The organism is Klebsiella sp. JN_Kp122, assembly GCF_040062085.1.
Classification (GTDB): domain Bacteria; phylum Pseudomonadota; class Gammaproteobacteria; order Enterobacterales; family Enterobacteriaceae; genus Klebsiella; species Klebsiella aerogenes.
Genome location: NZ_JBEAHW010000020.1, coordinates 56,855 through 114,525, shown reverse-complemented (window position 1 = coordinate 114,525; position 57,671 = coordinate 56,855). Strand labels below are relative to the sequence as shown.

The 57,671-nt window shown below is 49.6% G+C and carries 53 protein-coding genes (2 of these 53 running past the window's edge); 18 read left to right on the top strand and 35 right to left on the bottom strand.

From position 1 onward, the window contains the following. Positions 1-242: the 3' portion of a hypothetical protein gene (locus ABLU78_RS09190; protein WP_032707556.1), read on the top strand. Its footprint begins 157 nt before the window's first position; 242 of the gene's 399 nt are visible here — the last part of the coding sequence; the start codon falls outside the window, past its left edge; its stop codon occupies positions 240-242. Positions 243-299: 57 nt separating this feature from the next. Beyond that, the gene (locus ABLU78_RS09185; protein WP_285812764.1) at positions 300-617 is read left to right on the top strand and encodes an MGMT family protein; all 318 of its coding nucleotides are present in this window, start codon (positions 300-302) and stop codon (positions 615-617) included. A 38-nt stretch (positions 618-655) separates the two neighbouring features. On the opposite strand, the gene ABLU78_RS09180 is transcribed toward ABLU78_RS09185, so the two are convergent. After that, positions 656-1,168, bottom strand: coding sequence for a YbaY family lipoprotein (locus ABLU78_RS09180; RefSeq protein WP_015367932.1), 513 nt, complete (start codon positions 1,166-1,168; stop codon positions 656-658). Positions 1,169-1,388: 220 nt separating this feature from the next. On the opposite strand from ABLU78_RS09180, the gene tesB reads away from it, so the two are divergent. Beyond that, entirely contained in the window at positions 1,389-2,252 is an 864-nt protein-coding gene (gene tesB / locus ABLU78_RS09175) for an acyl-CoA thioesterase II (protein ID WP_015367933.1), read from the top strand. Positions 2,253-2,284: 32 nt separating this feature from the next. Here tesB and ABLU78_RS09170 read toward each other — a convergent pair whose 3' ends face one another. Beyond that, the gene (locus tag ABLU78_RS09170; RefSeq protein WP_015704602.1) at positions 2,285-3,175 is read right to left on the bottom strand and encodes a LysR substrate-binding domain-containing protein; all 891 of its coding nucleotides are present in this window, start codon (positions 3,173-3,175) and stop codon (positions 2,285-2,287) included. A gap of 119 nt (positions 3,176-3,294) precedes the next feature. Here ABLU78_RS09170 and ABLU78_RS09165 point away from each other — a divergent pair, with 119 nt between their 5' ends. Then, positions 3,295-4,782 (top strand): UbiD family decarboxylase, encoded by a 1,488-nt coding sequence (locus ABLU78_RS09165; RefSeq protein WP_015367935.1) that lies wholly within the window; start codon positions 3,295-3,297, stop codon positions 4,780-4,782. Positions 4,783-4,847: 65 nt separating this feature from the next. On the opposite strand, the gene amtB is transcribed toward ABLU78_RS09165, so the two are convergent. The 5 genes from amtB to ABLU78_RS09140 form a co-directional block, all read right to left on the bottom strand. Then, positions 4,848-6,137: an ammonium transporter AmtB gene (gene amtB / locus ABLU78_RS09160; protein ID WP_020079462.1), complete on the bottom strand. Its 1,290-nt coding sequence runs from the start codon at positions 6,135-6,137 to the stop codon at positions 4,848-4,850. Between the two features lie 32 nt (positions 6,138-6,169). After that, the gene (glnK, locus tag ABLU78_RS09155) at positions 6,170-6,508 is read right to left on the bottom strand and encodes a P-II family nitrogen regulator (protein ID WP_015367937.1); all 339 of its coding nucleotides are present in this window, start codon (positions 6,506-6,508) and stop codon (positions 6,170-6,172) included. Between the two features lie 241 nt (positions 6,509-6,749). Then, positions 6,750-8,528, bottom strand: coding sequence for a SmdB family multidrug efflux ABC transporter permease/ATP-binding protein (locus ABLU78_RS09150; protein WP_048228445.1), 1,779 nt, complete (start codon positions 8,526-8,528; stop codon positions 6,750-6,752). Continuing rightward, positions 8,521-10,290 (bottom strand): SmdA family multidrug ABC transporter permease/ATP-binding protein, encoded by a 1,770-nt coding sequence (locus ABLU78_RS09145; protein ID WP_048228442.1) that lies wholly within the window; start codon positions 10,288-10,290, stop codon positions 8,521-8,523. The genes ABLU78_RS09150 and ABLU78_RS09145 overlap by 8 nt, the downstream gene beginning before the upstream one ends. Before the next feature lie 43 nt (positions 10,291-10,333). Beyond that, the gene (locus ABLU78_RS09140; RefSeq protein ID WP_015367940.1) at positions 10,334-10,792 is read right to left on the bottom strand and encodes an Lrp/AsnC family transcriptional regulator; all 459 of its coding nucleotides are present in this window, start codon (positions 10,790-10,792) and stop codon (positions 10,334-10,336) included. Between the two features lie 115 nt (positions 10,793-10,907). Between ABLU78_RS09140 and ABLU78_RS09135 the strand changes: the two genes are divergently transcribed. Next, complete coding sequence (locus ABLU78_RS09135) at positions 10,908-11,960, top strand: PLP-dependent cysteine synthase family protein (RefSeq protein WP_048228440.1); 1,053 nt, start codon at positions 10,908-10,910, stop codon at positions 11,958-11,960. A gap of 44 nt (positions 11,961-12,004) precedes the next feature. On the opposite strand, the gene cof is transcribed toward ABLU78_RS09135, so the two are convergent. After that, positions 12,005-12,823: an HMP-PP phosphatase gene (cof, locus tag ABLU78_RS09130; RefSeq protein ID WP_015367942.1), complete on the bottom strand. Its 819-nt coding sequence runs from the start codon at positions 12,821-12,823 to the stop codon at positions 12,005-12,007. A 107-nt stretch (positions 12,824-12,930) separates the two neighbouring features. Between cof and ABLU78_RS09125 the strand changes: the two genes are divergently transcribed. Both ABLU78_RS09125 and queC read left to right on the top strand, forming a co-directional pair. After that, positions 12,931-14,631: an SgrR family transcriptional regulator gene (locus ABLU78_RS09125; RefSeq protein ID WP_048228438.1), complete on the top strand. Its 1,701-nt coding sequence runs from the start codon at positions 12,931-12,933 to the stop codon at positions 14,629-14,631. Between the two features lie 66 nt (positions 14,632-14,697). Then, positions 14,698-15,408, top strand: a complete 711-nt coding sequence (gene queC / locus ABLU78_RS09120; RefSeq protein ID WP_048228437.1) for a 7-cyano-7-deazaguanine synthase QueC — start codon at positions 14,698-14,700, stop codon at positions 15,406-15,408. A 70-nt stretch (positions 15,409-15,478) separates the two neighbouring features. Here the strand turns inward: queC and ABLU78_RS09115 are convergent, their stop codons facing one another. From ABLU78_RS09115 to bolA, 9 genes are all read right to left on the bottom strand, one after another. Continuing rightward, a complete protein-coding gene (locus tag ABLU78_RS09115) occupies positions 15,479-15,880 on the bottom strand; it encodes a YbgC/FadM family acyl-CoA thioesterase (protein WP_020079469.1) in 402 nt (133 codons plus the stop codon). A gap of 111 nt (positions 15,881-15,991) precedes the next feature. Beyond that, positions 15,992-16,357 carry a helix-hairpin-helix domain-containing protein gene (locus tag ABLU78_RS09110; protein WP_032712744.1) on the bottom strand — a complete coding sequence of 122 codons (366 nt, stop codon included), beginning with the start codon at positions 16,355-16,357 and terminating at the stop codon, positions 15,992-15,994. A 148-nt stretch (positions 16,358-16,505) separates the two neighbouring features. Then, positions 16,506-18,380, bottom strand: coding sequence for a peptidylprolyl isomerase (gene ppiD, locus ABLU78_RS09105; protein WP_015704592.1), 1,875 nt, complete (start codon positions 18,378-18,380; stop codon positions 16,506-16,508). 214 nt (positions 18,381-18,594) lie between these two features. Beyond that, complete coding sequence (hupB, locus tag ABLU78_RS09100; RefSeq protein ID WP_002444653.1) at positions 18,595-18,867, bottom strand: nucleoid-associated protein HU-beta; 273 nt, start codon at positions 18,865-18,867, stop codon at positions 18,595-18,597. Positions 18,868-19,073: 206 nt separating this feature from the next. Further along, positions 19,074-21,428: an endopeptidase La gene (gene lon / locus ABLU78_RS09095; RefSeq protein WP_047076194.1), complete on the bottom strand. Its 2,355-nt coding sequence runs from the start codon at positions 21,426-21,428 to the stop codon at positions 19,074-19,076. 183 nt (positions 21,429-21,611) lie between these two features. Next, complete coding sequence (gene clpX, locus ABLU78_RS09090; RefSeq protein ID WP_015704591.1) at positions 21,612-22,886, bottom strand: ATP-dependent protease ATP-binding subunit ClpX; 1,275 nt, start codon at positions 22,884-22,886, stop codon at positions 21,612-21,614. A gap of 134 nt (positions 22,887-23,020) precedes the next feature. After that, complete coding sequence (gene clpP / locus ABLU78_RS09085) at positions 23,021-23,644, bottom strand: ATP-dependent Clp endopeptidase proteolytic subunit ClpP (protein WP_003021624.1); 624 nt, start codon at positions 23,642-23,644, stop codon at positions 23,021-23,023. A 312-nt stretch (positions 23,645-23,956) separates the two neighbouring features. Further along, positions 23,957-25,255, bottom strand: coding sequence for a trigger factor (gene tig, locus ABLU78_RS09080; RefSeq protein ID WP_015367952.1), 1,299 nt, complete (start codon positions 25,253-25,255; stop codon positions 23,957-23,959). Between the two features lie 345 nt (positions 25,256-25,600). Beyond that, positions 25,601-25,918, bottom strand: a complete 318-nt coding sequence (gene bolA, locus ABLU78_RS09075; RefSeq protein WP_015367954.1) for a transcriptional regulator BolA — start codon at positions 25,916-25,918, stop codon at positions 25,601-25,603. Positions 25,919-26,299: 381 nt separating this feature from the next. Here bolA and ABLU78_RS09070 point away from each other — a divergent pair, with 381 nt between their 5' ends. The 10 genes from ABLU78_RS09070 to ABLU78_RS09025 all read left to right on the top strand — a co-directional run bounded on the left by ABLU78_RS09070 (position 26,300) and on the right by ABLU78_RS09025 (position 36,415). Continuing rightward, the gene (locus ABLU78_RS09070; protein ID WP_032705501.1) at positions 26,300-26,878 is read left to right on the top strand and encodes a lipoprotein; all 579 of its coding nucleotides are present in this window, start codon (positions 26,300-26,302) and stop codon (positions 26,876-26,878) included. A 43-nt stretch (positions 26,879-26,921) separates the two neighbouring features. After that, complete coding sequence (gene ampG, locus ABLU78_RS09065; protein WP_047040711.1) at positions 26,922-28,397, top strand: muropeptide MFS transporter AmpG; 1,476 nt, start codon at positions 26,922-26,924, stop codon at positions 28,395-28,397. A gap of 480 nt (positions 28,398-28,877) precedes the next feature. Next, the gene (gene cyoA, locus ABLU78_RS09060) at positions 28,878-29,822 is read left to right on the top strand and encodes a cytochrome o ubiquinol oxidase subunit II (RefSeq protein ID WP_015704588.1); all 945 of its coding nucleotides are present in this window, start codon (positions 28,878-28,880) and stop codon (positions 29,820-29,822) included. 19 nt (positions 29,823-29,841) lie between these two features. Then, positions 29,842-31,833 (top strand): cytochrome o ubiquinol oxidase subunit I, encoded by a 1,992-nt coding sequence (gene cyoB, locus ABLU78_RS09055; protein ID WP_032712741.1) that lies wholly within the window; start codon positions 29,842-29,844, stop codon positions 31,831-31,833. Beyond that, a complete protein-coding gene (locus ABLU78_RS09050; RefSeq protein WP_015704586.1) occupies positions 31,823-32,434 on the top strand; it encodes a cytochrome o ubiquinol oxidase subunit III in 612 nt (203 codons plus the stop codon). The genes cyoB and ABLU78_RS09050 overlap by 11 nt, the downstream gene beginning before the upstream one ends. Then, positions 32,434-32,763: a cytochrome o ubiquinol oxidase subunit IV gene (locus ABLU78_RS09045; protein ID WP_015704585.1), complete on the top strand. Its 330-nt coding sequence runs from the start codon at positions 32,434-32,436 to the stop codon at positions 32,761-32,763. Before ABLU78_RS09050 ends, ABLU78_RS09045 begins: the two co-directional genes overlap by 1 nt. 11 nt (positions 32,764-32,774) lie before the next feature. Next, positions 32,775-33,662, top strand: coding sequence for a heme o synthase (gene cyoE, locus ABLU78_RS09040; RefSeq protein WP_015367961.1), 888 nt, complete (start codon positions 32,775-32,777; stop codon positions 33,660-33,662). A 260-nt stretch (positions 33,663-33,922) separates the two neighbouring features. Then, entirely contained in the window at positions 33,923-34,255 is a 333-nt protein-coding gene (locus ABLU78_RS09035; RefSeq protein WP_015367962.1) for a hypothetical protein, read from the top strand. Between the two features lie 43 nt (positions 34,256-34,298). Beyond that, the gene (locus tag ABLU78_RS09030) at positions 34,299-35,825 is read left to right on the top strand and encodes an MFS transporter (RefSeq protein ID WP_207117313.1); all 1,527 of its coding nucleotides are present in this window, start codon (positions 34,299-34,301) and stop codon (positions 35,823-35,825) included. A 263-nt stretch (positions 35,826-36,088) separates the two neighbouring features. Further along, entirely contained in the window at positions 36,089-36,415 is a 327-nt protein-coding gene (locus tag ABLU78_RS09025) for a hypothetical protein (protein ID WP_032712738.1), read from the top strand. A 51-nt stretch (positions 36,416-36,466) separates the two neighbouring features. Here the strand turns inward: ABLU78_RS09025 and ABLU78_RS09020 are convergent, their stop codons facing one another. From ABLU78_RS09020 to ABLU78_RS08935, 18 genes are all read right to left on the bottom strand, one after another. Next, positions 36,467-37,456 (bottom strand): hypothetical protein, encoded by a 990-nt coding sequence (locus ABLU78_RS09020; protein WP_015704583.1) that lies wholly within the window; start codon positions 37,454-37,456, stop codon positions 36,467-36,469. A gap of 10 nt (positions 37,457-37,466) precedes the next feature. Further along, a complete protein-coding gene (locus ABLU78_RS09015) occupies positions 37,467-38,396 on the bottom strand; it encodes an ACP S-malonyltransferase (RefSeq protein WP_015704582.1) in 930 nt (309 codons plus the stop codon). A gap of 13 nt (positions 38,397-38,409) precedes the next feature. After that, positions 38,410-39,741 carry a hypothetical protein gene (locus ABLU78_RS09010; protein ID WP_045388525.1) on the bottom strand — a complete coding sequence of 444 codons (1,332 nt, stop codon included), beginning with the start codon at positions 39,739-39,741 and terminating at the stop codon, positions 38,410-38,412. A gap of 53 nt (positions 39,742-39,794) precedes the next feature. Then, positions 39,795-40,583: an outer membrane lipoprotein-sorting protein gene (locus ABLU78_RS09005; protein WP_032712735.1), complete on the bottom strand. Its 789-nt coding sequence runs from the start codon at positions 40,581-40,583 to the stop codon at positions 39,795-39,797. A gap of 8 nt (positions 40,584-40,591) precedes the next feature. After that, positions 40,592-41,902 carry an ABC transporter permease gene (locus ABLU78_RS09000; RefSeq protein ID WP_348820438.1) on the bottom strand — a complete coding sequence of 437 codons (1,311 nt, stop codon included), beginning with the start codon at positions 41,900-41,902 and terminating at the stop codon, positions 40,592-40,594. After that, positions 41,903-42,553, bottom strand: a complete 651-nt coding sequence (locus tag ABLU78_RS08995) for a hypothetical protein (RefSeq protein WP_048228430.1) — start codon at positions 42,551-42,553, stop codon at positions 41,903-41,905. It abuts the gene before it with no gap. Then, positions 42,537-43,244, bottom strand: coding sequence for an ABC transporter ATP-binding protein (locus ABLU78_RS08990; protein WP_047056083.1), 708 nt, complete (start codon positions 43,242-43,244; stop codon positions 42,537-42,539). Before ABLU78_RS08990 ends, ABLU78_RS08995 begins: the two co-directional genes overlap by 17 nt. A gap of 8 nt (positions 43,245-43,252) precedes the next feature. Then, a complete protein-coding gene (locus ABLU78_RS08985) occupies positions 43,253-44,206 on the bottom strand; it encodes a hypothetical protein (RefSeq protein WP_047056084.1) in 954 nt (317 codons plus the stop codon). A 1-nt stretch (position 44,207) separates the two neighbouring features. Beyond that, positions 44,208-45,440: a beta-ketoacyl synthase gene (locus tag ABLU78_RS08980; protein ID WP_047056086.1), complete on the bottom strand. Its 1,233-nt coding sequence runs from the start codon at positions 45,438-45,440 to the stop codon at positions 44,208-44,210. 4 nt (positions 45,441-45,444) lie between these two features. Then, positions 45,445-48,003 carry a beta-ketoacyl-[acyl-carrier-protein] synthase family protein gene (locus tag ABLU78_RS08975; protein ID WP_071609836.1) on the bottom strand — a complete coding sequence of 853 codons (2,559 nt, stop codon included), beginning with the start codon at positions 48,001-48,003 and terminating at the stop codon, positions 45,445-45,447. Between the two features lie 74 nt (positions 48,004-48,077). Then, positions 48,078-49,247 (bottom strand): aminomethyltransferase family protein, encoded by a 1,170-nt coding sequence (locus ABLU78_RS08970; protein WP_015704573.1) that lies wholly within the window; start codon positions 49,245-49,247, stop codon positions 48,078-48,080. Positions 49,248-49,276: 29 nt separating this feature from the next. Next, positions 49,277-49,558, bottom strand: a complete 282-nt coding sequence (locus ABLU78_RS08965; protein WP_015704572.1) for a phosphopantetheine-binding protein — start codon at positions 49,556-49,558, stop codon at positions 49,277-49,279. Then, positions 49,555-50,124 (bottom strand): 3-hydroxyacyl-ACP dehydratase FabZ family protein, encoded by a 570-nt coding sequence (locus ABLU78_RS08960; protein ID WP_348820433.1) that lies wholly within the window; start codon positions 50,122-50,124, stop codon positions 49,555-49,557. Before ABLU78_RS08960 ends, ABLU78_RS08965 begins: the two co-directional genes overlap by 4 nt. Before the next feature lie 3 nt (positions 50,125-50,127). After that, on the bottom strand, positions 50,128-50,883 hold the full coding sequence (locus tag ABLU78_RS08955) for an SDR family NAD(P)-dependent oxidoreductase (RefSeq protein ID WP_048228428.1): 756 nt from the start codon (positions 50,881-50,883) through the stop codon (positions 50,128-50,130). Positions 50,884-50,902: 19 nt separating this feature from the next. Continuing rightward, positions 50,903-51,271, bottom strand: coding sequence for a holo-ACP synthase (gene acpS / locus ABLU78_RS08950; RefSeq protein WP_045381043.1), 369 nt, complete (start codon positions 51,269-51,271; stop codon positions 50,903-50,905). Between the two features lie 18 nt (positions 51,272-51,289). Then, positions 51,290-52,936, bottom strand: a complete 1,647-nt coding sequence (locus tag ABLU78_RS08945) for a ShlB/FhaC/HecB family hemolysin secretion/activation protein (RefSeq protein WP_048228426.1) — start codon at positions 52,934-52,936, stop codon at positions 51,290-51,292. A 58-nt stretch (positions 52,937-52,994) separates the two neighbouring features. Further along, entirely contained in the window at positions 52,995-55,655 is a 2,661-nt protein-coding gene (locus tag ABLU78_RS08940) for a filamentous hemagglutinin N-terminal domain-containing protein (RefSeq protein WP_032707540.1), read from the bottom strand. 725 nt (positions 55,656-56,380) lie between these two features. Beyond that, the gene (locus tag ABLU78_RS08935; protein WP_015367982.1) at positions 56,381-56,872 is read right to left on the bottom strand and encodes a YajQ family cyclic di-GMP-binding protein; all 492 of its coding nucleotides are present in this window, start codon (positions 56,870-56,872) and stop codon (positions 56,381-56,383) included. A gap of 138 nt (positions 56,873-57,010) precedes the next feature. Between ABLU78_RS08935 and panE the strand changes: the two genes are divergently transcribed. Beyond that, positions 57,011-57,671, top strand: the 5' portion of a protein-coding gene (panE, locus tag ABLU78_RS08930; protein WP_015704565.1) for a 2-dehydropantoate 2-reductase. 251 nt of this gene lie beyond the right edge of the window; 661 of the gene's 912 nt are visible here — the first part of the coding sequence; the start codon lies at positions 57,011-57,013; the stop codon falls past the right edge of the window.

Below are 57,671 nucleotides of genomic sequence, written 5' to 3'. Positions count from 1 at the left end.
TGCTCTTTTCCACGGTGGGCGTATTGCAACACGTCGAGCTGCGTAAGCTGCCCGTTGAGGTTAAAGGCCGGGTGGTTTATCCCATTTCATCGCTCAAATACCCGACGCTGCGCGGCAAACTGATTATCAATGCGCAATCGCAGCGGCTGAAGTTTCTTGAAAGCCTGATTGCCAACAGCCCGCATGACAATATTCATGGTATGCAGATCCTCGGGCTGGCGCTGGAATTCACCGTCCTTTGACGGCTGTACAGTATGGGGGCAAGCGCTTATTCTGAGCTTTTCTCGCGTGAAGGAGTGATGATGGAGGACGCCCACGACAGCTTTCCCCAGCGGGTCTGGCAGATAGTCGCCTCAATTCCGGAAGGGTATGTCACCACCTACGGCGATGTCGCTCTGCTGGCGGGGTCGCCGCGCGCGGCGCGTCAGGTGGGCGGCGTGTTAAAGCGCCTACCGGAAGGCTCAACGCTGCCATGGCACCGGGTGGTGAATCGCCACGGCGATATTTCGCTGACCGGCCCTGACCTACAGCGCCAGCGTCAGGCGCTGCTGGCGGAAGGCGTCCAGGTATCCGGCAGCGGTCATATCGACCTGCAACACTATCGCTGGGTTTATTAAGGGCAAAAAAATGCCCCTGAACAGGGGCATGGAGACGTTTATTGCGCCATCGGCGCCATATCATTAGCCACCGGCACTGGCGCATGCTGCACCGGCACCAGCACCAGATCGGCGCGATTACCGCCCTGGGTTACCACGGTCTGCACGGTATCGGTGATAAACATCAGCTGGCCATTTACGGTAATCGCCGAACTCAGCAGGATCCGCGCGTTCGGTTTGATATCCGCCTGGTTGTAAGGCAGCACAAAGTTGAACGGCGCCTGCTTACCTTCAGTACGGACCGCTTTTTGCGACAATACACGCGCTGGCGCATCGGCAAGCGACGCATCGGACAACGTCACGGTCAGTACCGCATCCGGCGGTAACGCTACGCGTTGGCGAATATTGATAGTCCCGGAAACATTAGGCTGTTGCTGCGAGGAGCTCAGTGAGGCAATGCCGTAAGGATCGGGTGCCGTCGTCTGATGAGCGGCGTTGCTGTTCGGGTTATTCGCACAGGCGGATAAGGCCGCAGCAACGGCGATAGCACTTAACATATAGGCAAATTTCATTATGTTCTCCTTTTCATCCCTTTAGTCACAGGAGTACGTCCTGCCATCACGATGGCTAAGACATTAGTATCGTGAATAAGTGTGGCACAGATCTCAGAATAATTCCCGGAAAGGGGCATTTATTCAGATTATTACACCCATCGGACCACTTGAGATTCCAGGTTATACTTGCCCACAATACGCGCTGCGTCAGCGCCGCTATCATTAATTGAGGGTAACTATGAGTCAGGCTCTAACCAATCTGCTGGCATTATTAAATCTGGAAAAAATTGAAGAAGGGCTGTTTCGCGGGCAGAGCGAAGACCTCGGCTTACGTCAGGTCTTCGGCGGCCAGGTGGTCGGTCAGGCGCTGTATGCCGCCAAAGAAACCGTGCCTGAGGAACGCCTGATTCACTCCTTTCATAGTTACTTCCTGCGTCCCGGCGATAGCCAAAAACCCATCGTTTACGATGTTGAAGTGCTGCGCGACGGCAATAGCTTCAGCGCTCGCCGGGTGGCGGCCATCCAGCACGGTAAACCCATCTTTTACATGACCGCCTCATTCCAGGCCCCGGAACCGGGCTACGAACATCAAAAAGCAATGCCGGCAGCCCCGTCACCGGAAGGCCTGCCCTCTGAAACCGATATCGCCCGTAAACTGGCGCATCTGCTGCCGCCGCAGGCGAAAGAGAAGTTCCTCAGCGATAAACCGCTGGAAATTCGCCCGGTGGAGTTCCATAACCCGCTGAAAGGCCACGTTGCCGAACCCACCCGCCAGGTGTGGATCCGCGCCAACGGCGTAGTGCCGGATGATATTCGCGTCCACCAGTCGCTGCTGGGCTACGCATCTGATTTTAATTTCCTGCCGGTAGCGCTACAGCCGCACGGCGTCGGCTTCCTTGAGCCGGGTATGCAGGTTGCCACCATCGACCACTCAATGTGGTTCCACCGCCCGTTTAACATCAACGAATGGCTGCTATACAGCGTCGAAAGCACTTCCGCCTCCAGCGCCCGTGGTTTTGTTCGCGGCGAATTCTATACCCAGGACGGTATTCTGGTCGCCTCGACGGTGCAGGAAGGCGTCATGCGTAACCGCAATAACTAATTCGCGACGGGCCCGCATGGGCCCGCTTGCCTTTAACGGCCAAGCAGTTCGCGCGCACCGGCAATAAAATCACCCAATAGCCCGTTGCGACTCTCCCGCCGCCAGCACAGCGTAAGCGTCGTCACGGCAAAGGTCTCTTCCAGCAGGCAATAGCTGACCTCCGACACCAGCATGGCGCTTTGCGTCTCGGGCACCAACGTCACGCCCATTCCCATCGATACCTGGCCTATCGCCGTGGAGACATCACGCGAGTACTGAATCTTACGGGGCGTAAAACCCGCCTGCCGACAGGCGCTGATGGCTGACCAACCCAGTCCGACGCCGCACGGATCTTGCTGAATAAAAAACGTCTCTTCCGCCAGCGCCGCGAGTGGAATAGCGCGCCGGCTGGCGAGCGGATGATGGCGAGGTACCACCGCCACCAGCGGCCGGGTCGCAATATCCAGCGACTCCAGTTCATCATATTGCGCCCCTGGCGAGCGAATAAACGCCAGGTCGACCGTTTCGCTTAATAGCCCGGTTATCAGGTCGTTAACGTTATGCTCTTCAATCAGCAGATCGGCTTCGGGTTTACGTTGACGATAATTTCCTATTAACACGCTCAACGCCGGGTCGAAAATAGCCGAGCCAACGTAGCCAATTTTCAACTGCCCTTTGCGCCCCTGCCGCAAACTGCGCGCATTCTCGCGAAATTTATCGCAGTGGCCGAGGATCATCCGCGCCTCGGCCAGCAAAAATTGCCCTTCGGCGGTCAGCGCGACGTTGCGTCGATCGCGGGTAAATAGCCGCAATTCCAGCGCGTTCTCAAAACTTTTAATCTGCTGCGTCAGCGCCGGTTGCGTGATATGCAGACGCTGCGCCGCCCGACCAAAGTGCAACTCTTCCGCCAGAACCGTAAATGCCTGTAGCTGTCGATAATCCATCACGCCCTCCCGAAAACACTGATAATAATCTCTTATTAAAATAAGGGGAAATGTGATTGGACTCTTATCGGTATCTGGTGAGAATGAATAGCCATTGCCAGAAACCTGAAGGAAGTACGATGTCTGAACCACAAATGAAAGTAACCGATCTGCGTTCTGCTTTGGCGGTATTAAGCCAGTACGATGATGAACTGATCTACACCGACGAACCCGTTGACCCCATCGCCGAGCTCTCCGGTGTGTACCGCTATGTCGGCGCCCACGGCACCGTTCAGCGCCCGACCCGCGTTGGCCCGGCGATGATCTTTAATAAGGTCAAAGGCTACGATGATGTCAGAGTGCTTATTGGCCTGCTGTGTTCACGCCAGCGCGTCGCCCGCCTGTTTGGCACCACGCCGGAAAACCTGGCGTTTATGCTCAAAGACTCCGTGGCGAATCCTATCGCGCCAATCACCATCCCGCGCGACCAGGCGGCCTGCCAGGAGGTGGTACATCTGGCAAGCGATCCTGATTTCGATATTCTCAAAATTTTGCCTGCGCCGACTAACACCCCGGAAGACGCGGGTCCCTACTTTACCCTCGGCATGTGCTATGCCGCGGATCCGGAAACCGGCGATCATGATGTCACCATCCACCGCCTGTGCGTACAGAGCAAAGACGAAATCTCGATGTATTTCGTACCGGGACGTCATCTCGATACTTTCCGGCAAAAAGCCGAGGCGGCCGGGAAAGCGTTGCCTATCTCGATTAGCATCGGCGTGGATCCGGCGATTGAAATTGGCGCCTGCTTTGAGCCGCCGACCACCCCTCTCGGGTTTGATGAACTCTCCATCGCCGGCGCTCTACGTAATCAGGCCGTCGAGCTCAGCGAATGCGTGAGCGTCAACGCCCGCGCCATCGCCAACGCCGAAATCGTTATTGAAGGTGAACTGCTGCCGGGCGTGCGGGTACGCGAAGATCAGAATACCAACAGCGGGAAAGCCATGCCGGAGTTCCCCGGCTACACCGGTAGCGCTCAGGCGGAAGTGCCGGTGATCAAAGTCAAAGCAATTACCCACCGCCGTCACCCGATTCTGCAAACCTGTATCGGGCCGAGCGATGAACATACCAATCTTGCCGGGATCCCGACCGAAGCCAGCATTCTGCAAATGGTAGAGCGCGCGCTTCCAGGCTTTGTGCAAAACGTCCACTGTCCTTCGCCAGGCACCGGTAAATATCTCGCCGTGCTGCAGGTGAAGAAACGCACCCCCAGCGATGAGGGCCGTCAGCGTCAGGCCGCGCTACTGGCGTTTTCCGCCTTCTCGGAGCTAAAGCACGTAATGCTGGTCGATGAAGACGTCGACGTTTTCGACATCAACGACGTCATGTGGGCGATGACCACCCGCTATCAGGGCGATGTCAGCACCGTGTTTATTCCCGGCGTACGTTGCCATCCGCTGGATCCATCATCCGACCCGGCCTTCAGCCCATCGATTCGCGATAGCGGTATTGCCTGCAAAACCATTTTCGACTGCACCGTCCCGTGGAATATGAAAGCCCACTTCCAGCGCAGCCAGTTTATGGAAGTGGATGTTGACCGCTTTATTCCTGGCTTCAGTAAGAAATAAATTCCACGCAAAGAAAAAGCCTCCCATGCGGGAGGCTTTGACGCTTATGGAGATTGCACAATATATCAGGCGTTGTAGGCGTTTTCGCCGTGGCTGTTGACGTCCAGCCCTTCGCGCTCCTGCTCTTCCGGAACCCGCAGGCCGACGGTCATCGCCGCCACTTTGAAGCCGATCCAGGCGACGACGGCGGACCAGACCACGGTAATGCCGATACTTTCCAGCTGTACCAGCAACTGATGCCCCATCGTGACGCCTTCCGCATAGCCGACGCCGCCAAGGGTAGTGGAAGCGAAGATGCCAGTCAGGATACAACCGATGATGCCGCACACGCCGTGAACGCCAAACACATCGCATGGGTCATCGACGCGCAGCCAGCGCTTCAGCACCGTGACGCCCCACAGCCCGGCTAATCCGGCGATGATGCCGATAATCAGCGAACCGCCAACGCCAACATAACCGCACGCCGGAGTAATGCCGACCAGACCGGCAATCGCGCCGGAGCAGGCGCCCAGCAGCGAGGGTTTGCCGCGGGTGGCCCATTCGCCGAAGGTCCAGGCCAGAATCGCGCCAGCGGTCGCCACGACGGTATTTACGAAGGCCAGGGCGGCAATTTCGTTGGCCGCGCTTGCGGAACCAGCGTTAAAGCCGAACCAGCCGACATACAGAATCGCCGTACCGGTGAAGACCATCGGCAGGTTATGCGGTTTAAACGCTTCTTTACCAAAGCCCACACGTTTGCCCATCATATACGCGCCCACCAGCCCCGCTACCGCAGCGTTGATGTGTACGACGGTACCGCCGGCGAAGTCCAGCGCACCATGGGTCGCCAGCAGGCCGCCGCCCCACACCATATGCGCAATCGGCACGTAGGAGAGCGTGAGCCAAACCACCACAAAAATCAGTACCGCGGAGAAACGAATACGTTCCGCCAGCGCACCGACGATCAGGCCCACGGTGATACAGGCGAAAGAGCCCTGGAAAGCGACGTGGATATATTGATAGAACGAGCCCATCAACGCTTTCAGTTCAATATTCTTCAGCATCACCCAGTCGAAGCTGCCGAAGAAGCTACCGCCGCTACCGAAGGCAAGCGTATAGCCATAGATAACCCACAGCACGCAAACCAGGCCAAAAGTCACAATGACCTGAGTCAGCATTGAGAGCACGTTTTTACCGCGAATCAGGCCGCCGTAGAACAACGCAATGCCGGGGATTGTCATAAACAGCACCAGCGCGGTGCAAATCATCATAAAGGCGTTGTCGGCTTTATCCGCCACCGCCGGTTCGGCCGCCAGCGCCAGTCCCGGAAGCAGCGCCAGCGCTCCCAGAGCCGTTTTCATCGTCGTTCTCATCATCTCTTCATCCCCATCGCTGTGTGGTCAGGCAATTACAGTGCCGCTTCGTCGGATTCGCCGGTACGAATACGAATCACGCGCTGCAGTTCGGCGACAAAAATTTTGCCGTCGCCAATTTTTCCGGTCCAGGCGGCCTTGCCTATCACCTCGACAACCTCATCCAGCTGATCGTCGGCAATCGCAATATCAATTTTTACTTTTGGCAGGAAATTGACGCTGTATTCGGCGCCGCGATAGAGCTCGGCATGGCCTTTCTGGCGGCCGAAGCCTTTCACTTCCGTGACCGTCAGGCCCTGAATGCCGATGGAGGACAACGCTTCGCGAACGTCTTCCAGTTTGAATGGTTTGATTACCACGGTAACCAGCTTCATAAATCCCCTCCAGTCAGTATTTGATAGTGGCCGCAGCTAACACAGGAGATAAAGCAAGGGATATGCCAAAAATGAAAACGGGCCGTGAATCGGCCCGTTTATGGAGAAAAAAACGCGAGGATGTTACTGGCGAGACGGCAAATGACCGCTAATGCGCAAAAATGCACCAATACGGTGCGCCCTTAGTGAGCAAGTTGCACCACTTCACGTCACCCCTGCACCAATGCCTGCTGATGGTGCATCAGGCGCTCAGCGACTCCTCCTCAACGCTGGCGGCTAGCTCTTCGCCAGCCAGCTGTAGCTGGTACATCTGCCAGTAGCGGCCCTTCGCCGCCAGCAATTGCTGATGGTTCCCACGCTCGACGGCCTGGCCACGATGCAGCACCAGGATCGTATCCGCTTCGACGATGGTTGACAGACGGTGGGCGATGACTACCAGCGTGGTGTGCTCGCGCACTTTCGCCAGCGCCTGCTGGATAGCCTGCTCGGTACCGGAGTCGATATTCGCTGTCGCTTCATCGAGGATCAGCACCTGTGGCGTTTCCACCAGCACGCGAGCCAGCGCCAGCAGCTGTTTCTGGCCCACCGACAGGTTGTTGCCCTGCTCACCCAGTTGGGTATAAATCCCGTCGCTCATTTCACGGGCAAGGTCAGCGAGTTGCACCGCCTCCAGCGCTTCCCAGACCTGCTGCTCGCTGATATCGCGGCCCAGCGTCACGTTGGCATAGAAGGTATCGGCTAATACCACCGGATCCTGTTGCACCATCGCGACGCCCCGACGTAAAGCGCTGTGGCTTAACGACGACAGCGGGCGGCCATCAAGACGAATTTCGCCTTTAGTCAACGGATAGTAGCCCATCATCAGGCTGGCCAGCGTGCTCTTGCCGCTACCGGTATGGCCAACCAGCGCCACAAAACCGCGCGAAGGAATATCCAGATTGATATCCTGCAGCACCAGCCGATCGTCGCGATAGGCAAAAGAGACGTTATCAATCGCCACCGCGCCGCTGCGTAACGGCGCGTTATCGTTACCCCAGCTCTGGCGTGGGCGATCCATTAGCTCAAACACGCGCTCGCCCGCCACCACCGCTTGCTGCAGCATCGACTGCTGGGTGGTAAGTTCGATCAGCGGTTCATTAAGCCGCCCGAGGTAGCTAATAAAGGCATATAACACGCCGACTTCGATACTTCCGGAAGCGCTAAAGCCAAACAGCATCAGCAGGCCGCAAAGGATCAGCGATGAAAACAGGCTTAACAGCGGGCGCAGCAGGAAACCATCCAGACGCAGCGTCTGCATACGCGCCAGATAGTGGCCATAGCTGGCTTCACGCATTCGCTCGCCGAATCGCACCTGCTGGCGGAATTGCTGAATAACACCCATGCCGTTGATGACTTCGTTGAAGCCATCATTGATATCGGCAAGCCAGGCGCGCATGCGACGCACGATCGGCGTGCTGTAACGCTGATAGATAGCCATCACGATCAGCACCGCCGGGAAGATAGCCACCGCCACCAGCGCCATTCGCCAGTCGAGACTAAACATCGCCACCAGCATCGCGCCAATCAGCGCCGCGCTACGCAGCACCGTCGCCACGACTGTCACGTACAGGTCACGAATCACTTCGGTATCGTTGGTAACGCGTGATATCAACTGGCCGACAGGTTGCGTATCAAACTCGCTTAACGGCTGACGCAGCGCGGCGTCCATCACATCGCTGCGCAACTGCTGCACCACGCCGACCGCCGCCCGGTTAAACAGCAGCGCCTGGTTATAGTGCAGCGTAGCGGCAAGGATCTGCAGGAAGATATAGGCCGCCGCCAGGCCGCTGACCAGCTTCACCGGTAGCGACTGTTTCGCCACCATGTTATCAATGAAATAGCTTATCAGCAGCGGGCCGCTGACTTCCGCCGCCGCCGCTATCCACATCATGATAACCGCAATGATAAGCGGCTTACGCCACGGCGAACCGTAGGCCAGCAGACGTTTAAGGGTCGGCCAGAGATGAGCGAAATTACGCATCAACCGCCTCCTCATCCTGCGGCGCATCGTCAAGCGCCGCTTCCAGTTGCTGATAGCGATACATATCGCGATACCATCCCGCCTGGACGACAAGCTGCTCGTGGCGGCCGCGCTGCGCGATATGGCCGTGTTGCAAAACCAAAATTTCACTGGCTTCGGTTAATGCTGAGAGGCGATGGGCGCTGATGATCACCGTCCGCCCCTCCCCCCACTGGCGCAGGTTATGCAAAATATCATGCTCCGTTCGTCCATCAACCGCCGACAGCGCGTCATCGAGGATCAGGATTTCCGCCTCCAGCAGCAGAGCGCGGGCAATGGAAATTCGTTGTTTCTGACCGCCGGAGAGCATCACCCCGCGCTCGCCGACTTCCGTTTCATAGCCCTGCGGCAGGCGCAGAATATCATCATGCACGCTGGCCAGCCGCGCGACGCGCTCGATTTGCTCCCGGCTCGCGTCCGGTTTACCCAACGCAATGTTATTCGCTACGGTATCGGAAAACAGGAATGGGGTTTGATTGACCACCGCCAGTCGCCCTCGCCAGCTATCAAGCTGCAGGCGAGACAGCGGAATATCATGGAAACGGATCTCACCCTCGGTAACATCAAAATGGCGCTGAATAAGGGAAAGAATGGTACTTTTCCCGGCTCCCGTCGGGCCGCAGATACCGAGCATTTGCCCCGGCTGCAGGGTGAAGTTAACCTTCTCCAGCGACGGTTTCGTCGCCTGCGGATAGATAAATTCGCGCACCGCCACGTTAAGTGCCCCGCGCCCCTCCGGCACCGTTTCGCTACCATCGTTGACCACCGGCGCTTCTTCCAGCATCGAACGAATACGTCCATAGGCGGCGCTACCGCGCTCAACGATGTTAAACATCCACGCCAGCGCCAGCATTGGCCAAATCATCAGGCCGAGATACATGACAAAACTGGTTAACTGACCAAGGGTCAGCTCGCCCTGCAACACCAGCCAGCTGCCGCCGCCGATTGCCAGCAGGTTAGCGGCGCCAATGGCAATATAAATTGTCGGGTCGAAGCGGGCATCGATACGCGCAACCCGCATGTTCTTCGCCCCGGTATCCGCCGCATCGGCGGCAAACTGCGCCGACTGGCGATCCTCAAGGCCGAACGCTTTAATCATCCGTATGCTGGTCAGGCTTTCCTGTGTGCGATCGTTGAGGCTGGAAAAAGCCGCCTGCGCCACGCGGAAACGCTCATGCAGGGCATCGCCATTACGCTTGATCGCCAGCGCCATAAACGGCATCGGCACCAGCGCCAGCAGCGTTAACTGCCAGCTGATTTGCGTCGACATCACAATCAGTACCGCACAGCCCATCACCAATGAATCCACCAGCGTCAGGACGCCCTCGCCGGCGGCGAAGACAACCCGGTCAACATCGTTGGTCGCGCGGGCAATAAGATCGCCGGTACGGTGACGTAGATAGAAGGCCGGATGCTGGCGGCTGAGCTGACGGTAGAAGTCTTCACGCAGTTCAACGGCCAGTTGATAAGAGGCGCCGAAGAGCAGCACGCGCCAGACATAGCGCAGCAGATAAATCATCACTGCGATAACCACCAGCGCGCCGATCCACATCCACACCTGCTCTGCGGTGTAATGTTCTTTAGTCACGCCATCGACCACAATCCCCACTACTTTCGGCGGGATTAGCTGGAGTACGGCAATAACGGCAAGCAGAGCGACGGCGCCGAGATAGCGGCGCCACTCCCGGCGAAAGTACCAGCTAAGTTGAGCAAATAATCGCAAACGGTAAAATCCTGAATGTATAATTCGTGGCGGCAAAAAGCCGTTAATCAATAGGCAAGGCCGTGGTGTATTTTATCTGTTCCATGGCAAAACTCGAAGTGACATCCGACAGCCCCGGCACGCTGTTCACCAGACGTTTATAAAAGTCGTCATAGCGCTTCATATCCGCGACCTGCACCCGTAGCAGGTAATCGTACTCGCCAGCCATACGCCAGAAACCCAGCACTTCCGCCATTTGCGACACTTCGCTAACAAAGCGGCAGTACCAGTCGCTGCTGTGATGCTGGGTTTTTATCAAAACGAAGGCGGTTAGACCGAGCCCCAGCTTTTCCGCATCCAGAATGGCCACGCGCTCGCGCAGGATACCTTCGTCCTCAAGGCGCTTGAGCCGTTTCCAGCAGGGCGTGGTGGTCAGATTAACGGCATCCGCCAGCGCCTGCAAAGAGAGGGTGCAGTCAGTTTGCAGCAATGAGAGCAGCTTACGGTCAATTTTATCTAGCATAAGGCCACCAGAGAGAATAATTTACTCCCGTAATTGTAATTGAAAGGCCAAATAGCAACAATTTTTCCCGCACAATCCGCTAAGCTGGGCACAAAATGACAAACAGGAATCCGAGATGAACAGCGCCTGGGTAAAACATGCCATTAGTGAAATTAACGCCGACTATCAGCGTTCCGCCGATACGCACCTGATCCGCCTGGCGTTGCCTGGTTTTCCGGGTATCCCTATTTATCTGAAAGATGAGAGTACGCATCCAACCGGTAGCCTTAAGCACCGACTGGCGCGCTCGCTGTTTCTCTATGGCCTGTGCAACGGATGGATCAAAGAAGGCACCACGATTATCGAATCGTCTTCGGGTTCGACGGCGGTCTCAGAAGCCTATTTTGCTCGCCTGCTGGGCCTGCCGTTTATTGCCGTGATGCCCTCCTGCACGGCGAAGCGTAAAATCGAACAGATTGAATTTTATGGCGGACGCTGTCATTTCGTCGACAACGCCTGCGAAATCTACGCTGCTTCCGAAATGCTGGCGCGCGAGTTGAATGGCCACTATATGGATCAGTTCACCTTCGCCGAGCGCGCCACCGACTGGCGCGGCAATAACAATATCGCCGACAGCATTTTCCGCCAGATGACCCATGAGCCGTATCCGCAGCCGTCGTGGATCGTCATGAGCGCCGGTACCGGCGGTACTTCTGCAACCATCGGCCGCTATATTCGCTGCCAGGGTTACGAGACGCAACTGATGGTCGTCGACCCGCAGAATTCGGTGTTCCTCGATTACTGGCAAAGCCGCGACGCCAGCCTGCGCAGCCCGGTCGGCAGCAAGATCGAAGGGATTGGCCGTCCGCGCGTCGAGCCATCGTTTATTCCTGACGTCGTCGATGAGATGCTGCGCGTTCCGGATGCCGCCAGCGTCGCTACCGCCCTGTGGCTGGAAAAGCAGCTTGGAAGAAAAGTCGGCGCCTCCACCGGTACCAATATGTGGGGCGTGCTGCAACTGGCCACGCGCATGCGCGATGAAGGACGCCAGGGTTCCATCGTCACCCTGTTGTGCGACAGTGGCGAACGTTATCTCGAAAGCTATTACAACCCGCAGTGGGTCGCGGCAAATATCGGCGATATTAGCCCGTGGCAGGCGCAGATTATGCAACTGAGCGGCGCACAATAAAAAAAGCCGGATAGAACGCTATCCGGCTTGCTGGTAGGGTCTCTCTATTCGGGGGAATAAGGAAGATCAGGATTATCCAGCCAATGTGTTAAAAAATGGGAAACAGCCTGATGACGGCAGTCTCCGATGATCGGTAGATGCGGCAGTTCAGCTTTGAGCTGCGGCATCGCGTTGCCCATAATGAACCCTCGCCCTACGCTACCAAGCATCTCGCGATCGTTCATTGCATCGCCGAAGGCCATACAGTCCTGCAAAGTGAAACCTAAGTGCTGGCTCAGCACCGCCAGCGCAGCCCCTTTATTACAGCCGACCGGCAGCACCTCCAGGCAATCCATCGCCGAGAAACAAAGAAACGCGCGATCGCCTAGCACGTCATTTAGCTGGATCCGCAGACGGCGCAGATCGTCATGATCGCCGCAGAAACAGATCTTGGTGACGTGATGCGCCGGCATCCGTTTCGGATCGCGCAGTTGATAATGAAAGCCGCTGAAGGCGTGAGCCCGGAGCAGTTCCGGCCTTGCCTGGCCGGTAAACCAGCCGCCATCATTGAAAACGTGCATACTCGCCTGAGTATCCCACACGCTGTGCAGCACCTCTTCCGCCACTTCCGGATTCAGATCCTGGCGATACAACTCTTCACCTTCCAGTGAATGGATGCGCGTGCCGTTACCGGTAATCAGAAAAGCATCAAGGGAAAACTCGCCGATCACATGGTGCATTTCCAGAGCATGGCGACCAGTGGCAAAGGTCAGGGCGATATCGCGTTCACGCAGCCGTCTCAGCGCCGTCAGAGTCTGTTCTCCGAGACGATGGTCCGGCATCAACAGGGTGCCGTCCATATCAAATGCCGCCAGTTTTGCCATGGTATTTTCCCCGATGTGTGATGGGTTTCGCTTGTGTTGCAGTATCGCCTGAGATATACGGAAGTAATAGTGAATAGATATTTTTTATTGTTCCGGGTTTTCGGCAAATGAGATTATTAAATCGTTTAAATCAGTACCAGCGCCTTTGGCAGCCGTCGTCCGGCGCTCCGCAGCAGGTGACCGTTGGCGAGCTGGCTGAACGCTGCTTTTGTAGCGAGCGTCATATCCGTACGCTGTTGCGCCAGGCTCAGGAGGCCGGCTGGTTAAGCTGGCAGGCCAGCTCCGGGCGCGGCAAGCGCGGAATGCTCTGTTTTTACAAAACCCCGGAAAGTTTGCGTAACGAGATGATGGAACAGGCGCTGAATAAGGGTCAGCAACAAAACGCGCTGGAGCTGGCGCAGCTGGCGCCGGTTGAGCTGAAAGCGTTGTTGCACCCCTTCCTCGGCGGCCAGTGGCAAAACAATACCCCGACGCTGCGTATACCTTACTACCGTCCACTGGAACCGCTGCGCCCCGGCTTTCTGCCCGGTCGTGCGGAACAACATTTGGCCGGGCAGATCTATTCCGGCCTAACGCGTTTCGACGATAGCGCCAATACGCCGGTGGGCGATCTGGCACACCACTGGCAGGTATCATCCGATGGGCTTCGCTGGCACTTTTATATCCGCTCTACCCTGTGTTGGCATAACGGCGATACCGTGAAAACCTCACAGCTGCAGCAAAGACTACTGTTGCTCCTGGAACTCCCGGCACTACGCACCCTCTTTGCCAGCATCAGCCGTATCGATGTCACCCACGCCCAATGTTTGACGATTACGCTGCATCGCCCGGACTACTGGCTACCGTTCCGTTTAGCCAGCTATTGCAGCGTGCTGGCGCATCCTGACGATCCGGCGCTCGGTAGCGGTCCGTTCCGAATAAAGCTTTTTGGCCCGGATCTGGTTCGGCTGGAGAACCATCCCCGCTACCATTTACAGCATCCGCTGATCCAGGCGGTAGAATATTGGATCACGCCGCAGCTATTCGAAAGCGATCTCGGCACCAGCTGTCGCCATCCGGTACAGATCACCATCGGCGATCCCGAAGAGCTCAATAATTTACGCCAGGTGAGCAACAGCATCAGCCTCGGCTTCTGCTATTTGACCCTGCGTCATAGCCCACGTCTCAGTAAAGCGCAGGCCCAGCGGATAATTTCGATTATCCACCGCTCGTCGTTGCTGGAAACGCTACCGCTGGATGAAGATCTGATTACGCCGAGCCATGAAGTGCTACCGGGCTGGTCCATTCCCCAGGGCCCGGAAAACCATGAGGTGCCGTTGCCGCCCCAACTCACCCTGCTCTATCATTTGCCGGTCGAATTACACACAATGGCTGAGCAACTGAAACTGCGCCTCGCCACTCTCGGCTGCGAACTGACGCTCATTTTTCACGACGCCAAAAATTGGGACGGCTGCCGGTATCTGGCGCAGGCCGATATGATGATGGGCGACCGACTGATTGGCGAAGCGCCGGAATATACCCTTGAGCAGTGGCTGCGCTGCGATACGCTATGGCCCCATTTGCTGACCGGGGCGCAATATGCGCACCTGCAGGCAACGTTAGATGCCGTGCAGGCACAGCCCGAAGCGCGTAGCCGCAACGATGCCCTGCGCAACGTCTTCAATACGCTGATGGATGACGCCATCATGACGCCGTTATTCAAATACAATTACCGCATCAGCGCGCCGCCGGGGGTTAATGGCCTGCGCCTTAATGCCAGAGGGTGGTTCGACTTTGCCAGCGCCTGGCTACCGGCATCATCGGCGTGAGAGAGCTGGTCGCCGCGAGCGTCTGACGGTACCATAACGCTTTCACTTATTTAGTCAGGAATTGCTATGAAACGCGCCGTAGTTGTCTTCAGCGGAGGACAAGACTCAACAACCTGCCTGGTGCAGGCACTGGAACAGTATGATGAAGTGCATTGCGTCACTTTTGATTATGGCCAACGCCACCGCGCCGAGATTGACGTGGCTCGCGAGCTGACGCTAAAACTGGGCGCGGTGGCGCACAAAGTGCTGGACGTTACGCTGCTTAACGAACTGGCGGTGAGCAGCCTGACCCGCGATAGCATTCCGGTACCGGATTACGAGCCGGATGCCGATGGTATTCCGAATACCTTCGTTCCAGGTCGCAATATTCTGTTTTTAACCCTGACGGCGATCTACGCCTATCAGGTTAAGGCCGAAGCGATTATTACCGGCGTTTGCGAGACCGACTTCTCCGGTTACCCGGACTGCCGCGACGAATTTGTTAAAGCGCTGCACCACGCGGTTAGCCTTGGTATGGCGAAAGACATTCGCTTTGAAACGCCGCTGATGTGGCTCAACAAAGCCGAGACCTGGGCGCTGGCCGATTATTGGGGCCAGTTGGATCTGGTTCGCCGCGAAACGCTCACCTGCTATAACGGCATCAAGGGCGACGGCTGCGGCCAGTGTGCGGCCTGCAACCTGCGCGCCAACGGCCTGAATCAGTATCTGGGCGATCAGGCCGGCGTGATGGCGCAAATGAAGCAAAAAACCGGTCTGGGCCAGGGGCACGAAGCTTAAGTTCAACGTCCCCGGTGGCGCTTCGCTTACCGGGGCTACGGGTTCGCAACTCTCCGCGGTCCGACTGTTATTAGCGCAAATTCATCTGGTCGAGCTTTTCGCGCAACTCCCCTTCCAGCGGCTGCGCCTTCTGCGTTTTCAAATCAATGCAGACAAAGGTAATCAGCGCATCGGCCACCACTTCACCGTTAGGGTTAAGGGTCACAACCTGACTAAGGGTGCCGCTTTTGCCGTTCAACTGCTCAAGCTTACTGGTCACGGTGAGCACGTCGCCAAGTACCGCCGGGCGACGATAATTGATATTGATATTGACCACCACAAAAGCGATGTTATGGCTGGTCATCCAGTGAAACGCCGGGCTGCTCTCCAGCCCATCCCAGCGCGCCTCTTCGAGAAACTCCAGATAACGAGCATTGTTAACGTGCTGATAAACATCCAGGTGATAACCGCGAACTTTAATTTGAGTCTGCATAGCGCACATGCCTTACTATTATTGTTGTTAATCAGGTAAGAGGTCACACCAGATGATGTAACCTCTTTAGCATGGCAAAGATTTGCCACTGTGCAAACCAACAGGCGAAAATTACAGCGTCAGATGTGACAGATTTCTCTCTACCAGTGAACTGCCCATCCCAGGGACCTGTTTAAGATCGTCGAGAGTCTTAAACGGCCCATATTCTTCGCGGTAGCTGACGATTGCCTGCGCTTTCTTGAGCCCAACGCCGTTCATAGCCTGTGCTAATTCCTCCGCGCTGGCATTATTGATGCTAACCTGCGCGCCGTGGGTATCCGCCGTTTTGGCCTCCTCCGGCATTTTCGTCTGCGGCGCCTGAATAGTTTCTTTTGCCGATGCCGCCTTGCCGCTCGCCGATGCCGCCAGCGCCCCCTGAGAACCCGCCGCACAAGCCAGCAACACGGCGACAATAACCATTTTCATTCCTCTGTTCATGCTGTTATCTCCTTGTTTGTAGACAGCAAGGTCACGATAGCGGCTACAAAAAAGGAGTACAAAAGGCAGATTGCGGAAATGGAAAAGGCCGCGAAAGCGGCCTTTAAGTATTGCATCGCGTTACCTCGTTTTGCGAGGCGGCGCGAAATTATTGCTGCTGGTCGATGATGTCGCCGAGCTTGATTTTGGCTTCTTTACGCAGATTGCTCATCAACGCTTCGAATGCGATTTGCGCATTATTCTGGGTAATACCCTGCACCATCGCTTTCTTCTGCTCTTCTGGCATAGCGCCCGCTTTTACTTCATCCAGCGCCAGCAATACTACGTTGCCTTTAGCATCGCTGCCTACGCCGTAGCTGGCTTTATCTTTCTGCGGCAGCGGCAAAGAGAATGCAGCCTGACTCAGTGGATCCTGGCCGGTACGGGACAGCGTCTGCGCTGCGCCGAAGCTCAGCCCTGCGGCTTTCATCGCTTCATCACCTTTGCCCGCTTTCAGGGCGGCTAACAGTTTGTCAGCATCCAGTTTCGCCTGCTGTTCCGCTTTATTGCGCTTCACGATATCAGTCACCTGCGCTTTCACTTCCGCCAGTGGCTTAACGCTTTCCGCTTTGTGCTCGCTAATGCGTAGAACAAAGGCGCGATCGCCGTCAACGGTAATGATATCGGAGTTACTACCCGGCGCGCCGTTTTCACCCACCAGACCGCCATTAAAGATAGCATCGGCAACCGGCTTGAAGTTCAGCTCCTCCGGCAGGTTGTCACGGCCGAACCAGCCGGTCTCAACCACTTTCAGGCCGGCAACCTGCGCCGCGCCCGCCAGGGATTCGTTATCATTGCTGGCTGCATCGCTAACCTTCTGCTGTAGCGCGTAGTACGCGTCCAGCGCTTTTTCCTGTTTCACTTTAGCCGCGATGTCGTTACGCACATCGGCCAGCGGTTTTACCTGTGCCGGCTGAACATCATCAAGGCGCGCCACCAGGAAGCCTACGGAAGATTTGATCACTCCGGAAAGCTGACCTTTGTCTTTCAGGCCGGCATCTTTGAGCTCAGGCACGGTAGAGGCCTCTTCCATCCAGCCCATATCGCCGCCGTTACGCGCAGAGATGATGTCGGTAGATTTCTCTTTTGCCAGCGTGGCGAAATCGGCGCCTTTTTGCAGTTCGGCGAGCACCGCTTTCGCATCAGCTTCAGTTTTAGTCTGAATCACGCTGTAGCGATTACGCTGCGGCTGAGTGAACTGATCTTTATGCTGGTCATACCATGACTGGATTTCTTCGTCAGAGGCGTTTTCCTGCATGCTGGCGGCATCCATCTTGATGTAGCTCACGCGGAACTGCTCTGGCGCCATAAAACGGGCCTGGTTCTGCTGCCAGAAGGCGTTAATCTCTTCATCACTAACGGTCTGTTTCGCCGCCAGCGCGTTAACGTCGATAGTCGCTTCACGAACCACGCGCTGTTGGGATACCAGCGCCGCCAGTTGGTCGGACTCGCCCGGCAGCATGAAATCGGTACCGGCTACCGCATTGATCAGCTGTTGCGTCGTCAGTTGGTTACGCAGCGCTTGCGCGTATTGATCGGTGGTCATGCCCATTTGATTCACGATGCCGCTGAAGCGCTCGTTATCAAACTTGCCGTTCGACTGGAAGGCCTGGGTCTGGAAGATGGCCTGTTTCACCTGGTCGTCGCTGATGCTCAGGCCCAGTTCACGGGCATACTGATCCAGCAGCGATTCATCGATCAGACGGTTCAGCACCTGCTGACGCATGGTCTTCATGTAGTTTTCGTTGGCCGCCAGCTCGGAGAACTGATCGCCTAGCTGCTGCTGCATGCGGTTACGCTCGCTGGCAACGGCATTTTCAAACTGCGCGCGGCCAATCTCCTGACCATTCACTTTTGCGGCATAGTTGTTGCCGCCGCCAATCAGGTAACCACTCACCCCGGTCAAAATGAACGAGACGATAATGATACCGAAAATAATCTTGAGCACGACGCTGTTGGCGGCCGTGCGTAGGTTGTCCATCATGGTGTAACAACGCTCCGCTGTAGATGACTTTAGCTCGCGCAGCATAGCACGTGATGGCTGCCGCGCGTGAGGACGTATTTTGACAAGAAAACGGGGCAATTGTCAGCCCACAAGTGCGCATAAACACACATAAAGTCGCGTTCTGGACAAATAAAAAAGGCACATCTCGCGATGCGCCCTTGTACTTCGTCACATTCCCTGACGGGAGTGCCGATTAGTTTACCGCGTCTTTCAGCGCTTTACCTGCACGGAAGCCCGGTACTTTAGCGGCAGCAATGGTAATTTCTTTACCTGTTTGTGGGTTGCGACCAGTACGGGCAGCACGCTCTTTAACAGCAAAAGTACCGAACCCTACCAGCGCAACATCATCCCCAGCTTGCAGAGATTCAGTAACAGAAGCGATCAAAGCATCTAACGCACGTCCAGCTGCAGCTTTAGAAATGTCCGCACCCGCAGCAATTTTGTCAATCAGTTGAGATTTATTCACTGTTCTCTTCCTCTCTTTATAATTTATATCGCACCAGAATCCTTCATGGCGCGACCGCGCAGCAGTTATATCAGGACTGTCATGCCCTTACAACAGAGTTGTCGATGACCCCTGCCAGCGATCTAAGTTAGCTACACAAAAAAAGGCTGGCAAGTACGAATTTACTTACCAGCCCCACTTTTCTTAACGCTATTTGCGCGATATCACTATTTTGCGCTTACAACCTGCATGCCAAACGGTTCATTTTGCAGGGCAAGTGTCAGAACTTCCTCGATTCGCTGTACCGGATGAATATCCAAATCGGCGATAACGTTTTCCGGAATTTCTTCAAGGTCACGCTTGTTTTCGTAAGGAATCAGAACAGTCTTAATCCCCCCACGATGCGCCGCCAGCAGTTTTTCCTTCAGACCGCCGATTGGCAGCACTTGGCCGCGCAGGGTGATTTCCCCTGTCATCGCCACATCGGCGCGTACCGGGTTACCGGTCAGGCAGGAAACCAACGCGGTGCACATCGCCGTACCGGCGCTCGGGCCATCTTTTGGCGTTGCCCCTTCCGGTACGTGCACGTGAATATCGCGTTTTTCGTAGAAGTCCGGATTGATACCGAGCTTCTCAGCACGCGCGCGTACCACGGTCAGCGCTGCCTGAATTGACTCCTGCATGACTTCGCCAAGTGAACCGGTATAGGTTAACTTGCCTTTGCCCGGAACGCAGGCGGTTTCGATGGTCAGCAGATCGCCGCCCACTTCCGTCCACGCCAGACCCGTCACCTGACCTACGCGGTTTTCGCTATCCGCGCGGCCATAGTCAAAGCGCTGCACACCAAGATAATCGTGCAGGTTTTCACCGTTAATCTCGATGTGTTTTAGTGACTTATCCAGAAGCAGCTGTTTAACGGCTTTACGGCACAGTTTGGAGATTTCACGCTCCAGGCTACGTACGCCCGCTTCACGGGTGTAGTAACGAATAATGCCGATAATGGCGCTATCGTCGACCGTCAGCTCGCCCTTTTTCAGCGCGTTGCGTTCGATCTGCTTCGGCAGCAGGTGGCGCTTAGCAATGTTCAGTTTTTCATCTTCGGTATAACCGGAGAGACGAATCACTTCCATACGGTCCAGCAGCGGAGCCGGGATATTCATGGAGTTGGAGGTCGCCACGAACATCACGTCGCTGAGATCGTAGTCCACTTCCAGATAGTGGTCGTTAAAGGCCACGTTCTGTTCCGGATCCAGTACCTCCAGCAATGCTGAAGCCGGGTCGCCGCGCATGTCGGAGGACATTTTGTCGATCTCATCCAGCAGGAACAGCGGGTTTTTCACCCCCACTTTCGCCATTTTCTGGATCAGTTTCCCCGGCATCGAGCCAATATAGGTACGGCGGTGACCACGGATTTCCGCTTCATCACGCACGCCGCCCAATGCCATGCGCACGTACTTACGCCCGGTAGCTTTGGCAATAGACTGACCAAGCGAGGTTTTACCCACCCCCGGCGGCCCAACCAGGCACAGGATCGGCCCTTTCAGCTTGTTAACGCGACTCTGTACCGCAAGATACTCAAGGATGCGGTCCTTGACTCGCTCCAGACCATAGTGATCGGTATCGAGGATCTCTTGCGCCTGACGCAGATCTTTTTTGACCTTGCTGCGGGCATTCCACGGCACCTGCACCATCCAGTCGATGTAGCCGCGCACGACGGTGGCTTCCGCCGACATCGGGGACATCATCTTCAGCTTTTGCAGTTCCGCTTCGGTTTTTTCTTTCGCCTCTTTCGGCATCTTCGCCGCGTCGATCTTACGCTTCAGCGCTTCGTTTTCGTCCGGGGCGTCATCCATCTCGCCGAGCTCTTTCTGGATGGCTTTCATTTGCTCATTCAGATAGTACTCACGCTGAGATTTTTCCATCTGCTTTTTCACGCGGTTGCGAATGCGTTTCTCAACCTGCAGCAGATCGATTTCAGATTCCATCATCGCCATCAGATATTCCAGACGTTCGTTCACGTCGGACATCTCCAGCACGGACTGTTTGTCCGCCAGCTTAAGCGGCATATGCGCAGCGATGGTATCCGCCAGACGCGCGGGATCGTCGATGCTATTCAGCGACGTCAGCACTTCCGGTGGGATTTTTTTGTTCAGCTTGATGTAGCCTTCAAACTGGCTGATAGCCGTACGCACCAGCACTTCCTGCTCCCGCTCTTCAATGACCGGAGAAGCAAGGTACTCTGCTTTGGCGGAGAAGTGCTCGCCGTTATCAGACAGCGCAGAAATACGCGCACGCTGCAAGCCTTCCACCAGCACTTTCACAGTGCCGTCCGGCAGCTTCAGCATTTGCAAAATTGACGCCACGGTCCCGACGGTGAAAAGATCGTTTACACCCGGCTCATCCGTCGACGCTTCTTTCTGCGCGACCAGCATGATTTTTTTATCATGGTCCATGGCCGCTTCCAGACAACGGATAGATTTTTCCCGCCCTACAAACAGGGGTATGACCATGTGCGGATAAACCACCACATCGCGCAACGGCAATACGGGGATTTCAATGCGTTCAGAACGCTCAGGATTCATAGAGCTCTCTCTTAGTTTAAAGTCCGCCAGGTAGCCGACGACACCTTCATTAACGCGTCGCCGTTAATATGTAATCCAGTATATGGGGATGTATTCCATACATTCAACGGCGGGAACACAGGAAAAATAAAAGGGGGGATAAAATCCCCCCTTTTTGCTTAACTGTTTGTGTCGATTGGCGAATTATTCGCCAGATGCCTGCTGCGCTTCCGGCTTGCCGTAGATCAGCAGCGGCTTGCTCTGACCTTCGATCACCGACTCGTCAATCACCACTTTTTCGACATCTTCCATGGACGGCAGATCGTACATGGTGTCGAGTAGAGCGGCTTCAACGATCGAACGCAGACCACGGGCGCCGGTTTTACGCGCCATCGCTTTCTTGGCGATCGCATCCAGCGCTTCATCACGGAATTCCAGCTCAGCGCCTTCGAGGCCAAACAGCGCCTGATACTGCTTAGTCAGGGCGTTTTTCGGCTCTTTCAGGATCTGAATCAGCGCTTCTTCACTCAGTTCATTCAGCGTCGCGACAACCGGCAGACGGCCGATAAACTCCGGGATCAGACCAAACTTGATCAGATCTTCCGGCTCGACCTGCGCCAGCAGTTCGCCTTCGCTGGCTTTATCGGATTTCGCTTTTACCGTCGCGCCAAAACCAATGCCGGAGCCGGTTTCAACACGGTGGGAAATCACTTTATCCAGACCAGCGAAAGCGCCGCCGCAGATAAACAGAATCTTGGAGGTATCAACCTGCAAGAACTCCTGTTGCGGATGTTTGCGCCCGCCCTGTGGCGGAACAGCGGCTACAGTACCTTCGATAAGCTTCAACAGCGCCTGCTGAACGCCTTCGCCGGACACGTCGCGGGTAATCGACGGATTATCCGATTTACGGGAAATTTTGTCGATCTCATCGATGTACACGATGCCGCGCTGCGCTTTCTGCACATCGTAATCGCATTTCTGCAGCAGCTTCTGGATGATGTTTTCCACGTCTTCGCCCACGTAACCCGCTTCGGTCAGGGTGGTGGCATCGGCCATGGTAAACGGAACATCCAACAGACGCGCCAGCGTTTCCGCCAACAGCGTTTTACCGGAACCGGTCGGCCCGATCAGCAGAATGTTGCTTTTACCCAGTTCTACGCCATTGCTGGTGTCGCCGTTGCGCAGACGTTTGTAGTGATTGTATACCGCCACTGCCAGCACTTTTTTCGCCTGTTCCTGGCCGATAACATAATCGTCCAGATGGTGGCGAATTTCGTGCGGCGTCGGCAGCGCGCTGCGCTCGCGGTGCGGAGCGACTTCTTTAATCTCTTCGCGAATGATGTCGTTACATAAATCAACGCATTCGTCGCAGATATACACGGATGGCCCGGCGATCAGCTTACGCACTTCATGCTGGCTTTTGCCGCAAAAAGAGCAGTACAACAGTTTGCCCGAACCATCTTTGCGTTTATCTGTCATGAGTCCAAACCTCTTCTTAAGTTCTTTGTGCCGCAGATGACGACGCAAATGCCATTCTCAGGCGCAAGTCGCGATCACGCGTTGTGCCGCCCAGTTGTTAAAACAAGTATAGCGGCACCCTTACGCCACGGGCATCAATTACGATGGGTCAAGATGGAATCGACCAGGCCGTATTCCACCGCTTCCGACGCCGACAGGAAGCGGTCACGCTCGGTATCGCGCTCGATCTGCTCAAGGGATTGACCCGTATGATGCGCCATCAGTTCATTCATACGCCCTTTCACTTTCAGAATTTCACGGGCGTGGATTTCGATATCCGTCGCCTGACCCTGATAGCCGCCCAGCGGCTGGTGAATCATCACGCGGGAGTTCGGCAGACAGAAACGCTTGCCTTTCGCCCCGGCGGTCAGCAGGAAGGCGCCCATTGAAGCCGCCTGCCCCATACAGATAGTGCTGACATCCGGCTTGATGAACTGCATGGTGTCGTAAATTGACATCCCGGCGGTGATCACGCCGCCCGGAGAGTTAATGTACAGGTAAATATCTTTTTCTGGATTTTCCGCTTCCAGAAACAGCATCTGCGCCACGATCAGATTAGCCATGTGGTCTTCCACCTGGCCGGTCAGGAAAATAACGCGTTCCTTGAGCAGACGGGAATAGATATCAAAAGAACGTTCACCGCGTGAGGTCTGTTCAATGACCATCGGCACCAGGGCCATATGGGGTGCAAAGTTATCTCGTTCGCCACTGTATGACATTTCCGTCTCCTGGATTAATTTTGAAAAAACCTGCTGCACTGATTGTAACCTTATGGACGGATTATCAGCCAGAGTTTCTATCCGCAGGGCACTGATACGTTGACCTGGTCATTATTCCTGACGCTGCGGATGCAGATACGTCACCCGGTTATGGGGATGGCGCAGCCATAATTCAAGCATAACAACCTTTTGGAGTAACGCTATCACTGAAAATGTGTTTTAGCACTCATCCTAAGCCTATCATTGCAATAAAAAAAACCCGCCGCCTTTCGGCAACGGGCTTTTGCGCGAACTTTAAACAGCCGGGCTAAATTACGCCTGCTGGTTCATCAGTTCGTTGAAGGAAGTGGCTTTTTCAGACACTTTAGCTTTCGCCAGCACGGCTTCAACAGCCTGCTCTTCCAGCGCCACGTTGCGCATGTTGTCCATCAGCTCTTTGTTCTTGCTGTAGAACTCAACCACTTCTGACGGATCTTCGTACGCGGAAGCCATCTCTTCGATCAGGCCTTTCACGCGCTCTTCGTCAGCTTTCAGCTCGTTGGTGCGAATCACTTCGCCCAGCAGCAGGCCAACAACTACGCGACGTTTAGCCTGCTCTTCGAACAGTTCGCGAGGCAGTTCCAGAGCCTGTTTCTCGTTACCGCCGAAACGCTGAGCAGCCTGACGACGCAGTACGTCGATTTCACTGTCGATCAGAGCAGCCGGAACGTCGATGTCGTTCGCTTTCACCAGGCCTTCGATAGCCTGAGATTTAACGCGGTTACGCACGGCGCCTTTCAGCTCGCGTTCCATGTTTTTACGCACTTCCGCACGCAGACCTTCAACGGAACCATCTTCAACGCCGAAACGCTTGATGAATTCAGCAGTCAGTTCCGGCAGCTCGCGTTCTTCAACTTTCTTCAGGTTGATAACGAACTTAGCGGCTTTACCTTTCAGGTTTTCAGCGTGGTACTCTTCCGGGAAGGTCACGTCGATGGTGAACTCTTCGCCAGCTTTGTGGCCTTTGATACCGTCTTCGAAGCCCGGGATCATACGACCCTGACCCATCGCCAGTACGAAGTCAGACGCTTTACCGCCTTCGAACTCTTCGCCATCTACGGAACCAGTGAAGTCGATGGTAACGCGATCTTCAGCGTCAACGGCGCCTTCTTTCTCTTTCCAGTTCGCCTGCTGTTTGCGCAGGGTGTCCAGCATGCCGTCAACGTCAGCATCGGTGACTTCAACAACCGGTTTTTCAACTTCGATTGCGTCCAGACCTTTCAGTTCAACTTCCGGATACACTTCGAACTCTACCGCGTAGGTGAAGTCTTCGCCCAGCTTGTATTCGCCCGGAACGTAGTTCGGCGCGCCGGCCGGATTAATTTTCTCTTTGATGATTGCGTCAACGAAATGACGGCTCATCAGGTCGCCCAGCACGTCCTGGCGAACGGAAGCGCCATAACGCTGAGCAACAACATTCATCGGCACTTTGCCTTTACGGAAGCCGTCAATGCGAACTTTTTTCGCTACGTTGACCAGCTCGCTTTTGACAGCATTCTCGATGCTGTCAGCGGCGATAGTAATCGTTACACGGCGCCCAAGGCCCTGAGTGGTTTCAACTGAAACTTGCATCTTGTTACCTCAAAAAAATCACAGTGCTCGGTCAACTCTGGAAGCGCGTGTAGGTGGCTTCGCAGAACCGGGATGCCCTCTTCAAATCAGAAACACATTCCCTGTCGTCAGAATCATCCCGAAGACATTCATATATAAGACGCGGCATTATAGCGGCATCACTTTTGTGAGTCGAGAACGGTTGTCACCCACTGCTGCGGCGTTTTTCACATTTCCCGCTCAAATTTGTCTGCAAAAGCGCGAACTTTGCGCATTTTCCAGGCAAAAGAAAACGGCCCGCAGGCCGTTTTTGCTAAATCTTCACGCAACATACTGGAAAAGCGCCAGCGGTTGCAAATGTGATTTTTACGCGATGCTTCCTGCTCCGCGGCATGGCGGAGAGGCAAAGACGGTATCCTGTAGACCTTCCCACTCTTTAATCGTGTAAGTATGCAGCGCCAGGGCGTGCACGGTGCTTGACAGCTCCTCGGTCAACGTACCGTAAATCATACGATGACGATTAAGGAAACGTTCGCCGGTGAAGCGGTCGCTCACCAACACCACTTTAAAATGACTTTCAGAGCCCGCAGGGACGTTGTGCCGATAGCTTTCATCCACGACTTCCAGATACATCGGGTCGAACGCTGCTCTAAGTTTTGCTTCGATCTGCTCACGTATCATCATGAATTTTCTCCTCCGACAACGCTGAGATGCCGCCTTTCCCTTTAAATGTTAGCCGCTTTTACCGCTTCCATTGGCAGAAAACAACAAAAAATTAGCATTCCTCTGATATTTTCACGCAAAAGTATCAGGTTTACTGATGATGAATGCTAAATCTCCCGGCCAAATCGCCACCGGAAATGGGACGAGGTCATAAAACGCACAACACGATGATTTTCCACTCGTAGCCACTTCCCCTCACCGTTGGCGATGTTATGATGGCGGGAATTTTCCTTAAACACCCTAACTACTTCGAGTTGCAGAAAAAAGCGCCCGCGATTCCCCGTAGCGCCTGAAACCTGAATTATGACGGGTATAACAACACCGTGCGTTGAGACCCTGAACATGCTGAAGAAAATTCTATTCCCGCTGGTCGCGATGTTTGTACTCGCTGGATGCGCCACTCCGCCGACGACCATTGAAGTATCGCCGAAAATCACCCTGCCGCAGCAGGATCCGAGCCTGATGGGCGTTACCGTCAGCATCAATGGCGCAGACCAGCGTACCGATCAGGCGCTGGCGAAAGTCACCCGTAACAACCAGTTGGTTACGCTGACCGCCTCTCGCGATCTGCGCTTCCTGCTGCAGGAAGTGCTTGAGAAGCAAATGACGTCGCGCGGCTACATGATTGGCCCGAACGGCGCCGTCGACCTGCAGATCATTGTTAACAAACTGTATGCTGACGTCTCGCAGGGCAACGTGCGTTACAACATCGCCACTAAAGCGGATATCGCCATCGTCGCCACCGCCGCTAACGGCAACAAGATGACTAAGAACTATCGCGCCAGCTATTCCGTTGAGGGCGCTTTCCAGGCTTCCAACGAGAACATTGCTAACGCGGTTAATAGCGTGCTGACCGATACCATCGCCGACATGGCGCAGGACACCAGCATTCACGACTTCATCAAACAAAACGCTCGTTAATAAAATAGCAGGCCCGGTTCACTCCGGGCCTGCTCTATATGCCATGTCCAATCACTACTTGCGTATTTTTCAGCAACCCAAATCAGCTATTTTGCTGATTCTCGGCTTTGCTTCTGGTTTACCTCTCGCACTGACTTCCGGCACGCTGCAAGCGTGGATGACCGTTGAAAATATCGATTTAAAAACTATCGGCTTCTTTTCTCTCGTCGGTCAGGCCTACGTATTTAAATTTTTGTGGTCGCCATTAATGGACCGCTACACGCCGCCGTTTTTAGGCCGCCGCCGCGGCTGGCTGCTGACGACTCAGCTTGCGCTGCTTATCGCCATCGCCGCGATGGGCTTTCTTGAACCCGCAACGCAGTTGCGCTGGATGGCGGCGTTGGCTGTAGTTATCGCTTTTTGCTCCGCGTCGCAGGATATCGTCTTTGATGCCTGGAAAACCGATGTCCTCCCGGCGGAAGAACGCGGCGCCGGTGCGGCCATAAGCGTACTCGGCTATCGTCTGGGAATGCTGGTGTCCGGAGGGTTAGCGCTCTGGTTGGCCGACCGTTGGCTGGGCTGGCAAGGAATGTACTGGCTGATGGCCGCGCTGCTTATTCCGTGTATTATCGCCACGCTGCTAGCGCCGGAGCCCAGCGACGTCATTCCGGTACCTAAATCTCTTGAGCAGGCCGTCGCCGCGCCGCTGCGCGACTTCTTCGGCCGCAACAACGCCTGGCTTATCCTGCTGTTAATTGTCCTTTATAAGCTCGGCGATGCCTTCGCCATGAGCCTGACCACCACTTTCCTTATCCGCGGCGTCGGTTTTGATGCCGGTGAAGTCGGAATGGTGAATAAAACGTTGGGCCTGTTCGCCACCATTGTCGGCGCACTCTACGGCGGCGTACTGATGCAGCGCCTGACGCTATTCCGCGCCCTGCTGATCTTTGGCTTGCTGCAAGGGGCCTCCAACGCCGGATACTGGATCCTCTCAGTCACCGATAAACACCTTTATTCGATGGCGGCGGCGGTATTTTTTGAAAACCTGTGCGGCGGGATGGGTACCGCGGCGTTTGTCGCCCTGTTAATGACGCTGTGTAACAAGTCGTTTTCCGCCACTCAGTTCGCGCTGTTGTCGGCGTTGTCGGCGGTTGGTCGCGTTTATGTTGGGCCGATTGCCGGCTGGTTTGTCGAAGCGAACGGCTGGCCGACGTTTTATCTTTTCTCCGTCGTTGCCGCCGTGCCGGGGATTTTGCTCCTGCTTCTGTGTCGGCGTACGCTGGAATATACCCAACGAACGGAAAGCTTCTTGCCGCGTACGCAATACCCGCAGATTTACGCCCTGGCGCTGGTTATCCTGGCGGTAGGTTGTTTGATGCTGGCGATATGGCTGCTGCTGCTGGCGATGAACGCGCTGGATTACACTTCTTTCTCCTTCCTGCCTGCCCTGCTGGAAGTCGCCGCGCTGACCGCTATCGGTGGTATTTTGCTCGGCGCGGTTCTGGACTATATGGCGCTACGCAAAACGCAGCTGATTTAATTTTCGCCAAACCGTTAATAGCCGTTTTAATTACCCGAGGTAATTATAACGGCTTATTAGCGATTTTATTTTCCTTGGGAGCTGATTTGTTGTTTTGTGCGTTTTAGATTTCTGGAAATTATTGACAATTTTTACGCGATTCTTTAATTAATTTAACCGATTCAGCAGCGTTACTTTATTTTAACGTTTTCTTTATGTCTTTTATTTGATAATTAATTGTTAATTATTTGTGTTATTTTAACCATGTTTATACCCGTACACCCATAAGCATTCCCTTTCTTATCCCTTTCGTTATAGATCCAGCGTAAATCAGGCTTTGCAAGCAATTACGTCACATTCCGTAACATATGTGACAATCCAAGCAGAACCCGCTAACACAGAACTGACACAGATCCAATCGTGTTTACAGTAATGCAACCTTACCGTAAAATGCCCGTACACTTTAAACGCCACCAGATCCCGTGGAATTGAGGTCGTTCAATGAGACTCAGGAAATACAATAAAAGTTTGGGATGGATGTCATTAATCGCAGGTACTGTATTACTCAGTGGTTGTGATTCTGCGCTCCTTGACCCAAAAGGACAGATTGGACTGGAGCAACGCTCTTTGATTCTGACGGCATTCGGCCTGATGATGATTGTCGTTATTCCCGCCGTCTTAATGGCAGTAGGATTTGCCTGGAAGTATCGCGCGAGCAATAAAGATGCGAAGTATAGCCCGAACTGGTCACACTCCAACAAAGTTGAAGCTGTGGTCTGGACGGTTCCTATTCTGATCATCTTGTTCCTGGCCGTTCTGACCTGGAAAACCACTCACGCTCTGGAGCCAAGCAAACCGCTTGTCCACGACGAGAAAGCAATCACCATCGAAGTTGTATCGATGGACTGGAAATGGTTCTTTATTTACCCGGAACAGGGTATCGCTACCGTCAACGAAATCGCCTTCCCGGCGAACGTACCGGTACACTTTAAAGTCACTTCCAACTCCGTGATGAACTCGTTCTTTATTCCGCGCTTAGGTAGCCAGATTTATGCGATGGCCGGGATGCAGACTCAGCTGCACCTCATCGCTGATGAAGCAGGCACTTATGACGGTATCTCCGCAAGCTATAGTGGCCCGGGCTTCTCTGGTATGAAGTTCAAGGCTATCGCCACCCCGGATCGTGCAACCTTCGATCAGTGGGTAGCAAAAGCGAAACAGTCCCCGAACTCCATGGACTCCATGGCTGCATTCGACAAAGTGGCTGTGCCTAGCGAAAACAACAAAGTGGAATACTTCTCTAACGTGAAACCGGATTTGTTCAAAGATGTTGTTAACAAATTCATGTCTCACGAGAGCATGAACATGTCTAAACCTGAAGGCGAGCACGCTGCGCACGAAGGGATGGAAGGCATGGACATGAGCCACGCGGAAACCGCTCACTAAGGGGCCGAGGAAGAAAACGATGTTCGGAAAACTTACACTGGATGCAGTGCCCTACCACGAACCTATTATCGTGGTAACGGTTGCTGCAATCATCGTCGGGGGACTGGCGATACTGGCAGCGATCACTTACTTCGGTAAGTGGTCCTACCTATGGAACGAGTGGCTGACGTCCGTCGACCACAAACGTCTCGGTATCATGTACGTTATCGTGGCAATCGTCATGCTGCTGCGTGGCTTTGCTGACGCCGTTATGATGCGTAGCCAGCAGGTGCTGGCCTCAGCCGGGGAAGCAGGATTCCTGCCACCTCATCACTACGATCAGATCTTTACCGCCCACGGCGTTATCATGATCTTCTTCGTGGCAATGCCATTCGTTATCGGCCTGATGAACCTGGTGGTTCCGCTTCAGCTCGGCGCGCGTGACGTTGCGTTCCCGTTCCTCAACAACCTGAGCTTCTGGTTCACGGTTGTGGGCGTGATTCTGGTTAACCTGTCTCTGGGCGTCGGTGAGTTCGCACAGACCGGTTGGCTGGCGTATCCGCCGCTTTCGGGAATTGAGTACAGTCCTGGCGTAGGGGTCGATTACTGGATTTGGGCGCTGCAGCTCTCCGGTATCGGTACTACCCTGACCGGTATCAACTTCTTTGTGACCATTATCAAGATGCGTGCCCCTGGCATGACCATGTTCAAGATGCCGGTATTCTCATGGGCATCTTTGTGCGCCAACATCCTGATTATCGCCTCCTTCCCAATTCTGACCGTCACCGTCGCGCTGCTGACCCTGGACCGCTACCTGGGCACCCATTTCTTTACCAACGATATGGGTGGCAACATGATGATGTACATCAACCTGATTTGGGCCTGGGGTCACCCGGAAGTGTACATTCTGGTTCTGCCGGTATTCGGGGTCTTCTCCGAAGTCGCAGCGACCTTCTCGCGTAAACGTCTGTTTGGTTACACCTCGCTGGTGTGGGCAACCGTCTGTATTACCGTTCTGTCGTTCATCGTTTGGCTGCACCACTTCTTCACCATGGGTGCCGGCGCGAACGTAAACGCCTTCTTCGGTATTACCACTATGATTATCGCAATCCCGACCGGGGTTAAGATCTTCAACTGGCTGTTCACCATGTACCAGGGCCGCATCGTCTTCAACTCGGCGATGATGTGGACTATCGGCTTCATCGTTACCTTCTCCGTTGGTGGGATGACCGGTGTTCTGCTGGCGGTACCGGGTGCGGACTTCGTACTGCACAACAGTCTGTTCCTGATTGCGCACTTCCATAACGTCATCATCGGCGGCGTGGTATTCGGTTGCTTCGCAGGCCTGACCTACTGGTGGCCGAAAGCCTTTGGTTTCACCCTGAACGAAACCTGGGGTAAACGCGCATTCTGGTTCTGGATCATCGGCTTCTTCGTCGCATTTATGCCGCTGTACGTGCTGGGCTTCATGGGCATGACCCGTCGTCTGAGCCAGGACATCGATCCGCAGTTCCACTCCATGCTGGTGGTTGCAGCATGCGGCGCGGCGCTGATTGCTTGCGGTATCCTGTGCCAGCTGATCCAGTTCTACGTTTCTATCCGCGATCGCGATCAGAACCGTGACCTGACTGGTGACCCATGGGGCGGTCGTACTCTGGAGTGGGCAACCTCTTCTCCACCGCCGTTCTATAACTTCGCTGTCGTTCCTAACGTTCACGAACGTGACGCATTCTGGGAAATGAAAGAAAAAGGCGAAGCGTACAAGCAACCTACGCATTATGAAGAAATTCATATGCCGAAAAACAGCGGCGCGGGCATCATCATTGCTGCATTCGCAACGGTGTTTGGCTTCGCGATGATCTGGCATATCTGGTGGATGGCGATTGTTGGTTTCGCCGGCATCGTAGTGACCTGGATTATCAAGAGCTTTGACGAGGACGTGGATTACTACGTACCGGTTGCAGAAGTCGAAAAACTGGAAAATCAGCATTTCGATGAGATTAACAAAGCAGGGCTGAAAAATGGCAACTGATACTCTTGCGCACAATGCCCACGCGCATGAACACGGGCACCATGATACAGGACCGATGAAAGTCTTCGGTTTCTGGATCTACCTGATGAGCGACTGCATTATCTTCGCTACGCTGTTCGCAACCTATGCCGTTCTGGTGAACGGCACGGCTGGCGGCCCGGCGGGTAAAGATATCTTTGAACTGCCGTTCGTTCTGGTTGAAACCGCACTGCTGTTATTCAGCTCCATCACCTATGGCATGGCGGCTATCGCCATGTACAAGAACAACAAGAGCCAGGTCGTTTCCTGGCTCGCCCTGACCTTCCTCTTCGGTGCAGGGTTCGTTGGGATGGAAATCTATGAATTCCATCACCTGATTGTTGAAGGTATGGGTCCGGACCGTAGCGGCTTCCTGTCAGCGTTCTTCGCGCTGGTTGGTACCCACGGTCTGCACGTCACCTCTGGTCTGCTGTGGATGGCGGTATTGATGGTTCAGGTATCCCGTCGCGGCCTGACCAGCACTAACCGTACCCGTATTATGTGCCTGAGCCTGTTCTGGCACTTCCTGGACGTGGTGTGGATCTGCGTGTTCTCTGTTGTTTATCTGATGGGGGCGATGTAATGAGTCATTCTACCGATCATAGCGGCGCTTCTCACGGCAGCGTGAAGAGCTACATGACAGGGTTCATCCTGTCGATCATTCTGACGGCAATCCCGTTTGCAATGGTTATGAGTGGCTCTGCCTCGCATGCAGCGATTCTGGGAACCATCCTGGTCACGGCTGTAGTGCAGATTCTGGTGCACCTGGTGTACTTCCTGCACATGAACAGTAAATCTGACGAAGGTTGGAACCTGACCGCGTTTATCTTCACCGTAATCATCATTGCTATCGTTGTTGTCGGCTCCATCTGGATTATGTGGAACCTCAACTACAACATGATGATGCACTAAGAGCGGCGAGTATGTTTAAGCAATACCTGCAAGTAACGAAACCAGGCATCATTTTTGGCAACCTGATCTCCGTGATCGGCGGTTTCCTGCTGGCCTCCAAAGGCCACATCGACTATCCGCTGTTCGTCTGGACGCTCCTCGGAGTATCCCTGGTGGTCGCCTCGGGTTGTGTTTTCAACAACTACATCGACCGTGATATCGATCGTAAGATGGAACGGACGAAAAACCGGGTGCTGGTCAAAGGGCTGATCTCGCCAGAATCATCGCTGGTATACGCCACCTTGCTGGGTATTGCTGGCTTCATGCTGCTGTGGTTCGGCGCTAACCCGCTGGCCTGCTGGCTTGGCGTGATGGGGTTTGTGGTTTATGTCGGCATCTATAGCCTGTATATGAAACGCCACTCTGTCTACGGCACGCTGATTGGCTCACTCTCCGGCGCTGCGCCGCCGGTGATTGGCTACTGCGCAGTTACCGGTGATTTTGACAGCGGCGCGGCGATTCTGCTGGCGATCTTTAGCCTGTGGCAGATGCCTCACTCTTACGCCATCGCGATCTTCCGTTTCAAGGATTATCAGGCGGCGAATATTCCGGTTCTGCCGGTAGTGAAAGGCATCTCAGTCGCGAAAAACCATATCACGCTGTACATCGTGGCCTTTGCCGTGGCAACGCTGATGCTTTCTCTGGGGGGGTACGCCGGATATAAATATCTGGTCGTAGCGGCCGCGGTAAGCGTCTGGTGGCTTGGTATGGCGCTGCGCGGATACAAAGTGGCGGATGATAAAGTCTGGGCACGTAAGCTGTTCGTCTTTTCCATCGTCGCTATCACCGCGCTGTCAGTCATGATGTCTGTCGACTTCATGGTGCCGGATTCACATAATCTGCTGGCTTACGTCAGATAAGATTACGCTAAATGTGAAATGAAAAGAGCCTCCGCTAGCCGGGGGCTTTTTTTTATACGCCAACATAGGATTACTTCATTCATACCGCCCTCCCCTCACTCTTGCACTTCATTTTCTTCATTCATTAAATAGTTAAAAATTGAGAAAAAATTGAGCATCGCTAACAGTCAGCCATCTCGCGCCATTAGCGGAGATAGTGCTAGCCTTGTGCAGTAGGCAAACGCCTACGGAAAACATGGATTTAACAGCAAGGAATAACAATGAAAGAACTAACATTCAACGAAATGGAATCTGTCTCAGGTGGTTTTAACCTGGTGAGCGCTGCAACTGGCTTCGCTAGCTTTGTCGCTAATTCTGCGGCTGGGTTTACCTCATTTGCGCTGACTTCCGGTCTGGCTTTTGCCTCTTTCGTTGGCGATAGCGCGATTGAGTTTGGCAAGTTCCTCCTTGGTCAGGCAAACTGGGAAAGCGTCGTTAGCACAGGTCAAGAGAACTGGGCAAACTTCGTTTCTACCGCTGGTAACAGCTGGAACACATTCGTGAACAACGCCGCTACCGACTGGAATAGCTTCCTGGAGCAGGCCGCTTCCTAATCGGAGCTATATTAAGGGCAGATTTTTCACGCTGCCCTTTCTGTTGTTTTACATTATTTATTCAGCTCTTCACCATTTTATCGTCTGGTTCTCATCCCTTCTTCTATTACGCAACACAGTCGTAATATCTGCTAAACAAACATTTATTTACGCGTCCTTATCCCCCCACTACACTAGTCACAGTTTTTATATTGAGGTGGTAATGAACGATAACAAAATGACGCCAGGAGAACTGCGCGCAACCTGGGGTTTAGGGACCGTGTTTTCACTGCGCATGCTCGGCATGTTTATGGTCCTGCCCGTTTTGACCACATATGGCATGGCGCTGCAGGGGGCTAGCGAAGCGCTGATTGGTTTGGCTATAGGCATTTACGGGCTCGCCCAGGCCGTCTTCCAGATCCCGTTTGGCCTCCTGTCTGACCGCATCGGCCGTAAACCGTTAATTATTGGTGGTTTGCTGATATTTGTTATCGGCAGCATCATCGCCGCGCTGACCGATTCCATCTGGGGCATTATTCTTGGCCGCGCCCTACAGGGTTCAGGCGCTATCGCCGCCGCCGTCATGGCACTGCTTTCCGATTTAACCCGCGAACAGAACCGTACCAAAGCGATGGCCTTCATTGGCGTCAGCTTTGGCGTGACCTTTGCCATCGCTATGGTGCTCGGCCCTATTGTCACTCACCAGTTGGGGCTGCACGCCCTCTTCTGGATGATCGCTATTCTGGCCAGCCTCGGTATTTTGCTGACTCTGTGGGTAGTACCAAATAGCCACAATCATGTACTGAACCGTGAATCTGGCATGGTAAAGGGCTGTTTCAGCAAAGTGCTTGCTGAGCCTAAACTCCTCAAGCTGAACTTCGGCATTATGTGTCTGCACATCATGCTAATGTCGACTTTTGTTGCGCTGCCAGGACAACTGGAGGCCGCAGGTTTCCCGGCCGCCGAGCACTGGAAAATTTATCTGGTAACCATGGTCATTTCCTTTGTCGCCGTGGTGCCATTCATCATCTATGCGGAAGTGAAGCGCAAGATGAAACGGGTGTTCCTGCTTTGCGTCGCTCTGCTTCTGATAGCGGAAATCGTGCTCTGGGGAGCTGGTGGCTATTTCTGGGAGTTAGTTGCAGGGGTGCAACTGTTCTTTCTCGCCTTCAATCTACTGGAAGCGTTATTGCCTTCGTTAATCAGCAAGGAATCACCGGCAGGCTACAAAGGCACAGCAATGGGGATTTATTCTACCAGTCAGTTTATCGGCGTGGCCATCGGTGGCGCCTTGGGCGGCTGGGTAGACGGATTCTTTGACTCGCAGACCGTGTTTTTACTCGGTGCGCTACTGGCGATGTTGTGGCTACTGGTGGCCAGCACCATGAGTGAACCGCCTTATGTCAGCAGTTTACGTGTTGAGATCCCGGACGATGTAGTCATTGATGATGAGCTACAGCGCCGTCTGTTGTCGAAACCTGGCGTTGAACAGGTCATGATTGTCGCTGAAGAACGTTCAGCCTATATAAAGATCGATAGCAAAGTGACCAACCGCTTCGAGGTTGAACAGACCATCATCGCAACTTCATAATAGACCTGAATTGCTGAGCTCTAAACAATAAGTTGCACGCTCGCACACACAGAAGATACTCTCGGGTATCTTCTGTTATCAAATATGAAGTAGCTAAATAATACCCATCACTTATCTAAGTGTCGTTTGTGAATTTTAATTCACATTAAAACTAATAGATCATTTAAATATTCACTATTATATAAAAAAACCTCTGATTAGTATATTGCCCGGTGTGTATAAGCACATCACTAACTATTCATTAATCTAGGATGGAATTAAAAATGAAAGAATTAACAGCAAACGAAATGGAATATATCTCAGGTGCTGGTATTATCGACCTGCCTTGTGCTTTGGTTGATTTCACGATTCAATCAGCACTGGGCCTGGTAGCAGCAGGTATTAATGCTGGTATGGTTCTGACCTCCTCCGCTCTGGAAACCACTATTGATCTAATTTCCAATATTCTTGGCGGTTCGCCATCTAGCCTGGGAAGCATTCTAACCGATCATATCAACTCCCTGCTGTATGCAGAATCTGGGGTTTGGTCAAATTTCGTTTATAATGCTGCGACTGATTGGGGCGGCGTTGTTGATGCCCTGCAAAGCTAAATAGAATAAGGCCAGTCAGCATTCTGACTGGCCTTATTTTCCTTTCAATTTCTAATTTTTATTATTTTCACCACATCTGAGATACATATCACAGGCAGTCATGTAATCTTCATGCCACTTCCAATAGACATGCAAGTAAAAGTATCCTATCGCAGGTATCATACATAAAATAAAATATGCATAAAAATATATTTCCCACCCTAAAAGTTTCAACAACAGACTAACAGTCACAATCCAGAAAACCTGAAGGGTGAAGAAAATAACCAATCTAAGCCACAAAGGTTTGCTATTTATCCCAGGAAGTATCATCGTATTGACAAGGTTTACATCAAACTCTTTTTGCAAAAGTCTACCTAAAAAGGTATAACGCCTGGAAGGGTGAGCGAAAGACAGATTAACCAGCAGGATTAATGAACATAGGATCAGCATAGCCACCATCAAGCGAGGTGAAAAAAAACCATCGGCTAAGGAAAAATCATCATCTGCAATCAGCGGACTGATAACCGCAAAACTGGTCAAGACAGTCACGGTAACGTTCAAGCAGGTATAGTGATGGAGATTACGATATTTAAGCGTATAGATAGTTGCCTGCTGCAACTGCTTGACGTAACAATTTCTCGCCATCCAACACATTATATATATTATCATTGGCACAAAAATAGCAATACAGAACATGGCTACAATGGTTGAAAAAAAGAGTAGAAATCCTGTAACAACCAGATAGCAACTCAGTAAACAGCACGTTGTAGCGACAAGCGGCTGCCACAGTATTATCTCAAATCGCGAATAGCTTTTCCCCTGCAACCAAGAAAAATTGATATTCCTTATCGCATATTTATATGCCCAATATCCCTTTAACTCATAAACAAAGCTGAACATAGTTAATGAAAAGATGGCACTTACTGGAAAGGCATCCTCTACGGTTAACAGATACCCTCTGTTTTTGACGTAAAATGCAATTAGTAATGTAGTAAGAAAGTACAAATACGGTAAAAGCGACCGATCCTGACGACGAATAAACGTTAAATAATCCGGAATCATGATACCCTCGTTACGCCGCCAACATTTTTCGACAATGTGTAAAATATTCTACAGAGAAACCGTCGAAATCATTTAGCAGATGCCCAAGATACACCTTGTTACTGATTTCAACAAACCTGACGGAGGGGATATGTTGTAAAAAGGCGGCTATCGATGCGCTCCACCGTACTCTATGGGTCAAATGCAAAGATAAGTTCTCTTTAATTTTCTCCGGATTATATTCTTCCCGTCCAGTGACATTCATCAGTACAGGATAATTTGGCCGTACAATCTCCACCGTCTTGAGCACATCCCGCATGGGCTGAATCCCCTCAGACATAAGAGGCGTATGCCAGGCTCCGCTAACACCTAGCTTGACAGCATCCAGACCAGCCCCCATCAGAACCCCAGAGAATTCACTTAAATCTGGTAGCGTACCGCCAATCACCTGCTGAGAGGGACTATTATCACAACTCACCACGACCGGGCTTCCGGAGTCGATAATCAACTGACTTACCGTTTGAAAATCGGCACCTCTCACGGCTAGCATCGCGCCTTTATGAATATTGCTTAAATCGCCCATGATAGTAGAGCGCGCCAATATTAGCTTGAACACATTTTCCAGCGTTAAGGCGCCGGCCGCATAAAGTGCGCTATATTCACCAACGCTATGGCCGCACGAACCAACAACGTTAGCGTCAGCGAATCGCTCGGCATACAAACTATAGAGAGTGATATTGATAGCTGTCACCGCCGACTGCTGCGTCGTCGTTTTCACCAGACGATTCATCGGTCCTTTCTGACACAACCGACGAAGATCTAACCCTGTCACATCGCTGGCGCAGTCCCAGATTTGTCTCGTCGTTGTATTCAAATCCCATAAATCAGCTCCCATTCCGACGGCAGGATTTCCCTGACCGGCAAAAATAAGCACCGTTGGCTGGTCTGATAGCTTTATCATAGAAAAAATATCCTTATAAATAATATTTAAATCCAACGTAAACTCCGAGAGTCTCGCCAAAAAGTGCGAACTCAGAATCACGACTACCTAATGCGCTATACAACCCCGTATAAGTCTCAGCCTGTTCGCTCACCCCTTTTAATGGCTGGACAAAATGGGCCCCGATTAAGGAGCTACCATCGACTAAGTTCACCACTAAATAAGGCTGAAAAGTTGAATGATCTATACTCTGTAAACTTAACCATGAAGTAATGTAATGCCGCCCCTGCAGCATACCTTTATTTCCTGTATTACTTATTTCTGAACCCATCAGATACTTATAATCATCTAATACTTGGTCTAAGCTGGAATAACCGGTTTTTTTACTTAATAGCCTAATAAAATCAGCCTGCTCTCGCCATGCCGATTTTGAGTAGCCTTCGCTTTGATAGTAGTACTCAATGCCAAACACACTAAAAAAGTCAGTGGTGTATTGCCCACCAACGGCTAATTCATAACCTTTTTTGTCATTCTGCGCATATAGCGATGAAGGATATAGCCCAGAAAGCACCTCGTTCCGTTTTTCAACAGAAAAGTGACGCCACTGTTGCGTTTTGTGCAAAGCCGCTTCTACGTTGACAACAAACTGAGGAGTTAAATTATAGCCATCAGATAGTGCCAATGAAGGAGAGTCGCCAAGCATTATATTCGCTGCTAGCCGATGGTTAACAAGCCGATAATCGGTATAACTTAATGAATAGTATTCACTGCTGTTAGCCCTTTGATTGGCTGTCCAGTTACTGGATGATTCATAATATTTATCGATACTTGCTAATTTGGGTATAACAGTAAGCGAGAATGCATAATCACGAAATTCTTTGGCTAACCGCCCCCCCCAATACGACTCGCTATAGGCGGACTCCAGCTTCGGATCGTATATTCGTGTCGGTTTAAATCCGGCATAATAGGAAGTCAACAGTGAGGCTGGTGATTTTAAATGAAAGGCACCTGGAAATGAATTTATTTTTCCACCTTCAAAACTTATGCTATCAGACAACGACCAGTTAATCTTGAGCCTATCAATTAATATTTTTGCGCGATGATCATCCTGTTCGAATAATCCTACTTCTTTTATCGCATAATATCCTAAACTATATAATGAAAAATCTAATCCCAGCACATCCTCAATGAAGGAACAAGCGCTTGAAAGATTAATAGAAATATCATTATACGCGTTATCGGCCGTGTATGGATTAGCGCCATTGATGCGCCAAATGGAGTCACTTTTGTGCGCAAAAGATGCCTGCGCGTTCAAAATAATCTGGCCATTCGAGCGTATTTGGTCACCTGACAGACAATTAGCCATTCCCCATAATGGTGTTAGTGACAAAGCAAATAGCAATGTACCCAGATGGCCCTTCACTTCGCGCCTCGCTGAATAAACTCTTTAGTGAAGTGGAATTCAGGCAACGATTCAAGGCGAACATCACTATACTTCATGACAGAATAACCTTTTTCATAGCGAGCATTCTGCACAATAATCTCTGTTGGACGATTCTTCCCTAATACTATCTGATAGTTTTTATACAAGACACTTTTGAGAAGTTGATTATCAAGAGAATAATATGATGCTTTAAATGGCCGATATTCCGCACTTTTTTCCACCAGGTAAATCACTTTAGGATAAGTAACGGCCTCAGATTTCCGAGTGAGAGACAGTCGATAGCAAATTTTATCTCCACAAGGCTCTTCCCCTTCCAGGGTCGAATCATAAGCATACTCGAAGTTCGTCACTATAACATCGCCATTAGAGATCTGACCGATTAATCGTTGTGAGCGCGAAATAGGAATAGGCCTGCGTAATTCTGGCGTATAAAACCATAAGTCATACCAATCAGATAACATGATCTTGCCTTTATCTCGCGGAGGATAGGTAAAACGGATAAGTGAACGAGCATCAGCTTTCAAACCGTTTTCTGGTTTAATAAAGCGCATCGATATATCCAGCGACTGCATGTTTTCAGGCACTTTGCCACCCTCTTTATACTCAAGTACAGTCACGTTATAGCGAAAAGGCTCATTTGGTGAGCGAACATCATCAGCTCTCCGAATTATATTCAGAGCTTGCAGGCTATTACTCGTAGCCTGCACCGGGACAGAATGCAAATATATAGCTATGATAAATAAATACAATACACTGGTTTTCATACTTTCCTCTATGAAAATTTGAATGCATCAGTGATGTTAAGGCGCGATGCACGGTATGCGGGAATAATGGAAGCCACGACTGATGTTAAAATTGGTAATATCATGGTTACCCAGATCAATTCAACATCATTTGTTTTAATAAATGCGGTGTAGCCTACTGATTGGCCCGGCGAAGGTGGCATCGCAATACCAGAAATATTAATTATGGCAGCAATAGTGAAACCAAAGAAAAAACTCCCCAATGCGCCAAAGATACCGATATATATGCCTTCCATCCAGAATAAACGCGTAACACGACTTGATTGTAAACCAATTGCGCGAAGTGTAGTAATTTCCCGGGTTCGTTCAACAATATTCATCGTCATTGAATTACCGATCATGAAAACCACGATTAGCGCCACAATAAGTTTAATAAAAAAATAGATCCCCGACAGCATGCCCTCCACCTGCTGGTAAAAAATAGAGTTCTCTTTCCAGTCCTTAACGATCAGAGGCAAATGCTGGTCTGCTATATACTCTCTCATTTTCTTAACAAAAGATGTTACATCATCGTTGTTTAGCAAGATGACTATCTTACTAACACCATCAGTCCCCATAATTCGCTGCGCAGTCTCAAGAGGCATTTTTATAACAACATCGTCATAATCCTTTATTCCTGATTCAAAGACGCCGCGTAGTTTGACAGAGATAGCCCCCTGCCCTCCGGCTATATTAACCGCCATGACATCAAGCCAGTCACCATAGTGGCTATCTAGTGTTTTTGCCAGGCCACTGCCAATAGTAACTTCATTGTGTTTTACGCGAGATAAATCGCTACCAAAAACTATCTTATCAAATGCCCCTAACTTCAGGGCTGGTAAAGGTTCTACGCCTTGTGCTGAAAAATAATTTGACGTTTCACTTTCGTAGTGTGAAATTATTCCGGTAAATTCAAGCTGGCCAGCTATTGTTGAAATCTCATTAGAAAAATCGGCGTTATGTAAAATTTTATTTTTTAACGTAGCATAATCAGAGATCAGGCTCTTATTTTTGTTAGCGGTTTCAAAATAGCTCCTGTTATAAATTTGCACATGACCAATGTTGGTACGTATCGTTTGTTCTTTGAGTATCCAAAAAGAGTAGTTGATAAAACCACCATACAAAAATATTGCGCAACCACCTAAAATGATGGCAGAAAGAGTAGATATTGTTCTACGCCGATGTCGTAGCAAGTTCAAAAATGAGAATTTTGCATCGCCAAAATTAAAGATGACATTATAAATAACAAACATCAATATTAAAACCAGAATAGAATTAAAAAATATCATATCCTTTGACATTTAATCACCCTTAATAACAGGAACGACAACCTGCATGACTTCAGCCATTTCCCAAACCGGCGACTGGTTACTTTCAAAATCAATTTCACGCTGCTGATTGATTCTGCGAAGATGCTCAGTGAGTTGCTTTTCTTGCTGTTTGCGATGGCAATTATGCAGTGCTCGCAAACGCATTGTAATTATATTATTAATAACCTCACCGCTAAATTTTTCTTTATTTTCAAGAAGTAAATCAGTATCTTCGATTGTAATCACGCAGCGACCTAATTCCACGGGAAGCCAGGCATCCACTCTTGCACGCAAATATCGAATTAGCATGTTATCTTCATTAGCATCTACTGATTCATCCAGATAAAAGAATCCAGTCTTCGCGTATTCAGAAGCGTTAATTAGATCATTAACGCTCTGATAATAGTTAGCCTGTCGCAACATTCCCCATGAGTAAAAGATCAGCGCGCCGACGTTGTTAGTATGTTCATATTCTTTATATAAATCAGCAGTGATAGATGCTAAAGCTTCTGGCTCACCAGGAAATCCGCTCTGTAAGACACGGGAGGTCGCAGGAGTTGATCCCATCTCAGCAAATACTGCAAATGTAAACATGGTCAGACACAGGAGGAGAATTTTAAAAAGATTACTTCGCTGAATCATAAATTATTGCTCCATCCTTAATTTCCACGCTCCGTCTTGCGCGATCTTTAAGTTGAGTCGAATGGGTTGAGATAATAAAAGTTGTTTTCGTTCGCTGATTAATCTCAACCAGTAGGTCCAAAATCGATTCACCGGTAGCCAGATCCAAGTTACCGGTAGGTTCGTCAGCAACAATAACTTCAGGGCTATGCGCTAGTGCCCTTGCAATAGCGACCCTTTGCTGTTGACCACCTGACAACTGGCCAGGTTTTCTAGCCAATAAGTGGGATAAACCAACACTATCGAGGAAATGCAGCGTTCGCTCTCGGGCCTCTTTCGCATTAAAATGACCATTCAGCGTCAGGGGATAATAAACATTATCAAAAACACTAAGCACCGGTATTAAATTAAAAAATTGAAAAATGAAACCTAGATGTCGACTGCGAAGGTGTGCAAGATTTTTTTCAGACAACGCATTGAGATTTTTATGCAGAAAGAAGACATGGCCTGTAGTTGGCATATCAATACCAGAAAGTATATTTAGCAAAGTACTCTTTCCGCTACCGGAAGGCCCACATAATACAAGAAACTCGCCTTTCACAACGTCCAGATTAATATTGTTTAAAGCATAAGTTATATTGTCCAGACAACCATAGGTCTTATATATTCCAGATAACGAAATATCCGGTAGTTCTGTTATATTGCTGCGCATATTCCCTCCTATTGGTACCAGGTATCAAAGTAGGCATAGCCACTAGCTACTCCCGGAATAACGGTTCTGATACAACCATTATGTAATGCGTACTGGTTAATATATTGCCAAGTTAACGCCGGTGTCACACATCCGCTGCAACCGTAGCGAGCGATAAGATCTATCACGTTCTCAGAGGCTGTTATGGATTTATTTATACCTCCGGCATAGGCAATGCAGTCAACATCATTGATATTTTTATGACCCGGCAGACTAATTTCATTTACATCAGCATATGTGTATGGGCTGCAGTGTACTTTGAAACCACCTTCTCTTTTACTAAAAACAAAGCAACCTACCCGTTCGATAGATAAATTCACACCAGGAATATGACGATATTTCTTTTTTTCTTTACGTTGTTTCATACTTTCTGCAGTGAAAGCTAACAATGGTACAGCTCGGTATCCACCACAGATAACGACAAAATCAAAAACATCCCAGCCGAGATAATCCTGAGCCATTGCCATAGCCTGAAAGAGTGAATTATTTTCACCGCGAATTTTGCAGGTTACATCATTGATGGAAAATTTTTTGATCAGACTCTTTGGTAAAGTATCAATAGTGGATAAATTAAGGCTACTGATATTGTATTCAAACACGCCTGACTCTCCCCATGAATCGATATAGATAAATGCGGTTCGCGATTTAAGTAATAACATCCGTTCTTTTGCTGACAAGCTGTGTAAAGCGGCATCTGATACCTTATCAAGAGCATTTATATAAGGTATATGATCTGGTCGTCTTGTAATCTCGCGCGTGTATACATCATTTCTTGTTCCAAAGCGTTTGAACCTCCAACCATTAGCTCCAGTTGCCTTCAATGCTGTATTGTAGGAGTGTGATTCCCAAACATTTAGCCAGCTTGGATAATATAAATAAAATGGTTCTTCCGGTTCAAGGAAAGAATATGATGACAGATACATATCACTCTCCCTCGTAGCCAGTGTTGGTATTTAAATTAGTCATTAAGAGTGCAATGACGGAACCATCTACACCCAACCCAGTCTTTAATAAATGTTTCTTGTCATGTCTGCTTACCCTGCCCTCTGTCGGTATATGGCGCGAGACATCATTTATGATGTCATCATTAATAACAGGAAAAATTAACTCACCGTTTTTCAAAGAGTGATAACCAATTACTATATCTATCAATCCTGAACCGGTTGCGGTATAACCGATTTGTCCCTTATAGGCCAGTACTGGAAGAGTCATTTCACTTGTAAATATAGCGATAGCTTTTGCTTCAACATTATCACTTGATGAGGTGCCATTACCGTGAGGTATAAATGCACAAAGTTCTTCTTTTTGCACACCCGAATCATTCAGCAGTGAATTTATCAATTTTAGAATGCTGGCACTTTGCCAGTAGGCATCATTACTACGACCAGCATTAATTTGTTTATAAGCCGAGTAAATGCTTATTCCTGGACTTTTCCCTCGCCCTAATCGATGTCGTTGGTTTTCCAGCAGCATAACACCATAACCCTCAGCAAAAAGCACACCATTGCTATTCACACCAAAGGGTTGAACAATCTCACTATCCAGCATTCCCTGGCTCGCAAGAAAACCCAGATCTTGATATTTAATTTTTGAGATATTGATAATCAGTGCAAGATCAATACCATTTTTTTCAATTGCTCTGGTGGCCAGATGGATAGCTGTTAGCGACGAGTTACTTGTGCAGTTCATATTCGGCGGAAGGTAACTTAATTCATATTTCTTCGCCAGATTGTAAGAAAAACTATCCTGAGACATATTTTTCACAGCCAGATTTTTAATTGAGGATGTTACCGACACATCCTCCATATCATTATAATTATAGAAATTTCTATAATCCATGACATCGACACGAGGACCGATCCCAGTAATGTACACTCTGACCCTGTCGCCTTTCAGGCAGTCATCATTGAGACCAGCCTGAAGTAAGGCTTCATCGATAAGTCTATACAAATGGTCAAGAGCGCTATCATTATTCTGCTTTAGTTTTGCAATATTTATATTGCCAGAGAACCCACATTCTATAGCTTGGTTATCTGATGCAAACCATGGAGATAAGTTCACGCATTTTCCCTGCTTTAAACTTTCAATTAGCAGCGAACTATTCTCTGCATAAGGCAAACAAACACTGAAACCAGAAATAATTGCTCTTTCGTTCACCGGGCTATCCTTTTATTACAATTGCGTAATAATTACCACCTTCGGTAGCACCAATTAAAAGAGCATACTTGATATTTAGATTTAATGGCTTATGCACAAAATTAATCCTTTTATCAGCGAATGCTTGTGTATAGGGAATGGCAGGAACTGATTGTTTTTTAATACAATCAAGAATCACTGACAGGTTTAAAAGACCCGCAACCGAAGCGACAAAACCAAAGAAAGCATTATAATTCACTACTGGGACACGTGGATTATGGCAATTAAACGACATATAAATTGCATTCATTTCTATCAAAGAATTCACTTCGCTGCCATTGCTGGTACCACATACCAAATCAATATCTTTCGATGTAATACCTGCATCAACAAGCGCACGAGTAATGGCCAGAGACATTGCTGCGGATTTTTCTTCAACCTGAGTGATATCAAAGTAGGAATTACTACATGACTTACCATATCCGGCGATTTCGGCCAATACCTCGGCTCCGCGAGAAACCGCAGCCTGTGGGTCTTCTAATAACAGCATACAGGCACCTTCGCCAGGAACATATCCATTCGCCTCTTTAGCATATATCTGATAATCCGAAGCATCTGAGGTCATATGAATTTTATTTGTCACAGCATCCATATACAGAGACATGGAAGGGAAATATTCATCGGCTCCGCCCACAATCACCTGCGGCTGGAGCTGCTGGCGAACAATTTCATAACCATAAGTCAATGCGCCAAGCGCAGCGTTTTCACCTGTCGCCAGCGTTGTCGTATATCCTTTTATCCCCTCGGAAATCCCGCAGAATGTTGTAATTGAGTTCATCAGGGAACCGGGAAATTCAGAAGTACGTACTTTTCTCGGGTCAGGTTTCAAACTCTGCAAATACTTATAGGTTGTCTCTTGTGGACCTCGCGCCATTCCCAGCACCATGCCCAGGTCATTGCCATCGCGTTTAATCTTACGTTTAGCCATATTCAACGTTTCAGTGAGTGCGATGAGAGCAAAAGTCCCGCCACGCGTTGCTTTACGCGGATCGTATCGGCGCAGATGTTTACGAGGTTCCAAATCTTTTACCTGGTAAGTTTTAAAATTCTTCTCATCCTCCGGCTGTTGATAGGTCTCTTTCTGATATTCAGGACCGAAAATTTCTGTAAGCTGATTGGTTGTTGCCAGTACATCCAACAGTGCATTCGCCTCCTCAAGTGTATCATCAGGGAATACGACACCGCTGAGTTCTACAGGGCTATCTGCTTCATGGATATAGTGAAGGATTTCATTTATCGAGTGGCCTATCGCCGATACTGCGCCAATCCCTGTAATGGCAACACGTTTTGCGTCATAGGAGGTGAGAGGAACAGAGCCTGGTTTTGTACTCACAATCATGCAGCAATTATTGCCGCCGAATGCGTAGTTGTTCTTCATAAAGATATTGATATCTTTTTCCCGGAATGCGTTCGCAACGTAGTCAAGATCGCAATTTGGGCGCGCCAGTGAAAAGTTCAACGTTGGTAGAACATTTTGCTCAGGCAGAGTAACCAAACATGCAATCAGCTCAACAATTCCGGCAGCGCCAATATTGTGACCAAAATAGGACTTGGTGGAGCTGATCAATAAATTTTCTGCCCCTGAGAAAACTTTCTTCATCGCCAGAGTCTCTATTTGATCATTGGCTTCAGTGCCTGTGCCATGCGCATTGACGTAATCAATATGCTCAGGTTGCACCCCTGCATTCGCCATTGCTTTCTGCATAACCTGCACTGCGCCATTGGCTCTTGGGTCAGGCCCGGTTTCATGATAGGCATCGCAAGATGTTGCATAAGAGAGAATTTCGCCAAAAATGGTCGCACCACGAGCAACCGCATGCTCGTACTCTTCCAGTACAACGGCGCCGGCCCCTTCGCCAATCGACATCCCAGATTGCCCTGAAAATGGCGAGCATGATTGCGGATGCATAACATTCAGGGCATAGAATCCAGCGAAGGTAGGCAGATAGATAGGCTCCGTTCCTATCGCTAACATCGCCTTGCTTTTGCCATTCTGGATATAATCAAAAGCCATGCCGACAGCATTCGGACTCGCCGTACAAGCCGTTGCGACGAGTTCCACTCCACCCTTTAGACCCAGAAGCGTAGAAGCGCTGGAACAACATGAAGAAAAGCCGCCTGAGAAAAGAGCTTTACGTAACGAGAAATCGTCAACACGCTGTTCAAAGAGTGGTAGAAATGCTTCAGTCCCCGCCGAAGACACGCCAACAATCAGACCCATCTGTTCCAGACACTGTTGATTGCTGAAAAGGTCCGCCTGATTTAGTGCCTCCTTGCCGACTTTATACGCCCAAAGCGCGGCATTATCGAGTGATGAGACAATCTCTTCGGATAATTCAGGACAATGAATTTCGTGCAACATTTCCGCCGCACGGGCATTCTCAAACCATTTAGAAAAACGAGCACTGTCAGTTATACCATTTTTTTTCTCCAACAGCGCTTGTCTGAAGTCTGTAATATTATCAGCCAGCGACGACAGTATTCCCATACCGGTAATAACTACTCTTTTTCTGCTCGTTTTCATAATATCCTGACATATCCTTAATTTTTATCATTATCCCGTTACTGACGGAAAAACAGTATGAATGAGGCTAACAATTAATACGTTTCAAGCGCGCTCTTAGCCTTCGAAGCATCAACATAGCTATGAGTTGTTGGGTTAATTAATAAACTACGATTATAAATAAATGGAACACTTTGCGTTTTAGCAGCAAATTCTCCGTTTGTAGTTACAATACTAAATCCAGTAATATCCGCTAACGCATAGCATTCATCAATAAGTGCCAACGCAATCCAGTTTTGCTTCGCTGGAGAATATACGGCGTTAACAATGACACCAACCTGATGCCCATTTACCATAACAAGGTCATCAGAATCGATATGGCCACACCCTTCATCCGGTATAATTCCAACAAGTTTACGTTCAGCACTCTTAAGGGATAACTCTTCGACTGCGCTCTTACCGATAAAATCCTCTTTATCGTATTGAATCGCCCACTGCATTTGCAATTCCACTGGATTACGTGAGTAACTAGAATAAAGGCTTTCATCCCATCCTGGATTCTCAATCCTCACCAGCCCTTGATAATCTAAACCACCCGTTTTTAGTAAATATTTTGATCCTATTTCTTGTAGCCTCATCCACATTGTAACCAGGACTGCTTGAGAACCGATTAATTGATATGCAAACTCACCATGTTTACCGCAGCGAAATACCATTAAACCATCATCGGTATTCATATATTCGTAATAAGGCAGACCGATGATATCAAAACCATAAGCTTCCGCCATTATTTCCCAGGCATAGGGGCCTTCCAGCATAACAATCCCCCAATCTTCTCCGTCCATCGATTTGATTTCTGGAATATCCTGTATATCTAGCTCTTCGGCCTTAAGGAGAACTTCATTTAGAATGTTTATAATTTCCTTAGAAGTCATATCCTCTGACAAAATATAATAGCCTTCTTCAGCACAAAGAATATAAACTTCACCGCGGATGGTTCCATCAACGTTAAGTACTAGAGAATAAATACCCTGCTCATCACGGATAATTGATACATCTGCTGAAGCCATGTAGTTCACTAGCGCCCATGCATCATCACCCATCACGCTGGTAATTGACATATGGGAATAATCAACAAGCAAAACATTTTCGCGTACGGCCTTATACTCTTCAAAAATATCATGATATGAAGAAGGCACGCATTTATCATTATAAATGCCCATTAGCGCATTATTTTGCAGGTGAAGTTCAGAAAGTAATTTCATAAAACGTCCTTTTATACATTATAATCAGCTTAGAAAGACTTCTTCTTTAAAATAAAAGATGCCAGATTATTTACACTTCGCATATAAGATGGATCATCACCCTCAGAAACCTGAATATCGAAGATTTTATCAAGCATAACGATAATCTCTGTTGCATCAACAGAATCCAGTTTCAAACCGTTTCCAAACAATGGCGTATCATCATCAATTTGATGAGGTTCACGCTGAACATTCAGACGCTGGATAATCTCGGCTTTAATTTTAACAATTATATTTTTTCTTTTTTCGATTTCGTCATTGATATTGGTCATGCCTGCTCTCCTTGTAATTTAGTAACTTCTCTAAAATTAATAATTACACCCTGGCTAATAATCTTTTTCCCTACGTTAGCTGTAACTGAATAATGCTTAAAACCACTATCATCAGAAAACGAAAGTTTGCTTACTACTTCAATCGTATCTCCGGGGTAAGCTGTCCCTTTAAATTTTAAATTCTGTGAAGCTAATACGCCTCGGACCTGGGCTCGCCGAGTACGTATCGTACTCAGCATATCTGGATGTCTGATAAGAGCGTAGAGGTCACGTAATGAACTAAGATTTTCACCATAGCGTTGTTGATAAATATCACAAATGTCAGTCAGAAATGAATAATATTCACTTGCCTGACCAAATATCTCAGAGATAATGGCTCCAGGCATAATCGGGTCTTCTGGGAAATGCCCAAGAAGATAGGGGTCATTGTAAGTTACATGCTTAATAACTTTAATGAAGCCACTCTCTCCATATTTGTAATCAACTATTTTATCGACCATGATAAGCGGTTGACGCCACCCTTCCATGGCAAGAAAAATTTTAGCTGGTATTGAATACTTAGACATAAATCACCGCATTACCATGCCACCATCGACCACGATGGTTTGCCCAATGATATAGCTTGATGCGGCAGAGCTTAAATAAACGATGACATCAGCTACTTCGTCGCACCTTCCTAGTCTTTTTAATGGAATAGAGTTAGTCACTTCGCGAACGACAGTGCGTGGAACCTTCTTCGCCATTTTAGACTCAATCATCCCTGGCGCCACCGCATTGACACGTACCCCCCGTGGCGCCAGTTCCGCCGCAAGCGTACGGGTAAAGCTTAGTATGGCCCCTTTTGATGCACTATAGTTGGCCTGTCCGACGCTTGGAACAATAGCAGCCACAGACGCAACATTAATTACAGCGGGTGTTTCCGCTGAACGTAATAACATTAGTGCTTCTTTCATCAATCGGAACAAACTAAGGAGATTAGTATTGATAACCGAATAAAAATCATCAAAGCTCATTGATGCAAAGAGGCTATCTTTAACAATCCCTGTATTATTTACCAGTACATCCAGTCTCCCGGCTTCTCTGGTCAAGTGCTCGCACAGCGCTATAACTTCGTCTTGCTTCGAAAGATCGCAAGGTAAGATGTGAAGCAGCTCACCAGCGATGTGATTTTCTTTCAGACTAAGCAATGGCCCGGCATTCGTCTTATACAGTGCATAAACCGTACATTTTTGCTCGAGAAACTTTCCACAAATTGCAAGCCCTATGTCGCCGCTGGCGCCAGTAACCAGCACTTTCTTACCTATTAGATCGTTATAGTTATACATTTATAGTGAGTGCCTTAATTTAATAAATAATGGTTGCGGCTATCGCATAAGTTCGACAATGCGAAATGCTTAGTGAAATATTCATAATATATTGTTCATTAAGTATATCTTTGATCTTGCCTGACACTATAAAGTCTGGTTTTCCATTTTCGTCATGCGTGACTTCAATATCATGAAAACAAATGCCATGACTAAATCCATAACCAACAGCTTTTACCAAAGACTCCTTCGCCGCCCAAAAACCTGCCGCACGTTCATAATTAGAATCAATAATTCCAATATCTCTGATTTCATTAGCTGTAAAAACTCTCGAGAGAAAACCTGATTTTTCATTGGTTATAGCTTTTTCGATCCGGGCTACTTCGACTATATCAGTACCAATACGCATAATATCCTTCCATGGAGATTAAATTTGGTAAGCAAGATTAAAGTTAATCTTATAGCTGTCTACATCCAGATCATCCGGATATAGAAAGGGTGAAGATAATGAAGCATCATATTCCAGCGCTTTAACAGCCCCTTTTATACCGAAAACTCCCCCTATTATTTTCTTACCGTTAAGATCCTGCGAAGGTAGCTTACCAATTATTTGACCATAATCCGTGCCAATATAGGGGACGAAACCATTATATCCAGCAACCACATTTAGCGTGTTTTGTAAGAAGAACCCTTTATTACCATAAATACCATCACTATTTTGAAAACCACGCACACTCCAGCGATCGCCTATTGTGAATTGATCCTGCAACGTCAAATTATCTGGTGAATACTGAGCCCCAATATTCAGTTCGTAATAGGCGTTAACGGGTAACATAGTTAACCATTTCACATAGTTCACATTCAGATTCAAAATCTGACTTCGCTTACTAACGGTCCCTGTACGCATGTCTGGTGTATCAGTACCGCCAAAAGCCTTAGTAAACCGCTGCCAGGTTAACGTTGAATCCAGCGCAGCTCCGGTAAAGTTTCTTTTATAATTTAAGCCTAACCGTATGTTGCCCATATCACGCTTTTGCAAAACTAGCTCTGTGCCTCCCAATGTATAGTCATACTTCCGTCTGATCAGTTCGGCACTCGCAGACAATTTAGAGTTCACATTGCGGTAAAGCATACGATTACTTTTGAGACTGAAATATTCCGTCTCACCTATATAGTCAAAAGTATATGCACCAAGATCAATACCCTGAGTTGATTTACTTTTACTATAAAAAAGACTGAGATCGGTGTAACCAAAAGGCACACTATAATAGGCACTAGCATTTTTATAACCCCCGGTTTGGCTACCTGTTCCCGCAAGATAAAAAACATCGCTCAAGCTAGTGATATTATATAAATACCCCACTCCACCAATAAGTTGGTTTCCTGTGCTGTCATCACCATAGTTATTATACGAAGTTCTGGCACTCCATATTTTTTTTCGTTGTGTATTAATTACCAGATTGCTCGTGCCATTTTCAGGGCCTGGCACTATGTTAATTTTAACATCAACCTCAGGTGTTCTCTGTATATTTTCCAAACCCTGCTCAACATCCCTAATATTGAGAATATCACCTTGTGAAAATGGCAAAACCCACTTACTTATATCGTTATCAACAATGATAATCTCAGAAATCCTTCCAGGTATCACTGCTAACTTTAATTTTTTAGTCAAGAGATCTTGAGATGGAATTTCCACCCTCGTTGTTATATAGCCTGCATTTATATAGTAATCTTGAAAAAGCACAGCCGCTTTTTTCAACCCATTCATTCCTAAGCATTTTCCAGCAACCAGTTTTTTTATTTTATTTAATCCGCGGCCGTCTAAAAAATCATTACTAAGTACTAATTCATCAATTTGAAAACACGGATTTTCCAACGGGAATGTGCTATCGGTTTCTTTTTTTGCGATAGCATCGGAGAACACATCCTTTTGTTCTATTTTTCGGTCTTTGAAAGCAGCGTTATCATTGTTTTGCTGCTCTTTTACAAGCCGCCCTAACTGAGCATCAGCCGCTACTGCAGGGCCAGCAATCAACAATACCAGGCTAATAATTACTATATTGCGAATATCCATTTCATACCCTAATCAGGTAAAAGCAGTAATCCCTTACCGCTTTTACCTTCAACCTAAGTTATTTACCTACAACGGTACCAAATACATTTACAACATTGGCAGTAGTCTCAAGTCCTTGAGCGCCGCCTAATACAGCCCAGAAACCAGTATTGACTATTTTCTTGGCATTGATAACAGCCTTACCGCTGGTATACAAATTACCGTAGTTGTAAATATTATTACTTGCAGTGACATTTAACTGACTATCAGCAACCAGGTTAGACCAGTTCGAGATATTTTTAGCGGTGACATTAGTAGTCTTAGCTGTAATATTCGCGCCGAGATTATTAGTTAAATCATTAGCAGTGGTGATATTAAGTGTATTACCAGCTGCAATATCGCTGTTATTAGTAATAGTTTTGCCAGTCAGATTTAAATCACCACCTGCATTAAAGGCGTGATTATTTGTCACGTAACCGGAAGTATTTACTGTCAGATTGCCTGCTGCATTCACCCATCCAGTGTTATTGTAGTCACCAGTAATATTAATTAAAATATCACTATCTGAAGAGATGATACCGGTAGCGGTATTTTTGGCAACAGAGCCACTTGCTTTTGATGATATCGTAGTTGCATCAATCTGCATATTGCCTGAACTATAAATTGTTGCGTAATCAGCAGCAACTTTCTTCGCAGCAATCGTCATTTTTCCGGAATTAGCAATAATTTGCCCTTTGTTACTTGCGAGATCGCCAGTCAGATTAATATTTACATCACCGGTTTGCGCAATAATACGGCCAGATTCGTTATTCAGACTCTTAGCCGTAATATCAACCCCTTCACCGCCAATTAGACCGCCTTGCTGATTCCCGTAGCCGAAGTATTGCCCCACGTAGAAACCAAATTTGTCACTGTCAGTACTGGTGATTTTACCAACCGCATTAAGCGCTAGTTTTTGATCAGCAACCATCATAGTATATTTAGCATCGATATCAGCTCCGGACTCGATACTGATATTTTTAGCTTTGATGACTGAACTGTCTGTGCTAACGGTGTTGGCTTTGATAGTAACATCACCGTTTACTGAAGTTATCACTCCCAATCGACTGTAGTAATTATCGAGATCGATATTTACACCTTCTCCGCCGTTAATACCGGATTGGCTGGTATTCATGTCGCGACCAGTAATTGAAACAGTCTTACTGCTTTCAATTTTACCCATATAGTTATCAATATCACTGGTGGTTTGGATACTCACATCACCATCTGAGGCAATTTCGCCAGCCCAGTTGAATAAGTAGTCAGCAGCAATCTCGATGCCATTACCTGAGACGATACCCAAGGATTCACCGCCCGTGGTATCGGCCGATTTGTTGTCATTATTTTTTACTGCTTTAGTTGTCGTTAATTTTACAGCACCAGAACTGGAGCGAATCAAGCCACTTACGTTTTCAATGTTTCCAGTACTTTCAACTTCGACATTGCCTGTTGAATCAATAGTACCGCCATTATTGGTTAATGATGTATTTTTCAGGCCAACATAGCCAGCATGAATCTGACCGTTGTTATTATCAAAACTACCTGATTCGATAGCAACGATACCCGCCTCAATACCCGCGGTTTTAGCTTTACCAGTATTGGTAAAAGTATTGCCACTGGTATTGACAGCCAGCGTTTGGCCAGCAGCCAGTTTCCCATTGCTATTATCGAACTTACCGCTATTAATGTAGTTGTTAGTGGTTGCTAATATGTTACCACCATTGATATTACTTACTTTATTGCCCGCAGTATCAATAGCAATCATTTTATCGCTGTTGATTTTTCCTGCACTATTTTCCAGAACACCATTGGTGTTTAAGGTGATATCGCCACTGGATTGTATAACCGCGTTGTTGTTAAGCAGTTTACCGTTACTGGTAATCTTAATACCGCTATCCCCGGCAGAAATCGTCCCCAGGTTACGTACACCTACGCCACTTTCGGTGCTGACCAGGCTAATTTTATTCGCATACATACCACCGAGCTTAGAAACATCCACGCCATAGGTACTTGCGTTACCGGTTGGCGTAACGGAGTCGGTGACCACACCGTCGGCGTTGATCGCATTACTCCCCGCGACGATCTTAAGCTCACTTGCAGAAAGCGCTCCCTTCACAACGATACTACGCGCCAGAATTTCGGTCGGCGATTCGCTCTGAAATCCATTTACAGTAATCGTTCCACCATTTACGGAATAGCCATTTAATAGCCCATCGTCACCTATCTTTGGCGTACCAGTCGTCAATGTCCCTTTTTCAGCATTGATGAACCCACCACCCTGAGTCGTGATGCCATTAGGGTTGGCAATGATTAAGTGAGCGGAATCACCTGCAACTTCCATCATGCCATTAATGGTACTGGCATTCGTTGAAGTCACTTCGTTAAGAATAACCATGGCGCTGCGGTCGGTAAGATTTGGGTTAGCCGCAATCTGCCCTGCCAGCACGGACTGTGCTGCGCTGGTCGCGTTATTAAAAATAACGCCTTCGGTGCCAACATTCAGTGTGTCATATACGTTATGTGAAAGGCCATTACTGTTCGCTTTCGCGATATTAACAACCGGCACCCCATTGGAGGCTTCAGTAACGCTGCCATTTTTAATCGAAATTTCCGCTTGCGCCATTACAGGCATCAACAGTAATAATGATGCCGCAATCGGGTTTAATTTAACGGACTTTTTTTTATTTTCGTGATATTTCATATGAACCTTTCTAAGATAGTATTGATTGAGTGCAGCCAAAAGGAATGCCCTGTACAGGTGCATTCTCTTCTGACTATTTTAAGCACGCGTTATGCGTACAAATCCCTGTGAAAAGCACGTAAACCCATCAAACGTTATATTCGGCTCTACTCAGCTAATTATATAAATACATTGCGACCGCTTATACACATCTGGAACAAAGAAAGCTGATTAAATTCATACAAAATATGAGACATCCTTTGCCCATGCATGAAGACTAATTACTTTTTTAAGCGCCGGTAATCCATATATTGACCACACGCGAAGTCCAGTATTTGAGCGCTGTGTGATAAATAATGACATACTTCACGCCATATCCTTATTCCGTTACAGTTTCCCCGATTAACACAATGAATAAAAAGTGAATTATTTACCTGCATAATCAACTTCCTTCACTTCATGATTAAGATCAACAATGTACGCCTCTCCGCCCTTATCGATTATTGATCGCGTAATTTCCTCAAGTTTATATGAATTCATATTTATGAATTACAATTTGATTAAAAATAGTAATGCCAGCCAGCTGTAGGTAGTGAAAAAGCAATGTGAAACGCATCGTAAAGGGTGACGCAGGTCAGAGAAGAGAGGGTGGAGAGCGCTGAATTTGCCGGAGAGCGGCTTAAGCCTTCTCCGGCATCGACATCGACATTATGCCCGAATGGCGTTGCGCCATCGGGCTTTGCTTATTAATCGCGGAAATTCTTGAACTGGAATGGCTGGCCAAGATCGCCGCCGCGAACCAACGCCATAACCGACTGCAGATCGTCACGGGATTTGCCAGTGACGCGAATTTCTTCGCCCTGAATCTGCGTCTGTACTTTGAGTTTGCTGTCTTTAATCAGTTTAACGATTTTCTTCTGTATTGCGCTCTCAATACCCTGCTTCAGCTTAGCTTCAACAAACCAGGTTTTCCCGCTGTGTACGAAGTTTTCCGGCACGTCAAGCGAGCTTCCTTCAATACCGCGCTTGAGTAGCTTTGCACGCAGGATGTCCAACAGCTGATTGACCTGGAAATCAGACTCGCTCAGCACCTTGATGGTTTTACTGGTTTCGTTCAGCTCAAAGGTGGCTTCAACATTACGAAAATCAAATCGTGACTCGACTTCGCGGCTTGCGTTTTCGACCGCATTACGCGCTTCCTGAAGATCGACTTCAGAGACAATATCGAAAGATGGCATCTTTTCCTCTCCTTCCGTTTCTTTTGCGTTGCATAATACCCACAACGCGGCATAACTCAACTTGTTATCCCGGAAGCTTAGCTGATAACGCTATACTTTAGCTACAAGCGCCTGGGAAGTCGCAGGTGAGGAGGAATAATGAAAGTAACCGTACTGGGATGCGGTGCATTGGGGCAACTATGGTTAACCGCGCTGTATAAAAACGGACATGAGGTTCAGGGCTGGTTACGCGTCCCGCAACCATTTTGTAGCGTTAATCTCATTGAGACTGACGGTAGTAATTTCAACGAATCAATGACCGCTAACGATCCTGATTTTCTCGCCACCAGCGATTTACTACTGGTGACGCTAAAGGCATGGCAGGTTTCCCAGGCAGTGAGAAATCTGGCTGCTATCTTACCGGCTTCTGCGCCTATCTTGCTCATTCATAACGGCATGGGCACCCTTGATGAATTAAAAAGCGTTAAACACCCACTGCTGCTGGCGTCCACCACTCATGCCGCCCGCCGCGATGGCAACGTCATCATTCACGTCGCGCAGGGAACAACTCATATTGGACCAGCCAAAAGCTATAGCGAAGATTACAGCGGCCTCGCCGACATTCTGCAAAACGTCCTGCCGGATGTCGCCTGGCACGACAATATTCACCCTGCTCTTTGGAGTAAGCTGGCTGTCAACTGTGTGATTAATCCCCTGACTGCGCTGAAAGATTGTAGAAACGGCGATCTGCGAGATTTTCCGCAAGAGATCGGCGCAATCTGTCATGAAGTCGCAGCGGTAATGCAACGTGAAGGCATTC

Bases quoted from the DNA above. Each gene is read 5' to 3' on its own strand.
- ABLU78_RS09110 (WP_032712744.1), bottom strand. From the start codon at position 16,357: ATGAACAGAGGAATGAAAATGGTTATTGTCGCCGTGTTGCTGGCTTGT.
- ABLU78_RS08990 (WP_047056083.1), bottom strand. From the start codon at position 43,244: ATGCGCAGCAATATAACAGAACTACCGGATATTTCGTTATCTGGAATA.
- clpP (WP_003021624.1), bottom strand. From the start codon at position 23,644: ATGTCATACAGTGGCGAACGAGATAACTTTGCACCCCATATGGCCCTG.
- cyoB (WP_032712741.1), top strand. From the start codon at position 29,842: ATGTTCGGAAAACTTACACTGGATGCAGTGCCCTACCACGAACCTATT.
- ABLU78_RS09025 (WP_032712738.1), top strand. From the start codon at position 36,089: ATGAAAGAATTAACAGCAAACGAAATGGAATATATCTCAGGTGCTGGT.
- ABLU78_RS09005 (WP_032712735.1), bottom strand. From the start codon at position 40,583: ATGAAAACCAGTGTATTGTATTTATTTATCATAGCTATATATTTGCAT.
- ABLU78_RS09125 (WP_048228438.1), top strand. From the start codon at position 12,931: ATGAGATTATTAAATCGTTTAAATCAGTACCAGCGCCTTTGGCAGCCG.
- cyoE (WP_015367961.1), top strand. From the start codon at position 32,775: ATGTTTAAGCAATACCTGCAAGTAACGAAACCAGGCATCATTTTTGGC.
- tig (WP_015367952.1), bottom strand. From the start codon at position 25,255: ATGCAAGTTTCAGTTGAAACCACTCAGGGCCTTGGGCGCCGTGTAACG.
- ABLU78_RS08995 (WP_048228430.1), bottom strand. From the start codon at position 42,553: ATGATTCAGCGAAGTAATCTTTTTAAAATTCTCCTCCTGTGTCTGACC.
- ppiD (WP_015704592.1), bottom strand. From the start codon at position 18,380: ATGATGGACAACCTACGCACGGCCGCCAACAGCGTCGTGCTCAAGATT.
- queC (WP_048228437.1), top strand. From the start codon at position 14,698: ATGAAACGCGCCGTAGTTGTCTTCAGCGGAGGACAAGACTCAACAACC.
- ABLU78_RS09135 (WP_048228440.1), top strand. From the start codon at position 10,908: ATGAACAGCGCCTGGGTAAAACATGCCATTAGTGAAATTAACGCCGAC.
- cof (WP_015367942.1), bottom strand. From the start codon at position 12,823: ATGGCAAAACTGGCGGCATTTGATATGGACGGCACCCTGTTGATGCCG.
- ABLU78_RS09010 (WP_045388525.1), bottom strand. From the start codon at position 39,741: ATGGCTAATTGTCTGTCAGGTGACCAAATACGCTCGAATGGCCAGATT.
- ABLU78_RS08960 (WP_348820433.1), bottom strand. From the start codon at position 50,124: ATGTCTAAGTATTCAATACCAGCTAAAATTTTTCTTGCCATGGAAGGG.
- ABLU78_RS08965 (WP_015704572.1), bottom strand. From the start codon at position 49,558: ATGACCAATATCAATGACGAAATCGAAAAAAGAAAAAATATAATTGTT.
- ABLU78_RS09045 (WP_015704585.1), top strand. From the start codon at position 32,434: ATGAGTCATTCTACCGATCATAGCGGCGCTTCTCACGGCAGCGTGAAG.
- ABLU78_RS09035 (WP_015367962.1), top strand. From the start codon at position 33,923: ATGAAAGAACTAACATTCAACGAAATGGAATCTGTCTCAGGTGGTTTT.
- acpS (WP_045381043.1), bottom strand. From the start codon at position 51,271: ATGCGTATTGGTACTGATATAGTCGAAGTAGCCCGGATCGAAAAAGCT.
- ABLU78_RS08945 (WP_048228426.1), bottom strand. From the start codon at position 52,936: ATGGATATTCGCAATATAGTAATTATTAGCCTGGTATTGTTGATTGCT.
- ABLU78_RS09140 (WP_015367940.1), bottom strand. From the start codon at position 10,792: ATGCTAGATAAAATTGACCGTAAGCTGCTCTCATTGCTGCAAACTGAC.
- ampG (WP_047040711.1), top strand. From the start codon at position 26,922: ATGTCCAATCACTACTTGCGTATTTTTCAGCAACCCAAATCAGCTATT.
- ABLU78_RS09115 (WP_020079469.1), bottom strand. From the start codon at position 15,880: ATGCAGACTCAAATTAAAGTTCGCGGTTATCACCTGGATGTTTATCAG.
- ABLU78_RS09185 (WP_285812764.1), top strand. From the start codon at position 300: ATGATGGAGGACGCCCACGACAGCTTTCCCCAGCGGGTCTGGCAGATA.
- ABLU78_RS09050 (WP_015704586.1), top strand. From the start codon at position 31,823: ATGGCAACTGATACTCTTGCGCACAATGCCCACGCGCATGAACACGGG.
- ABLU78_RS08970 (WP_015704573.1), bottom strand. From the start codon at position 49,247: ATGAAATTACTTTCTGAACTTCACCTGCAAAATAATGCGCTAATGGGC.
- ABLU78_RS09170 (WP_015704602.1), bottom strand. From the start codon at position 3,175: ATGGATTATCGACAGCTACAGGCATTTACGGTTCTGGCGGAAGAGTTG.
- ABLU78_RS09180 (WP_015367932.1), bottom strand. From the start codon at position 1,168: ATGAAATTTGCCTATATGTTAAGTGCTATCGCCGTTGCTGCGGCCTTA.
- ABLU78_RS09015 (WP_015704582.1), bottom strand. From the start codon at position 38,396: ATGATAAAGCTATCAGACCAGCCAACGGTGCTTATTTTTGCCGGTCAG.
- ABLU78_RS08955 (WP_048228428.1), bottom strand. From the start codon at position 50,883: ATGTATAACTATAACGATCTAATAGGTAAGAAAGTGCTGGTTACTGGC.
- ABLU78_RS09150 (WP_048228445.1), bottom strand. From the start codon at position 8,528: ATGCGTAATTTCGCTCATCTCTGGCCGACCCTTAAACGTCTGCTGGCC.
- ABLU78_RS09070 (WP_032705501.1), top strand. From the start codon at position 26,300: ATGCTGAAGAAAATTCTATTCCCGCTGGTCGCGATGTTTGTACTCGCT.
- ABLU78_RS08940 (WP_032707540.1), bottom strand. From the start codon at position 55,655: ATGAAATATCACGAAAATAAAAAAAAGTCCGTTAAATTAAACCCGATT.
- ABLU78_RS09165 (WP_015367935.1), top strand. From the start codon at position 3,295: ATGTCTGAACCACAAATGAAAGTAACCGATCTGCGTTCTGCTTTGGCG.
- bolA (WP_015367954.1), bottom strand. From the start codon at position 25,918: ATGATGATACGTGAGCAGATCGAAGCAAAACTTAGAGCAGCGTTCGAC.
- amtB (WP_020079462.1), bottom strand. From the start codon at position 6,137: ATGATGAGAACGACGATGAAAACGGCTCTGGGAGCGCTGGCGCTGCTT.
- ABLU78_RS08935 (WP_015367982.1), bottom strand. From the start codon at position 56,872: ATGCCATCTTTCGATATTGTCTCTGAAGTCGATCTTCAGGAAGCGCGT.
- glnK (WP_015367937.1), bottom strand. From the start codon at position 6,508: ATGAAGCTGGTTACCGTGGTAATCAAACCATTCAAACTGGAAGACGTT.
- ABLU78_RS08985 (WP_047056084.1), bottom strand. From the start codon at position 44,206: ATGTATCTGTCATCATATTCTTTCCTTGAACCGGAAGAACCATTTTAT.
- ABLU78_RS08975 (WP_071609836.1), bottom strand. From the start codon at position 48,003: ATGAAAACGAGCAGAAAAAGAGTAGTTATTACCGGTATGGGAATACTG.
- clpX (WP_015704591.1), bottom strand. From the start codon at position 22,886: ATGACAGATAAACGCAAAGATGGTTCGGGCAAACTGTTGTACTGCTCT.
- tesB (WP_015367933.1), top strand. From the start codon at position 1,389: ATGAGTCAGGCTCTAACCAATCTGCTGGCATTATTAAATCTGGAAAAA.
- cyoA (WP_015704588.1), top strand. From the start codon at position 28,878: ATGAGACTCAGGAAATACAATAAAAGTTTGGGATGGATGTCATTAATC.
- ABLU78_RS09000 (WP_348820438.1), bottom strand. From the start codon at position 41,902: ATGTCAAAGGATATGATATTTTTTAATTCTATTCTGGTTTTAATATTG.
- ABLU78_RS09020 (WP_015704583.1), bottom strand. From the start codon at position 37,456: ATGATTCCGGATTATTTAACGTTTATTCGTCGTCAGGATCGGTCGCTT.
- lon (WP_047076194.1), bottom strand. From the start codon at position 21,428: ATGAATCCTGAGCGTTCTGAACGCATTGAAATCCCCGTATTGCCGTTG.